The organism is Saccharopolyspora sp. NPDC000359 (assembly GCF_040300525.1).
GTDB lineage: Bacteria > Actinomycetota > Actinomycetes > Mycobacteriales > Pseudonocardiaceae > Saccharopolyspora.
In genome coordinates this window covers 54,941-98,579 of the sequence record NZ_JBEPDU010000025.1, presented here as the reverse complement: position 1 = coordinate 98,579, position 43,639 = coordinate 54,941, and the positions used below count along the sequence as shown (strand labels likewise).

The window sequence follows — 43,639 nt, the reverse complement described above, 5'->3', positions numbered from 1 at the left end:
CGGCTGGCCTTGCCCTCGGCGAACAGCTGCCGGATGCGGCTCTTCTCCCGGTTCGGCAGGCCGGAGGGCATCGGCCCGGCGGGCACCAGCAGACACGCCGGAGGTCCGCAACTCCGGTGGAAGTCACAGGTCTCGTTCCCACCGCAGTCGCGGTCAGGGGGCGATGGCGAGTTGGCGGGCCTGGCAGACCAGGCGGCCCATCGAGTCCACCACCGTGACGTCCTCGTCGAACCACTGCCCCTGGACCGCCCGGCAGTCCACCGCCAGGCGGAGCCAGCCGTTGGCCGGGGCCGCCCGCAGCAGCGCCGTCAGCTGCACCGTCGGGGCCCAGCCGAAGCGCCCCAGGTTCAGCGTGACCGGCACCGTCAGGTCCCCGGCGACCAGGCCGAACAGCAGGTCCGGCTGGGCCTCCCGGGGCTTGACCCACATCCGCAGGCGCGGCGGCCCGGTGCGGCCGTCGAGGAACTCCGCGGTGTCGGGGTCCAGCCGCATGTCGCAGACCTGGGCCAGCGAGAAGTACCGGCGCTGCTCGCCGGTGCCGAGGTCGATGGCGTTCGGCGGCGGGTTCACCGGCATGTCGGGCAGGTCCGACCAGGCAGGCTCGCCCTCCGGCGCCTTGCCGAGGGTGATCGTGGCGTCGACGCAGGGCTGCCCGCTCTGCTCGAGCAGCGCCCGGGCGGCGGTGACCGTCCTGCCCGCCTTGAGCACCTCGGTGCGGATCAGCACCGGTCCGACCCGCGGCGGGCGCAGGTACTGGGCGCTGACCGCCAGCGGCTCCAGCCCGGTCACGTCGCCCAGCGCTCTGGTCAGCAGCGCCAGCAGGTAGCCGCCGTGCGGGCGGTCGCCCACGGCCCATTCCGGATGCAGGTGGGCGACGTAGCTGCCGTCGCCGAGCGAGCGCACCGAGGTGGCTGCTGCGAAGGGGTCCAGGGCCTCGGTCACATGCGGTCCAGTGGTCGAATGCGCTCGACGACCGATGCGCGCAACGAGTTCATGGTCACCGATTCTAGTGACCTTGACCGAAGTTGATCATCAGGTACCGGATAACGCCAAGATCGGACGTCGCGCGCGCGGAACCGTCAAGCCGACTGCAGCGGCTGCAGGTGCTGCCGGGCGAACAGCAGCGCCTCGGACAGCAACGCCGCCCGCTGCTGGGCCGTGCGCGCCTTCCGGGTGTTGACCTCCAGCACCACCGCCCCCTGGTACCCGTCGGCCGCGAGCGCCTCGCAGACCTCGGCGCAGGGCTGGTTCCCCTGCCCCGGCACCAGGTGCTCGTCCCGCGAAGCCCCGGTCCCGTCCGCGAGGTGCACGTGCGCGAGCCCACCCCGCATCCGCTTGAGCAGGTCGATGGCGTCCACGTGCGCGGCGGCGGCGTGCGAGAGGTCCAGGGTGTAGTTGCTGAAGCCCACCTCGGTCGGGTCCGGCGACGGGGTGAACGCCGAGAGCCCGTTGGACTTGCCGCCGCGCAGCCGGTTCAGCGTGCTCGGCGGGCGCAGCGGGAACATGTTCTCCACCGCGACCGCGATCCCGCTGGTCTCCTCCAGTTCCGCGACCAGCTCGCCGAACCCGTCCGCGTAGCGGCGCTGCCAGCGGAACGGCGGGTGCACGACCACTGTGGACGCACCCAGCTCGCTGGCCACCACCACGGACCGCCGCAACCGCTCCTCCGGGTCCGGCGACCAGACCCGCTGGGTGATCAGCAGGCACGGCGCGTGGACCGCGAGGATCGGCACGCCGTGCTGCTCGGAGAGCCGGTGCAGCGCGGCCACGTCCTGGCTGACGGCGTCCGCCCAGACCATCACCTCGACCCCGTCGAAGCCGAGGTCCGCGGCCATCTCGAACGCCGCCCGGGCTGGCTGCGGCCACACCGAGGCGCTGGACAACCCGACCGGGATGCGTCCCGGGGCGTCCTCGCGCGGGGGCGGTTGCACCATCATGTCCTGCCAAGGATGACCGACGATCGCCAGCAGGTCACGCCCCGGCCCCCGTGAGCGGCGCAAATCTCACATCGCAGCGCCCGGGGAGGGTCCGCCGAACCGGTCGCAGACGGCAACGGCTGGGCAGTTGATCCCCTCCTGCGCGCAGCCGCGAGGCCGACCGCAACAACGGCATGAGCTGCCGCGAGCGCGCAGCGCTCGGCCCACCCCCACAACCGGTACCGCTGCGGGTTTTCGGAGGACGGCCCTCCGCTACTCCCACCGCTGCGCAGGAAACCTCTAGTGGCTGATCAGCAGCAGGGCGGCCGGGGACACCGTGCAGAACAGGCCGACCAGCACCGAGAGCAGGATCGTCTGCAGGTCGTTGTTGCGCAGGAACTTCCACGCGACGAACACCAGGAGACCGGTGAACAGCAGCGCGGCACCCAGGGCCGCCAGCGCGTGGAAGCCCCACAGCCAGCGGAACCCGAACCAGACCGCGCCACCGCCGACCAGCCCGGCGACGCCCTGCAGGGCCAGCGTGCCCCACTCCTTGGCGGGCGAGGGCGGCTCCGGTTCGTCCTCCGCCTCGTCCTCGCGGTAGTCGTCGGCGCCCATGCCCGCGGGCAGCTCGGGGTCGTAGTCGTCGTCCTCGGCGTACTCCGCCTCCGGCTCCTCGTAGGAGTCGAAGTCGTACGGGTCCTCGTCGTCGCGCTCCGGCGCCTCCTCGACCCGCTCCGGCGGCGCGGCCGGGACGGCCAGCACCTCGGTGCCCTCCTCCGGGACCGGGGCCGCGGGCGGGGCGACGCGCGGCAGCTGCTCGGTGACGCCCTCCGGCGGGGTCTTGGGAGCCGTGGGCGGCACCGGTGGCGCGTCGGCGCGCAGCGCGGGCTGCTGGATGGTCGCCTCGGCATCGCCCTCGACGGGCGCGGGCTGCTTGCCACCTGCGGTGGCGAACCGCTGCGCCCAGTAGCTCGGGCCACCCGGCTGCTCCGCGGGCGCCTCAGCGGCGGGCGGCTCCGGGGCCGGGGGTTCCGGCGCGGGCGGCGCTGGGGGTTCCGGCGCCGGTGGGGCCGGTGGTGCAGCGGCGGCGGGCGGCGGTGGCGGGGCAGCCGGTCGGCGACCGGCGGCCCGGTGGCTGCGGTACTGCGGAGGCTCGGCGTCGGGCTGGATGGCGCGCATCTGCCCGCTGTCGGACATGACCCGCTCGATGATCGCCTGCGGCGCGGTCTCGCTCGGGTCCTCGGCGCGCCGACGCCGCCGGCGGCTGCCCTTCTGGCCGCTGGCACCGTACTCGGCCAGCAGCTCCGCCACGGTGCGCTGGGTGGGCTGATCGGCCCCGCTGTCCCGATTCATCGCTCCCACCGTGCCCCGTGCTCCGTCCAGCGTCCAGTTCCGTCCTCAGGCTCGGCGTGCCGCAGCACAGCTCGGTCCTGGATGGCAGTGTGACTGTCTCCGTTGGTGTGGTCCAGCCGCCGCAGGATCACCCCTTCCCGCAACGCCCAGGGGCAGATGTCGAGTTCCTTCAGCCCCAGCGCCTTCATGGTGGCCTCCGCCACCAGCGCACCGCCGACCAGCTGGTGCGCCCGCGCGGCGCTGACCCCGTCCAGGGAGGCCAGGTCCTGCGAGGACATGCGGGTGATGAACGCCAGCAGCTGGCGCAGGCCGGTCTCGGTGAGGGTGCGCGGCACCCGCGGCCCGGCGGAGGCCGGGGCGGCGCCGGTCAACCTGGCCAGCGACCGGAAGGTCTTGGAGCTGGCCACGGCCCGGTCCGGCTTGCTGAGCTTGCGGAACCGCTTGGCGGTGGGCGCGAGCTGGCCCTGCAGCCACTCGCGGAGCTTCTTGACCTCGTCCTGGCGGGGCGGGTCGTGCAGCATGCTGCGGGCCATCCGCCCCGCGCCCAGCGGCAGCGACACCGCCAGGTCGGGCTGCTCGTCGATGCCCATCGCCAGCTCCAGCGAGCCGCCGCCGATGTCGAGCATCAGCAGGTTGCCCGCGGACCAGCCGTACCAGCGGCGCGCGGCGAGGAAGGTGAACCGGGCCTCGTCCTCACCGGGCAGCACCTCCAGCTCTATGCCGGTCTCCGCGGTCACCCGGGCGAGCACGTCGGCGGCGTTGGCCGCCTCCCGGATCGCCGAGGTCGCGAAGGCCATCAGCTCCTCGCACCCGGCCGCGATCGCCGACTCCTGCGCGTCGGCGACCGTGCGGACCAGCTCGGCGGCGTCGTCCGCGCTGAGCAGGCCGCCGTGCGCGTCGATCCGCTCGGCGAGCCGCAGCACGGACTTCTCCGATGTCATCGGGGTCGGATGGGCACCACGGTGCGCGTCCACCACCAGCAGGTGGACCGTGTTGGATCCGACGTCGAGCACCCCTAGGCGCATGACCGACAAATTACCGGCTGCGCACACGACCGGGGGTCGGGTGGGCCCGCGAACGGCCCACCCGCGCGCCCCGAACGGGCCCCAGACCTGCTCCGGTGGTGCAAGTCGTGCTCCCCATCACGCGAGCGGGATCACGCCTCGAACTTGTAGCCGAGGCCACGCACGGTGATCAAGTAGCGCGGCTCCGCGGGGTTCGGCTCGACCTTCGAGCGCAGCCGCTTGACGTGCACGTCCAGCGTCTTGGTGTCGCCGACGTAGTCCGCACCCCACACCCGGTCGATCAGCTGACCGCGGGTGAGCACCCGGCCGACGTTGCGCAGCAGGTACTCGAGCAGGTCGAACTCCTTCAGCGGCAGGTTGACGTCCTCGCCGTCGACGGTCACCACGTGCCGCTCCACGTCCATCCGCACCGGCCCCGCGGTCAGCACCTGCGGCTGCAGCTCCTCGGCCTCGCCGCGGCGCCGCAGCACCGCGCGCACCCGCGCGATCAGCTCGCGCGCCGAGTACGGCTTGGTGACGTAGTCGTCCGCCCCCAGCTCCAGGCCCACGACCTTGTCGATCTCGCTGTCCCGGGCCGTCACCATGATCACCGGCACCGAGGAGCGCTGGCGCAGCTGCTTGCACACGTCGGTGCCGCTCATGCCGGGCAGCATCAGGTCGAGCAGCACGATGTCCGCGCCGTTGCGGTCGAACTCGTCCAACGCCTCCGGTCCGTTGGCGGCCACAGACGCCGTGAAGCCCTCCTTGCGCAGCAGGAAAGCGAGCGGGTCGGCGAAGGACTCCTCGTCCTCCACGATCAGCACCCTGGTCACCGGACTCCTCCCGTTTCGACGGTTGCAACCCCGTCCGCACCCTCGTCGGTCGACCGGGCGGGCAGCGCCGCCCGGTCCGGCTCAACGGCCTGCTGGCCGTCGGTCGTGCGAGCGCCGTGCCCGGGCACCCGAAGCGTGAAGGTGGAGCCGGTTCCGGTGCGGCTCCAGAGCCTGACCTCGCCGCCGTGGTTGGCCGCGACGTGCTTGACGATGGCCAGGCCGAGGCCGGTGCCACCGGTGGCGCGCGAACGGGCCGGGTCGACCCGGAAGAACCGCTCGAAGACGCGCTCGTGGTACTCGGGCTCGATGCCGATGCCGCGGTCGGTGACCGCGATCTCCACGAAGTCCCCGGACATCCGGCGGCTGATCGACACCGGGCTGCCCGGCGGGGAGTACGCCACCGCGTTGTCGATCAGGTTGCTCAGCGCGGTGACCAGCAGCGTCCGGTCGCCGTCCAGCAGGTAGCCGGTGGGCTCGTCGACGGCGATCTCTATCCCGGCGGACTCCGCGCCGAGCTTGCAGCGGCCCAGCGCCTCCTCCACCACGGCGTCCACCTCGACGGTGGTCATCTCGGGCAGCCGCTCGGCGCCCTGCAGCCGGGACAGCGCGATCAGCTCGGAGACCAGGGTGCCCAGCCTGGTCGACTCGTGCAGGATCTTGGTGGAGAACCGCCGCACCTCCTCAGCATCGTCGGCGGCGTCCAGCACCGCCTCCGCGAGCAGCGCGAGTGCCCCGACCGGGGTCTTCAACTCGTGGCTGACGTTGGCGACGAAGTCGCGGCGGGTGGCCTCCAGGCGGACCGAGTCGGACTCGTCGGCGGCGTCGACGACGGCGAAGCCGTCGCCCAGCGGCCGGACCTCGCCGAGCACCGCTGCGGGGCCGCGGCCGCGCAGCGCGGGGCGGTCGGTCAGCGGGGAGAGGTCGACCGGAACGGCCTTGCCGGTCTCCAGGGCCTGCTCGGCGGCCTTCTGGGCACGCGCGTCGGCGCGGTGGTCGCGGATGATGCCGAGCTCGTCGGCGCGGGGGTTGTGCAGCACCACGTCGCCGAACTTGTTGAGCAGGACGACGCCGCTGGCGCTGGTGTGCACCAGGCGCTGGAGCAGTTCCGCGACGGTCGGGCCTTCGGGTTTGCCGTGGCCGTAGTACCGGAGTCGCGCGATGGCGAAGCCACCGGCCGCGCCCACCACGAGCACGCCGATGATCAGGGCGGTGTAGCCCAATGCGGTCACGCCAGCATCGTAAGCGCGGCGGGGTGGGGAGAGGCCAGTCTACGAGGGCGTTCCGTGATACCCATGACACGAAACGGGGGCTTCTTCACCTTCGCTTCACCCACTGCTGGGAGCCAGTTCACGTTCCGCAGGGCCATCCGTAGCACTCCGTTCGCCACCACGGCGACTTCCCGCCACCCGACCCCCACGTGGGTGACGACCGGCGCCCGGGTCCTGCCGCAAGTCCGGACCTGCGACCTCAATGGAATCGGATGTCTGGTTCCCACTTGAATTCGCGGAACCCGAGGCCCCGCACCGCGAGGAGACCTGGGCACGCCGCAGGGGCACCCGGAGGTCGTGGCTCCGCGGTGCCCCTGCGGTGGTTCGGGTGCGGTCAGCGGCCCTGGTTGGCGACCGCGGCCGCGGCCTTCTCCGCCGCCTCCGGGTCGAGGTAGGTGCCGCCCGGGTTGGTCGGCTTGAAGTCCCCGTCCAGGTCGTAGCGCAGCGGGATGCCGGTCGGGATGTTCAGCCCGGCGATGTCGTCGTCGGAGATCCCGTCGAGGTGCTTGACCAGCGCGCGCAGCGAGTTGCCGTGCGCGGCGACCAGCACCGTGCGACCGGCCCGCAGGTCCGGCACGATCGCCGACTCCCAGTACGGCAGCAGGCGGGCCACCACGTCCTTCAGGCACTCGGTGCGCGGCAGGTCCGCGCCGAGGTCCGCGTAGCGCGGGTCGGCGTCCTGGCTGAACTCGCTGCCGAGCTCGATCTCCGGCGGCGGCGTGTCGTAGGAGCGGCGCCAGAGCATGAACTGCTCCTCGCCGTAGGCCTCCAGGGTCTGCTTCTTGTTCTTGCCCTGCAGCGCGCCGTAGTGGCGCTCGTTGAGCCGCCAGTCGCGGCGGACCGGGATCCAGTGCCGGTCGGCCACGTCCAGGGCCATGTTCGCCGTGGAGATCGCCCGCCGCAGCAGCGAGGTGTGCAGCACGTCCGGCAGCACGCCCGCCTCGCGCAGCAGCTCACCGCCGCGCTTGGCCTCGGCCTCCCCCTTCTCCGACAGCGGGACGTCCACCCAGCCGGTGAACAGGTTCTCGGCGTTCCACGTGCTCTCACCGTGCCGCAGCAGCACCAGGGTCGAAGTCATATCCCCAGGCTATAGAGCCGAGCCGCCGGGCCGCGCCGCCGGTTGGTCCAGCGCGGCGTCGAGGGTGATCGTGGTGCCGGTGAGCGCGGCCGAGACCGGGCAGATCTCCTTGGCCTGCCGCGCGGCCTCGTCGAAGGCTTCCCGGCTGATGCCCGGCACCTTCGCCCGGACGGTCAGCGCGATGCCGGTGATGGCGAACCCGTCACCGTGCGGCCCGAAGCTGACCTCGGCGCTGGTGTCGATCGATTCCGGCGGGGTGCCTGCCGCGGACAGCAGCCCGGACAGCTGCATCGAGTAGCACGCCGAGTGGGCGGCGGCGATCAGCTCCTCCGGGCTGGTGCGGCCGTCGGGTGCTTCCGCCCGCGACGCCCAGGTGACCGGGAACTGCCCCGCGTTGGACGAGTCGAGGGTGACGGAACCGGAACCGGACTTGAGGTCCCCGGTCCACTGCGTGGTGGCATTGCGATCGGTCATCTCACCGCTCCATCGTGGGGGGTCCGCGGAGGCGGCCGACCTCCGCCGCACCCACCCTCCCGCAACGCGCCGTGACCCGCACATTTGGTTGTGCGGTTCACTCGACAGTTATCCGATCACCGCGACAGCGTGACACGAAAGTGGTGGCCGTCACCTTCGTTCGAGAAACGACGACAGTTTGATTCCTATGCGTTACTTTTTGCCCTGAACATCACACTAATGGAGTAATGTGGCGGCCTTGTGGCGGCTGCATGACTCTGCGAAGTTGACAACGCTCTCCCTGATCGGCTCCCACGCACTCCCCGATCACGAGAGAGCGCGAACGCGGTCCGAATCCCCCAACGGACCGCGCCCGCCGGGCCCCGGGTGCCCCCCGCCCACGGCCCGTCAGGCGGGACCCCCGCGTGGGGCGGCTCGAGCTCGTGACTCCCCCTCTCTCCCGAGCCGCCCCCGCGGTCCCGCTTTTCCTCACCGGTCGTGAGTGGTTCCGGTGGTTAGAGCGACTGTTGCCGCTCACGAGGTCGGCGTGTGGGTCGTGAGTGCAAATGGTGGTCAGGGCCACCGTTCTCACTCACGAGGGCTTTTCGGCGGCGGTGGAGGATCACCAGGGCTGTCGCGGGAATGGCCAGGAGTGCTGCGAAGGGGAGGATTGCGCCCAGGGCCGTCAGGGTCGCTGCTCCTGCTCCGGTGAGAGCTCTCCAGCCTTGGTCGAGACCCGCCAGGAAGCCCGTGTCCTCGTCGGACTTCGCTGGTTGGGGTTCCAGAGTGATCGTGAGGGTGGCCAGTCGGACCTGGTTGCTCATGGCCGCTTCCCGGCGCTGGAGGGATTCCAGTTCTGATTCGCGGCTGGTCAGCTCCGATTCGATGGAGACGACCTCGTCCACCGTCTCCGCCCGGTTCATCAGCTCGCGGAGGCGTTGGACGCTGGCCCGCTGGGAGTCGATGCGGCTCCGGGTGTCCACCAGCTGGTCGGTGACGTCCTCGGCCTGCTGGCTGCGGGAGGTCACGCGGCCCAGGGCGGCGAGGTCGGCCAGCGCGCGGTCCAGTTCCGGTGCTGGGATGCGGACCGCCAGGGTCGTGCTCGTGCGGTAGCTGTCCTCCCGCTCCAGGTGGCCCCCGGCTGCTTCGGCGCGGCGGCGCACCTTCGCGGTCGCGGCCGCGACGTCGTCCACCTCGACGTCCAGCTCCGCCGTGCGGATCACCTCGCGCCGCTGGTCATCGGTGGTACCGGTCGGTTCTGCCGCCGTGTAGTCGGCGCTGCGATGGGGCGCCAGTTCGCTCGCGCTGCTGCCGGACTCGGTGCTCGTCGGCGACGAGCACCCCACGAGCAACCCGGCCGCCACCACGACCAGGAACGACCAACGTAATCGCACCTTCAACTCCTCCGCCTCGGTTCGGACACAGCGAGGACGGAGCGGTGCGATCTCCCGGTTGCACCTACTGCTGGTCGTGCAGCGGTTCGAGCGGCCCGTCGCGCTCCACGAGCTGGCGGAACGGCTGCAGGTTCGCCAGGGACTCGCCGCGCGACTCGCGCCAACCCCACTCCCGGCGGATCGCGGTGGCGAACCCGAGCTCCAGCAGCGTGTTGAAGTCGCCGTCAGCGGCCTCCAGCACCTGGCCGAGCACCCGGTCCAGCTCCTCCGCGGTCACCGCGTGCCGGCCGATCCGGCCGACCAGGTAGATGTCGCCGTTGGCGTCCAGGGTGTAGTGCACCCCGTAGAGCTTCGCGTTGCGACGCAGCAGGAACCGGTAGACCTCTTCGTGCGCCTCGTCGGGCTGGCGGCACACGAAGGCCTCCACGACCAGGGCGTGCTCGGCAACGACCAGCCAGCAGTTGGTCTGCAGCTTCTTGGTGCCGGGCAGCGTGACGAAGAACCGGCCGGAGCCCTTCTGCTGGTGCTCCAGCCCGTTGTCGTCCAATGTGGACTTGATCACCTCGTCGAGGCTCACGCGGTCACCTCCTGGATGCGCAGTTGCGCGTGGAAGGCCATTTTCGCCTGCGCGTAAGCATCCAGTAGCGCCTCGGTGGTGTTCCGCCACGAGAACCGCGCCGCGTGCGCCGTCGTCCCGGCCGCCAGGCGCCCCCGCAACTGCGGGTCGAGCACGACGGTGCCCAGCGCGTCGGCCCACTGCCCGGTGCGGTGACCGTCCACCAGCAGCCCGGACACGCCGTCGTCGACGGCGACCGGAAGCCCGCCGACCGCGGCGGCCACCACCGGCGTCCCGCAGGCCTGCGCCTCCAGCGCGACCAGGCCGAACGACTCGTTGTAGCTCGGCACCGCGATGACGTCCGCGGCCCGGTAGACGGCGGCCAGTGCCGCCCCGGAGCGCGGCGGCAGGAACTGCACCACGTCGGTGATCCCCAGCTCCACGGCGAGTTCCTGGAGCGCCCGCGGCCGCTCCAGACCGCTGCCGGACGGCCCGCCGACCACCAGGACGACCAGGCGTTCGCGCAGCTCGGGGTGCCGCGCCAGCAGTTCGGCGGTGGCCCGCAGCAGCACGTCCGGGGCCTTCAACGGCTGGATCCGGCCGACGAAGGCCAGCGCGACGGCGTCGTCCGGGAGGTGCAGCTCGGCGCGCGCCGCCGCGCGGTCGCCCGGGGTGAACACGTCCAGGTCGACGCCGGGCGGGATGGTTGCGATCGAAGCCGGGTCGGCGTCGTAGCGGTTGACCAGGTCAGCGGCCTCGACGTCAGTGTTGGCCACCAGCACGTCGGCCTCGTGGACCACTTGTTCCTCGCCCAGCACCCGCACCCGCGGCTCCGGGGTGTCGCCCGCGGCGAGGTTGGCGTTCTTGACCTTGGCCAGGGTGTGCGCGGTGTGCACCAGCGGCACGCCCCAGCGCTCCCGCGCCAGCCACCCGACCTGCCCGGACAGCCAGTAGTGCGAGTGCACGATGTCGTAGTAGCCGGGCTCGTGGCGCGCTTCCACCCGCAGCGCCCCGGCGGCGAAGGCGCACAGCTGCGACGGCAGCTCGTTCTTGTCCAGGCCTTCGAACGGACCGGCGACGACGTTGCGGACCAGCACCCCTGGGGCGAGCTCGGCGATGGGCGGCACGTCCGAGGAGGTCGCCCTGGTGAAGATCTCGACCTCGGTGCCGAACTCGGCGAGCTGCCGCGCGGTCTGCGCGATGTAGACGTTCATGCCCCCGGCGTCCCCGGTGCCGGGCTGCTCCAGCGGGGAGGTGTGCAACGAGAAGACGGCCGCGCGGCGCGGCCGCATGCGTAACGTTCTGGAGGTCATCAGCTGTCCATCGCAAGCGGGGTGCCCCGAGGGTTTCGGGGCACACGTAGGACCCGACATCCGGCGTGGCGGAAACATTCCCGCCGCATCCCCGCAACACCGGGCCAACCGGCGACGGTACCGCCCGTGACCTGCGGAACCAGCCGCGCGACCGGCGCCGCGTGGCACTGCTCACACTGCTTGGCGCGGACCGCGAGCAGCGCTCCGCCGACCGCGATCACCGCCGACAGCGCGACCGCCGCGCAGGCCGCCGATCCCGGTCGCGCCCGCGTTGGCCACCGCGACCAGCAGCGCCAGCCCGACCGCCCCACCAACGTGCTGCGCGGTGGAGGCCATCCGGAAGCCGCGCCCTGCTCACCGGGAGCCACCCCGGGTGCCAGCCGCGATCCACATGCCGGTCCAGGTCAGCCCCTGCCCCAGGCTCAGCAGCAGGATTCCCGGCAGCAGCGCCAGGCAACCGCTCGGCATCGCCAGCGCCACCGCGGCCATCCCGAGCACCGGGCACGACGGTGGTGCTCCAGGGTCTGCGGCAGGAAGGCCAGCCGGTCGCGAGCACGCTGGAGCCCTGGTCCTGCTCGAAGCGCTGCTCCCGAAGCCGCTTCCCCAGCCTGCTCAGGGCGGTGCTCGACACCGCGGACTGGGCCCGGAACAGCGAAAACGGCGGTGGCCACCAGGACCACCGCCGTTCACCGAAGAGAGCTCAGACCGCGGACTTCGCCGTCCACTGGTCCCAGCTGAGGAGCCAGTCGTAGACGTCGTACTGCGGGGGCATGCTGCTCGCCGAACCCGACACCTCGACCGGGTCGCCGATCAGGGCGCTGTCGTAGTACTCCTTCGCGTCCGCCGCGCTCAGGTTGATGCAGCCGTGCGAGTTGTTGACCTTGCCCAGCGCCGCGGCGTTCTCCTGGTTCTCGTGGATGAACTCGCCGTGGTTGGAGAAGCGGGCCGCCCACGTCTTGCGCACGTCGCGGTAGCCGTACCGGGGGTTGTCCATGATCTCCACCGGGTTCTTCTCCATGATGATGTACGTCCCGTTGGGCGTGTTGCGGCCCGGGTCGTACTCCTCGCCGTAGCTGGCCGGGTAGCTGGCCACCTGCTCGCCGTCGCGCACCACGACCAGCCGGTGCGTGCCCACGTCGGCCTGCACGACCTGCGCGCGGCCGATGTTGAAGTCGGTGGTCAGGTCGGCCAGGCCGTAGGCGCCGCCGCCGTAGGCGAGGCCGTAGAGCTTGGCGCTGACGCTGACGCGGGTGTGCGCGGGCCAGTACTCCTTGGGCCGCCAGTCGACCTGCCGGTCGGACAGCCACGCCCAGGAGCCTTCGACCGGCACCGAGGTCTGCACGGTCAGCGCCCGCTGGACGGCCGCCTTGTCCTCGACCGGCTCGTCGAACTTGACGCTGATCGGCATCGCGATGCCGACCTCGGCCTCGTCGGTCGGGTTGATCGTGGCGCGGATGGTCCGCTCCGGCTGCAGCGTGGTGAAGCTGCCCTCGACCGGCACCTGCTTGCCGTCCTCGCCGGTGGCCCGGCCAGCCCAGGTGTAGGTCTTGCCGTAGCCGAGCGCCGTGGTCGCCTGCCAGCTCCTGCCGTCCGGCGCGAGCTCGCCCTCCACCTGCTTGCCCTCGTCGTTGGTCAGCTCGACCGAGTCGAACCTGCCGTGCTCGACGGTGGCCTTGATCGGAGCGGCCGGGTTGACCTCAGCGGCACCCGGCCCCGGCTCGAATGCGACCCGTGCGACCGGCCCGGCGGGCTCGCCACCGCCTGGCTCAGAGGAACTGCAGCCGGAGATCAGCAGCACTGCCGCCAACGCTCCGGCGAGCGCCGTCCACAGGAGCCGCAGCTTGGCACCACTCACTTCGATCCCTTCCGAGAGGTTGCGACCACGCCGTCCCCTTTGCCGAGATTCGGCCGAACAGCGGTTGAAAAATGACCCACATCCATAAGACGTCCGACGACTCGAAAAGATGTCCTCCGGGCAAGTGTGTCCCGTCACATCGATTGGGTGACGACGAGCCCCTCGGGGTGACGTGATCGGATGATGGGGGCAACCCGAAACCGGCGGGAGGACGTAGACGTGAGCACAAGTTCTGCAGGTCGCTGGGCCGTGGTCACCGGGGCGAGTTCGGGCATCGGCGCCGCCACCGCGCGGCAGCTCGCCGCCGCGGGCTTCTCCGTCGTGCTGGGCGCCCGGCGGCTCGACCGGCTGACCGCGCTGGCCGAGGAGATCGGCGGCACGGCACTGCCGCTGGACGTCACCGACCAGGAGTCGGTGGACGCGTTCGCCGCGCAGGTCCCCGAGTGCCACGTGCTGGTCAACAACGCTGGTGGCGCGAAGGGCATGGCCAAGGTCGCCGACGCGGTCGAGGACGACTGGCGCTGGATGTGGGAGACCAACGTGCTCGGCACGCTGCGCGTCACCCGTGCCCTGATGCCGAAGCTGGTGGCCTCCGGCAACGGCCACGTGGTGACGGTGACGTCGGTGGCGGCGACCGGGGTCTACGACAACGGCGGTGGTTACACCTCGGCCAAGCACGCGCAGGGCGCCCTGCACCGCACGCTCCGCGGCGAGCACCTGGGCGAGCCGGTGCGGTTCACCGAGGTCGCACCGGGCGCGGTGGAGACGGAGTTCTCCGAGGTGCGCTTCGGCGGCGACAAGGAGCGCGCGGCGGCCGTCTACCACGGCATCACCCCGCTGACCGGCGACGACATCGCGGACATCATCACCTTCGCGGTGACCCGCCCGCCGCACGTCAACATCGACTTCCTCGAGGTCAAACCCCGGGACCAGCACTCCGCAACCCGCTTCCACCGCCACGGGTGACCCCCGACCCCCGCAGTTTCAATTGAAACTGCGATCTCGCCGCGGTTCAGGCGTGGATGCGTTGGGCCTCCGTGCAGAGCTCGACGTCCAGTTCCGACAGGACGTCGGCGATGGGGTTGGCGAAGCCGACCACGCCCGCGCAGCTGCCCGCGACGTGCAGGCCGATCACCCGACCGCCCGGACCGACCACGGCCGCCCCGGCGTCACCGGGTCCGCAGAAGCACTCCCCCGCACCGACCACGCGGATCTGCTCGCGGAGCACCCGGACCCCCAGCGCCTCGCCGTGGTCGATCCGGACCGTCGCATCGACCGAGGTCACGACACCGGTGGTCACCCCGGTGCCGAAGCCGTTCTTGCACACCCGCTCACCCGGGTAGGCGGTGGCCGGGCCGGTGATCGGCCCGATGCCCTCCACCACGCAGGTCGTCGCCGATCCCGGCGCTAAGGCGACCGCCGCCGCGTCCACCCGGCCGGACAGCGCCGCCCGCGCGAGCTCGGCGTGCACCCGCCCGCCCTCCGGGTCCAGCATCTGGTCGCCCACCGACCAGCCGTCGTCCAGGCACCCCACGTCGAACGTGGTCAGCCCCATCGCGACCGCCATCGGAGCGACGCCGGTGACCAGCGCGCCCAGCGTGCCGATCCGCCGGTGCGGACCGGCTTCCCGCACGTCCGGCGGCGCGAGGTGGACCGCCCGGCACGGCGCGACCCCGCTGCCGCCGCTGATCACCCCGGTCCGCTCGGCGCGCCGCGGGCGCGGCGTCAGCGGCTCGTGCTCGGCGCAGTGGATGTGCTGCAGGACCGGCTGCTCCTCGACGACGTCGGTCGGGATGCCGAAGACGTCCGCGGGCACGCAGGCACCGGGTTTCAGCTGCTCACGCGGCTTCTTGCGCGCGACCGAGACCACGATGACCTGCTGACCGGTGCTGCGTCCGGCGCGGAGCTTCTCGCCGATGTCGACAGCCGTCACCCCGGGCAGGTCGAGCAACTGGTCCTCGACCGCCCGCTTGATCGGACGTATCACGGCCCGATCCCTCAGCTCCCTGATGCTCAGCATGGTGGCCCCCTCCACCTACACCATTTAACACTCAGGGTTACGCATCAGTCACGAAGAGTCACTCTTACGGCCGTTCGGCTCTTCGGCTGCTACAGCGAACAGTCCACCAAGACGGGCTCGGGTGCCAGCGAAACGCCGAAGGCCAGGCGTACTCCGTCCCGAACTTCACGCGCAAGAATGAGCAGGTCGCGGGTGCTGGCGGCACCTCGGTTGGTCAGCGCGAGGGTGTGCTTGGTGGACAGGCCAACCCGGCCGCCCGGCCCCTGGTGGCCCTTGGCGAACCCGGCGCGCTCGATGAGCCACGCCGCGGACAGCTTGGCCCCGCCGTCGGCCGGGTACTGCGGGATCCGCTGGTCAGCGCCGACCCGCTCGGCGATGCGAGCCAGCACCCCGGGCAGCTCGGCCTCGGGGATGATCGGGTTGGTGAAGAACGAGCCCGCGCTCCAGGTGTCGTGGTCGGCCGGGTCGAGCACCATGCCCTTGCCGCGCCGCAGCCCCAGCACCGCCTCGCGCGCGCTCGCCACGTCCACCTGCGTGCCCGGTTCGACGTCGAGGGCGCGGGCCAGCTCGCCGTACCGGATCGGCGCGGAGCGGTTGTCGTCGCGCAGCAGGAACCGGACGCGCAGCACCACGGCGGCGTCGCTGTGCTTGAGGACGCTGTTGCGGTAGGTCAGCCCCAGGTCGGCCGCCGGGACGGTGCGCACCTGGCCGGACCGCCGGTCGAGCAGGTCGACCGAGACCAGCAGCTCGGAGACCTCCACGCCGTACGCGCCGACGTTCTGCACCGGCGTCGCGCCGGTCAGGCCGGGGATGCCGGACAGGCACTCCAGCCCGCCCAGGCCCTGGCGCGTGGTGTCCGCGACGACCTCGTCCCAGTCCTCACCGGCTTCCGCGGTGAGCTGCACCAACCCGTCGCCGACGCTGTCGTACTGGCGGCCCTTGGTGGCGATGCGCACCACGTGCCCGTCGAACCCCTCGTCGGCCACCACCAGGTTCGACCCGCCGCCGAGCACGAGCAGCCGGTGGCCACCCGCGTCGGCCGCACGCACCGCGTCGGTGATCTCGTCGGGCCGGGTGGCGACCACCAGGCCGGTCGCCGGCCCGCCCAGCCGCAGGGTGGTGTGGTCGGCCAGGGGGACACCAGCGCGTTCACCGGGCAGTTCGGCCGCGCGCGCTGTGTTGCCGCGCACTTCTTCAGCACCGGACATGGAGGGGTTCACGGTTGCCAAAGGTAACCTCCGCTGCATGGCACGCCGCATCGAGCACCGAAGCACCTCCGAGTGGCCCGCGGTCCGGTTGTACGAGGCGCTGATCAACCTCGACTACCTCAACGACCGCCTCCAGGAGCTCGGCGGCACCAACGCGGAGCTGGTGCAGCACGTGGCGACGGAGAACGGCGCGCGGTTCCAGATCCGCCACTCCGTCCCGGCGGACTCGCTGCCGTCGGTGGCGCGCACCGTGGTCGGCGGGGACCTGACCATCGACCGCAGCGAGTCGTGGCGCCGTGAGGAGGACGGGCACTACACCGGCGAGATCGCGGCCGAGATCGCCAAGGCGCCGTGCACCATCACCGGCTCGATGTGGCTGCGCGACGTGACCGAGTCGGCGAACAGCGAGTTCGTGGTGTCCGGCAACGTGCGGGTCAACGTGCCGTTCGTGGGCGGCAAGCTTGAGGACCTGGTCGCCGACCAGGTGCAGAAGCTGCTCAGCGCCGAGGAGCGCTTCACCGACGAATGGCTGGCCCGCCGGGCATGACGTCGGTCCCGAAGAAGCGGGCCCCGCGGCTCGCGGCCGGGCGAGCCCGCGCGCTCGGCATGCCCACCCGGGGCACCACGAACCCGAACCGGCTGCGCCGCGTCGACCGGTGGGTCCTCGGCACGCCGTGGGTCGCTGGCGCGGTGCGCGACGCGGCCGAGCCGGTGGTGATCGACCTCGGCTACGGCGCGACGCCGGTGACCACCGTGGAGCTGGCCGACCGGCTGCGCCCGCTGCACCCGAGGTTGCGGGTGGTCGGCCTGGAGATCGACCCGGAGCGGGTGGCGGCGGGCAAGGCGGTCGCCGATCCGCCCGCGCTGGAGTTCCGCCGCGGCGGGTTCGAGCTGGCCGGGCTGGCCGCCGGGACCCGCGACTTCCCCGGTCCGGTGCTGGTGCGGGCGTTCAACGTGCTCCGGCAGTACTCCGAGCCGGAGGCGTGGAAGTACTGGGAGGAGCTGTGCGCGCGGCTGGCCCCGGACGGGCTGCTGGTCGAGGGCACCTGCGACGAGATCGGGCGCCGCTGCTGCTGGGTGACGCTGGACCGCAGCGGACCGCTGACCTTCACGCTGGCCTGCCTGCCCGCCGACCTGGACAAGCCGTCCGACCTGGCCGAGCGGCTGCCGAAGACGCTGATCCACCGCAACGTGCCGGGCGAGAAAGTGCACGCGGTGCTCGCCGAGCTGGACGCCTGCTGGGCGACCGCCGCGCCGATGGCCCCGTTCGGCCCACGGGCCCGCTGGGCGCACGCGGTGCAGCTGTTCGCCGACCGCGGCTGGCCGGTCCTGGACCGCCGCCGGCGCTGGCGCCTCGGCGAGCTCACCCTCCCCTGGTCCACCGTCGCCCCCACCTGATCCGCGGTTCACCGGGGATCAGGCGTCCGGTTCCTCGTCGGCACCGACGAGCGGAGGGCTCCGAGCCGTTCCGAGGCCTAGGGTGGGGGCATGGCGAGCGAGTTCCTGCAGCACGCTTTTCAAGACCAGGCCGCGGCCTTCCGCAGCGCCGCGCTCCGGGCCGGGCCGGGCATCGAGGTCTCGACCTGCCCGGGGTGGGACGTCCGGCAGCTGGTGCAGCACTTGGCGCAGGCCTACACCCGGGCCGAGCTCTCCCTGCACCTCGAACCGGGCAGCCCCCGACCGGAAGTCCCGCGCCCACCAGCCGATTTCGACGACGCGCTCGCGTGGTGGGACGAGCGGCTGGCCGACCTGCGGCACACCTTGTCCACAATGGACCCCGACCGGCCGGTGCGGTGGTTCCACGGGACGGGCACGCCGCGCCACTGGATGCGCCGCGCAGCGCACGAGACGGCGATCCACCGGCTGGACGCCGAGCACGCCCTCGCCGAGCTGGGTCCGGACCACGTGCACGAGCTGATCTTCGACCCGGAGCTGGCCGCTGACGGGATCGACGAGTTCCTGACCGAGCTGCTGCCGCTCGGCGACTGGACCGGCTCCAAGGCCGAGGGCCAAGTGCTCGTGCACGCACCGGACGCGGGCCGGGCGTGGCTGGTGCAGTTCCGGCCGGGCGAACCGCCGCAGGCCGGGAACGCGACCGGCACCGCGCTGGAGGTCGACGCGACGATCGCCGGGACGGCCGACGCGGTGTACCGCCGGGTCTGGGGCCGTCCGAGCACGGCCGTGGTCACCGGCGGCACCACGCTGCCCGACCTGATCGGCGGCCGCTGACCCCATCTGGCCGAGAAATCACGCGGTCGCGTGAGGCAGTGCCGACCACCTGCGGAAACACGCTTCCCGTGCGCGCACCTGCGCATCCTCGGCGTTCACCCGGGCGAACGCCGAGGTCCGGCGGGGCCGACCACGCCCCGGGTGATCGAGATCGGTCGTCGGGGTGGCCCGGCGGCGTGGCGGGTTGCCCGCCGACGGGCCCGCCCTGCGGCCTGCATGGCCTTCGTCACCTGCGATAATCACTGGTCGTGAGCTCTCCCGAACGGCGCTTCGTCATCAGCTTCGGCTGCCCGGACCGGACCGGCATCGTGGCCCGGATCTCGACCTTCCTCGCCGAGTTCGGCGGGTGGATCGTCGAGGCCGGTTACCACACCGACATCGAGACCGGGTGGTTCTTCACCCGGCAGGAGGTCCGCGCCGACTCGCTGCCGTTCGGCGTCGACGAGCTGCGCGAGCGCTTCGCGGCGGTCGCCGCGGAGTTCGGCGAGCAGAGCAGCTGGCGCGTCTCCGACACCGGCGAGCGGCGCCGGGTGGTGGTCCTGGTGTCTAAGGACGGGCACTGCCTGCACGACCTGCTCGGTCGGATCAGCTCCGGCGAGCTGGAGGTGGACCTGCGAGCGGTGATCGGCAACCACCCGGACCTGGGCCCGATCACCGAGGCGCACGGCGTCCCGTTCCACCACGTGCCCTTCGCCAAGGACCCGGCGGCGAAGGCCGACGCGTTCAAGCAGGTCCAGGAGCTGGTGGACGAGCACGACCCGGACGCGATCGTGCTGGCGCGCTTCATGCAGGTCCTGCCGCCCGAGCTCTGCGAGGCGTGGACCGGGCGCGCGCTGAACATCCACCACAGCTTCCTGCCGTCGTTCGCCGGCGCCCGCCCCTACCACCAGGCCTACGACCGTGGCGTGAAGCTCATCGGCGCGACCTGCCACTACGTGACGGCGGAGCTGGACGCCGGACCGATCGTCGAGCAGGACGTCATCCGCGTGGACCACACCGACGACGTGGCGGACATGGTCCGCAAGGGCCGCGACATCGAGAAGCTCGTGCTGGCCCGGGGCCTGCGCGCCCACCTCGAGGACCGCGTGCTGGTCCACAACCGCCGCACCGTCGTCTTCTGAGGGCTCAGCCCGCGAACGGGTAGTCGACGTAGCCCTCCGGGCCGTGGGTGTAGAGGGTGCTCTCGTCGACCTCGGCCAGCGGGGCACCGGTGGCGAAGCGCTGCGGCAGGTCCGGGTTGGCGATGAACAGCCGCCCGAACGAGACCAGGTCCGCGAGTCCACCGTCGACCAGCGCCGCGCCGGTCTCCGCCGTGGTCGGGTGCCCGAACCCGGTGTTGCCGACCAGCGTCCCGGTCCACCGTGGACGGAGGTCGCGCAGCGCCGGGTAGCGGCTGTTGTCGGTCAGGTGCAGGTACGCCAGGCCCAGCGGCTCCAGGGCGTCGACGAGCGCCCGGTACACCGGCGCCGGGTCGGCCTCGACGAGCCCGGTGAGCGGGTTCCCCGGCGACAGGCGGATTCCCACCCGGTGCGCGCCGACCGCTCCCGCCACGGCTTCGGCGACCTCCACGGCGAACCGGGTGCGCCCGGTGCCGCCGTACCGGTCGCCCCGCAGGTTGGTGTTGTCCGCGAGGAACTGGTGCAGCAGGTAGCCGTTGGAGCCGTGAAGCTCCACCCCGTCGAAGCCCGCCTCGATCGCCCGCCGCGCGGAAGCCACGTGCTCGTCGATCGCCTGCGTGATGTCCGCGCTGGTCATCTCGCGCGGGATCAGCGCCCGCACCTTGCCGCTCGCGGTGTGCAGCTCGATGTTCGCGGGCACCGGCGAAGGCGCGACCGGGTGCAGCCCGCCGAGGTTGTTGTCCGGAACGGTCAACCGCCCGGCGTGCATGAGCTGCGCGAAGACCATCCCGTCCGCGCCGTGCACGGCATCGGTGACCGCACGCCAGCCAGCGACCTGCTCCGCCGAGACCAGACCCGGTCCGCGCAACGCGCCCTGCCCCTGCACGCTCGGCCAGATCCCCTCGGTGACGATCAGCGCGGCACCGGCGCGCTGGGCGTAGTAGTCCGCCACGAACGGCTGGGGGATGCCCTGCTCGTCACCGCGGAATCTGGTCATGGGGGCCATCACGACCCGGTTCGGCAGCGAGAGCGGTTCGTACGGCTTGAGCAGCGAGTTCGTCATGCGCTAGACGGTAGGATCTGACGTACGTGTCAGGTTCCACCGAAGGTGACGGAGACCACAATGCGGATCGGTGAACTGTCCCGTCGCACCGGGGTCAGCGTGCGCGCGCTCCGCTACCACGAGCAGCAGGGACTGCTGACCGCCACGCGAACCCCCGGCGGCCACCGGGAATACGCGGAGTCCGATGTGGACAAGGTGGCGCTCGTACAGCGGCTGATCGGCGCCGGTGTGCCGAGCGCGAAGATGGCCCAGATCTTCCCCTGCGTCTTCGGTGGGCACTCCAAGCCGACGATTGAGGTCGTCGAGGACCTCTGCGCCGAGCGGGAGCGGATCAACGGCATGATCGACGACTTGCTCGCCTCCCGGGGAATTCTCGACGACATGATCACCGACGCCCGCGTGGCCGCCGGGGTGGGCTAGCCCGCCACAGCCGAGGCGCGGCGGCCAGGACGGCGGCGCCGACCGAGGAGAACGCCCACGCGCCGAGCAAGCAGCGGAACTCACGGGTTCGCACGCCCACCCCGGAATCCACGGAACACCCATCTCCCCAAGCGAATCAACGGCGTCAGCCGCGCAACGAAGAACCACCGATCGCCACCACACCGCCAACGCAACATGCCCAACAACCACGGACAAAGTCACCCGATCTCTCCGTCCTACTCCGCTCCCGCGCCCCCGATCCTCTCTAGAACCGTTGCGGCGCAACGCGTTTCGCGCGAGAGGCATGGAAGTGACGTCCTCGGAAAAGGACGACGTGCTCTGCTGGACCCAGGAACTGGGGTTCAGCAACCCTTCCGGGTCGCGTTGTGGCTGGTTAGGACTCGTGAGCGGCGATGGTGGTTCTTACGACCATCGCCACTCACGAGCCTTGTGCAGGACCTTCTTGCACTAGATCTACTTCGGACAGCCTGACGAGGTCAGCGATGTCAACCGCAGCACCACATCATGCGGACCCAAGTCCGCCCACGGGACATCGACCGATGCTGCGGATGGCCGTGAGTGCGTAATAGTGTTCGAACACTGTTACGCACTCACGACCTCAGCGGCCCAGGCCGTCCAGGACCTCGGCGTTGGGGAGTTGGGTCAGGACCTCTCCGGGGGTGATCAGCTTGCTGCGGCGGACGCCGCTGCCGACCACCACCGCCGGGGCCTTGGCCACCTCCGCGTCGATCAGGACCGGCCAGTCCGCGGGGAGGCCGAACGGGGTGATCCCGCCGTACTCCATGCTGGTCAACTCGACCGCGTCGTCCATCGGGGCGAAGGACGCCTTGCGGACGTCCAGGCGGCGCTTGACCACCCCGTTCACATCCGCCCGGGTCGTCGCCAGCACCACGCACGCCGCGTAGCGGACCTCACCGGCCCGCTTGCCCGCGACGACCACGCAGTTCGCCGACAGCTCCAGCGGCGAGCCGTACTTCTCGCAGAACGCCGCGGTGTCCGCCAGGTCGGGGTCGATCTCGGTTGCGCCGATGCGCGCGTCGTCCAGTTGCCGGACCGACGCCGCAACCGGGTCGGCGAGCAAGTCGAGGCGCTCCAGCGCCGATGCCACGTCCAGCGTTCCTGCGGCCAAAGACCAATCTGCACCCATGCCCCGACAATACGAACCGCCGCTGGCCACCGGTGAGGTGGCTCACCCCAAAAAGTCCACCAGCAGTCGGCGCAGCTCACGACGGTGCGTGAGCATCGGCGCGGGCGAGGCGAAGACCTCCAGCCGTGCGTGGGCGAACGCGGCGGCTACCGCCTTGGCCACCTCCGCCGGGTGCAGCGGGTCCCCGGTCGCCCCGACCACGAGCACGTCCGAGCCGACGTTGCCCAGCGGGGCGGCGTCGGTCAGCGGCGCCTGCTCGGGCAGTTCGCGGAGCGCGTCTTCGAGGCGCATCAGCGCGGCCGCCCGCTGCTCGACGTAGTCCCCGACCTCGGCACCCGGTGGCATGTCGGCCGCGACGAGGGTGCGCAGCTCAGCGACGTCGCCCGCCGCTACCGCGTCGGCGAGGCGCTCGAAGGACCAGGTCGCCGCGACGTCGCGGGGGCGGTCCAAGGCGGCGGGGAGCAGCAGCGCCAGCTTCTCGAACCGGTCCGGGTGCTCGGCGGCGATGCGGGTCAGCGCGCCCGCACCGAGCGAAACACCGACCGCACGGGTCGCTCCCACCTCATCGGCGACCGCGAGGACATCGGCCGCGACGCTCGCGTAGTTCCAGTAGTCGGCTGGGGCGTCGGGGGCCTTGCCGTGGCTCGGCAGCGTGACGACGACGCGGGTGCCCGGCAGCCCGGAGGACGGGATGCGTGCTTCGCCCTCGGTGGCGCCCAAGCCGTGCACGACCAGCGTGACCGGGGTGCCGCGGCCATGCGCCGTCCAGCGGGAGTCCACTACCAGGACCGCCCCTGGATCTCCCGCACCTTGGGACGCACATCGACGATGTAGACCAGCGAGGCGACCAGCCCGGCGATCCAGATGATGTCGTACGGGCCCCGACTGGCCAGGATCAGCAGCAGCGCGGCGGCACCGGTGATGAGCAGCCACTTCACCTTGCTCAGCTTGTCCACGGCGGTGAACGCGTCGGGCCGCTGCAGCGCAGCGTGCACGAACGCGAAGACCCCGACCGGGATGCCCGCGATCCAGATCACCAGCAAGATCCACTGGTACAAAGCCAAGCCGGTAAGTGCCACGACCCCACTTTACGTCCTGCCCACCGCCCGGGGCACCCACCGATCCGCCAACCCCAGCGGCCCAGCTCCCCGAGCCCCTCCGACCGGAAGCCTTCCGGCCGCCCCGCGCACTCCCTCCGAGACGAGGCGATCCGCGATTTCAATGAGGTGATCTCATCGGACCCGCACAGGCGAGTCGCCGGGTGATTCACAGTTTCAACTGAAACTGTAACCCCGGGTGAGTGCCGAAACCGCTTCCACCGGCACCCAGCGCCGATCACAGGCGTTGATCAAGGGCGCCTTCGCCGACCGAGCCGGTGAAAGGTGCCCTTCGCTTGGGGCGAGCGAGAGTGGTGACGCGTCGGCGGAGGGGCGAGGGACAGTTACAGTTTCAACTGAAACTGTGCATCATCGGTGTGTCAGGCACCCGACACGCCGGTGATGCGTCGGGGCACTTACTGAGATCACCTCAATGGGAACCGCACGCCTGGTTCCAGCGGAGTGATCTCACCGGAAGCCTCGGGCGAGTCGCCGGACGATTCACAGTTTCAACTGAAACTGCTACTCCGGGGCTAGCGCCGAAGCCGCTACCACCTGCCCCCAGGGTCGATCCCGAGCGTTGACGAAGGGCACCTTTCGCCGACTGAGTCGGTGGAAGGTGCCCTCCACCTCGGGCGAGAAGGAGTGGTGACGCGTCGGATGCGTGGAGACCGAGCGCGCAGTTTCAATTGAAACTGCGCACCACCGGTGCGTCGGGTGCCCGACACACCGGTGGTGCGTCGTGGCGATTTCACCTGAGGTCAGCTCGATGAAACCGCGCGCGGTGGGGCCGGGCGGTCAGCTGTCGGTGGGCTTCTTCGCCGCGGGCTTGGTCGTGCTCTTCGCCGTCGACTTGGCCGACGGCTTGCGGGTCGCCGCCGCGGGCTTGGCCGCCGCGGGTTTGGCCGTCGCAGGCTTGGCCGCCGCAGGTTTGGCCGTCGCAGGCTTGGTCTCGGTTGCGGGCTTGGCCGCGGCTGGCTTCGGCTGCTCGGGCTCCGGGGTCTCTGACTGCGGCTGCTCGGCCTGCGGCTTGGCCGCCGCGGGCTCCTCGGCGTCGCCGGTCCTGCCGAACGGGCGGCTGACCTTGCCCAGCACGTCGTCGGCCAGGTCGCGGACCTCGCCCACGGTCTCCTCGACCCTGTCCTGCGCCGTGCCGACCTGGCTCCAGGCCTTCTTGACCTGCGGCTGGTCCTGCAGGCGGTGCAGGGTCTCCTCGCCGCGCTCGGCCAGGTAGTCGTAGAGCTGCTTGGCGGTCTGGCTGTAGGCGTCGACCCGCTTGCGCAGCTCCGCCGGGTCGAGCTTGCCGCGCAGCTCCTCCAGGTCGTTGGGCAGCTCCTGGCGGGCCGCCTCGGCGCGCTCGTTGAGCTGGGTGCGGACCTTGCCGACCGCCTCCAGCAGGGCCTGCGCGGCGAGGTCACCGGCCCCGAGGGCGGCGAGCAGCGGCGTGCGGGCCTGCTCGACGGCCTCGCCGAACGCCTTCTCGGCCTGCTCGCGCACCTTGGTCACGTCCTCGGTCTTCGGGAAACCCGGCATCGTGGTCACTCCTCGGTTTGCTTGCTGTCCTCGTCGGGTTCGGCGTCGTGCTCCCGCCGGAACGAGGCGTAGATGTCCAGCAGCACTTGCTTCTGCCGCTCGTTGAGCTGGGGGTCGGCGAGGACCGCGTCCACCACCGGCCCGCTCTCGCGGCGTTCCAGGATCCCGGCCTGCACGTAGAGCGCTTCGGCGGAGATCCGCAGCCCCTTGGCGATCTGCTGCAGGATCTCCGCGCTGGGCTTGCGCAACCCGCGTTCCACCTGGCTCAGGTACGGGTTGGACACGCCGGCGAGCTTCGCCAGCTGCCGCAACGAGATCTGGGCGTTGTTGCGTTGCGTCCGGATGTAGCTGCCGAGATCGCTGACCGCCTGATTCACGGCCTTGTTGACGGCTTTGTCGACACGTTCCACGGGCTGGCACCTCTCCGGTCACCAACCACGGTACGCACAAGTGCTAACTCTTGCAAGCACACTGCTTGCACCCGCGCCTCAGTCCTGGCAGGCGCACATGCAGAACGGGTGACCGACCGGGTCGGCGTAGACGCGGAACTTCGCGTCCTGCTTGTCCGACGGCTGCGGGAGCGGGGTCGCACCCGCCGCGACCGCCCGCTCGTGGCCCTCGTCGAGGGTCTGCACCCGGATGTCCAGGTGCATCATCTGCGGTACGTCCCGGCTGGGCCAGGTCGGCGGGCGGTAGCCGGGGTCGCGCTGGAAGGCCAGCGGAGCGCCGCCGTCAGGATCAGCCAGCTCCACCCAGTCGTCGTGCGACTCGGCCTCGTCGACCTGCCAGCCGAGCAGCCCGGCGTAGAACTCGGCCAGGGCACGCGGGTCGGGGCAGTCGATGGCGAACGCCGCCAGCTTCAACTTGGTCATCGTTCCTCCGTTCAGCTCAGGCAACCGCGCGGCGCGGGCCCGGGGTCGACCGCCGCGCCGGGGCGCAGCGGGGCCGAGGTCGCCGCCCACCAGTTGGCGAAGCGGTCGAGCCAGCGGGGCTGGAGCCGGCCGCCTTCGACCAGCGCACGGTCGACCTCCGCCTGCTGGGCAGCGTTGGCGGTCAGCCCGCGCCCGGTGTCCTGCGGCTCGAACTGGATCGGGTTCATCCCACACCCCTAACCGTCGAATCATGTTCATCGGTTACTAACTGGTGTGGGAAGTATGGTGGTTACACACGCTTGGCACAACCCCCTACTGGCTTACGATGGTGTTTGTGAACAGCAGAGCTGTCGCTCCGGAGGCGGTCCGACCACCGACACTGGAGACGGTCGGACTCGACTTCGACCACGACATCGAGCTAGTCCTTGCCTTCCTCAACACCTGCGACGCGGAGAAGGGCACCGAAACCCTGGACGACCACGACCAGTGGCAGCAGTGGTGCACCGACCGCAGCCTGGGAACGGCACCCGGCGTCGAAGCGGCGCGCGAGATCCGCGACTCAATGCGCAGCGCCGTCTCCTACGGGGTCCCCCCACCCACGCTGTCCACGGCGTGGCCGGTGCAGGTCCGCCTGCACCGGGGCATACCCGTGCTGACCGGCGTCGACGCCCTCGGCACCGTGCTGGTGGCGGCGGCCCGCCTGGTGCACACCGGGCACTGGGACCGGGTCAAGATCTGCCCGGCCGACGACTGCCTGGTGGCGTTCTACGACCGGTCCCGCAACCGCTCCCGGACCTGGTGCTCCATGCGGGTGTGCGGCAACCGGGAGAAGGCCCGCTCCTGGCGTGAACGGCACACCACGAGCGCCTGACCTGACCACGTGAGCAGAAGGCGGGCCAGTTCCGCGCAGAACTGGCCCGCCCCGGATCCCGGTGCGCCGTCAGAAGAACAGCTGGGAGACGCTGTAGATCGCCAGACCGGCGAGGGAACCGACCACCGTGCCGTTGATCCGGATGAACTGCAGGTCCCGGCCGACCTGGAGCTCGATCTTGCGCGAGGTCTCCTGGGCGTCCCAGCGCTCCACCGTGTCGGTGATCAGCGTGGTCAGCTCGGTGCGGTAGTTGGACACCACGTAGACCGTGGCGCCCTCCAGCCAGCCGTCCACCTTGGCCTGCAGCTCGGGCTCCTCGACCAGTCGGCGGCCCAGCGAGCGCAGGCCGTCGCGGACCCGCAGGCGCAGCTCGCTGGACGGGTCCTCGGCCGCGTCGAGCAGCATCTTCTTCGCGGTGCCCCAAGCCGAGGCGACCAGGTTCTGCACCTCGGGGTGCTCCAGCACCTGCTGCTGGATCTGCTCGGCCTTGGCCATCGTCCCCGGATCGTGCTGCAGGTCGTCGGCGAACTCGACCAGGAAGCGGTCGACCGCCTTGCGCATCGGGTGCTCGGGGTCGGTCTTGACCGCCCAGGCGAAGGACAGCACCTCGGCGTAGATCTTGTCGGCCACCATCGCGTCGAAGAACTTCGGCGACCAGGACGGCGCGCGCTGGCTGACCACCCGCAGCACCGTCTCGTGGTTGTCGCGCACCCAGTCGTAAGCCCGGTCGCAGACCAGGTCGACCAGCTTGTGGTGCGAGCCGTCGGCGAAGACCTGCCCCAGGATCCGCCCGAGCGGCGGGCCGAACGGCTGCGCCAGCACCTTGCGCACGACCGCCTGCTCCAGCACGGCCTGCACGTCGTCGTCCCGCAGCACCTGCACGGCACCGCGCACGGCGGTGGCCAGCTCCGAGGTGACCCGCTCGGCGTGCTCCTCGTCATCAATCCAGGCCCCCAGCCGACGGCTGATCTCGGCCCGGCGCAGCTTGTCCCGCACCACCGGCTCGGACAGGAAGTTGGAGCCGACGAAGTCCCCGAGGCTGCGGCCGATCACGTCCTTGCGGGTGGGGATGATCGCGGTGTGCGGGATCGGCAGCCCGAGCGGCCGCCGGAACAGCGCGGTGACCGCGAACCAGTCCGCCAGCGCACCGACCATGCCCGCCTCGGCGGCGGCCCGCACGTAGCCCGCCCACGCCGCGCCGGTGCTCTCCTGCCAGCGGGCGAAGACGTAGACGAGGGCCGCGAACACCAGGAGGCCGCCTGCGACGGCCTTCATCCGCCGCAGGCGTCGGCGCTTGTCAGTGTCGGAAACCGAGGTGGGCTGCACACACCGATTGTGGCAGTGCTCGACCAGTGCTCACCCCGTTGGCGGGTCGGAGGCCTGCCGCACCGCACCCCACCCCGAACCGGGTGATCGCGACATTCCGCCTGGTGAGCGCCCGCGTGCCGGGTGAGCTGCGGCATCGGCGAGCGTGTCGGAAACCTCAGCAGTCCCACTTCCTGGACGGAGGCGAGCTGGACCCGCACAGCGGCGCCCGCTTCGACTACTCTCGGCAGGCGTGCGTACTCCAGCCCTCACCACCCGGTTGCGCCCGTTCACCTCGACGATCTTCGCCGAGATCACCGAGCTCGCCCGGCGGACCGGCGCGGTCAACCTCGGCCAGGGCTTCCCGGACACCGACGGCCCCGAGGGCATGCTGCGGGTCGCGCAGGAAGCGATCGCCAACGGTGTGAACCAGTACCCGCCCGGAGCGGGCGAGCCCGACCTGCGCGCCGCGATCTCCGAGCACCGCGCCGCGCGCTACGGCATCGAGCACCGGCCCGAGGACGAGGTGCTGGTCACCGTCGGCGCCACCGAGGCGCTGACCGCCGCGATGCTCGCCCTCGTCGAGCCCGGCGACGAGGTGGTGCTCATCGAGCCCTACTACGACTCGTACCCGGTCGCGGTCGCGATGGCCGGTGGGGTGCGCCGCACCGTCGCGCTCCGGCAGGGCCCCGACCACCGCTTCGAGCTCGACCTGGACGCGCTGCGCGCCACCGTCGGCCCGCAGACGCGCGCCCTGGTGCTCAACTCGCCGCACAACCCGACCGGCACCGTGTTCACCGACGCCGAGCTGGCCGCCATCGCCGAGGTCTGCCGCGAGCACGACGTCATCGCCATCACCGACGAGGTCTACGAACACCTCCTCTTCGACGGCCGCGAGCACCACCCGCTGGCCACCCTGCCCGGCATGGCCGAGCGCACGCTGTCGACCTCCAGCGTGGGCAAGAGCTTCAGCGCCACCGGCTGGAAGATCGGCTGGATCTGCGGCCCCGCCGAACTCGTCGCCGCGGTGCGCGCCGCCAAGCAGTTCATGACCTTCGTCGGCGGCGCCCCGTTCCAGCCCGCCGTCGCCCACGCCCTGCGCAACGAGCTCGACTGGGTCGAGCAGCTGCGCAAGGACCTGCAGCGCAAGCGCGACCGGCTCGCCGACGGCCTGACCGAAGCGGGCTTCGACGTGCTCACCAGCGAAGGAACCTACTTCATCTGCGCGGACGTCCGCCCCCTCGGCTTCGACGACGGCGAACAGCTCTGCCGCTCGCTCCCGGAACGCATCGGCCTCGCCGCGATCCCGGTCCAGGTCTTCTGCGACAACCCGGACCCGGCCAAGCACCTGGTCCGCTTTGCCTTCTGCAAGAAGGATGAAGTGCTAGAGGAAGCAATCACCCGCCTGCACAGGCTTCGCCGTTAGGTCTTCGCTAGTTCCAGTGGTTGGTTTGCTTGGCGGTGCGGGTAGCGGAACCTCAGCGTCCGCCTGGACTGCGGGTGCCCAACTTCGTGCATGCCAATACACGGCAGTTGGGCCGTCCTCGCCAGGCGAACGCTGAGAACCCGCGGCGGTGCCAGTTGCGAGGGTGGGCGATGCGCCTGCGGCGCATGCGACACCTTTACATCGGCGCCAGACGGTCTTCGCGGTAGCTGTTCACCGCTGGAAGCGGCTTCGCCGCTTGCCTGACGGGGGCGTTGCGGCGACTCGTGTCACCTCTCTTCCTCGCCTGGGGGTGTAGGGCGCTTCTCGCCAACTCAGTCGGCGAAAGGTGCCCTTCCACCGTCCCGCGGTCGGTGTCGGAGGCCCTTCGTTGGTTGGCCCTGGTGGTTCAGTTTGGTTGCGGTCTTGGTGGGTTCGGTTCCTCTCCTTCGGGTGTTGTCATCCGGTTCCTCCGTAGCCGAGGCAGACGAAGCCTGATTCGCCGTGGTGGGCTTGGGCTGTTGCCAGGGCTTGGGCTGGGGTTACTCCTTCGCTGAGGGATTCGTGGAGGGTCTTCATCACCTGGACCGTTCGTTCGTCGGGGACCGGGACGACGCTGGCGATCACCGTTGCCGTTCCTCTGCCGAGGAGGGTTGTCGCCAGGCCGCTGAGCTGGTCCCCTCGGCTGACCGCGGACCTGCCCACGTCGCACGCCGACAGGACCACCGTGGTGGGGCCGCGGTGCAGGCGGTCCAGGTCGTAGGCGTAGAGCGGGCCGTCCGCCAAGTCCAGGCAGGACAGCAGCGGCTGGTCGTCGCGGAACCTGCCGTGCGCGGCGATGTGCACCACCGCCGCACCATCCACAGTGGAAAGGACGCGATCGGTGGTCGCGTCCGATCCGGTCAGCAAGCAACCGCCCGCTGCGTCGTGCAACGCGCGCACCTCGCCTTCGGCGTGGTTCAAGCCCGGTCCGGCGATCCACACCGCTGACCCCGAAGGGTCGACGGCGCGGGCGTCCAGCGCAGCGCGCAGCCAGCACCGCACCGACGGGGCCACCGTCACGCTCCGAGCGCGGCACGCTGGGAGCGCTGCCCAGGGCAGCACGTGCAGTCGTCCAGTGGGGACGACTACCAGCGGGCGTCCACATGCGAGCGCGGGAAGCACCGGTTGCAGGAGTTGGGCCTGCAGCTCCTCCGCCGCTTGCCGGGCACCGTGCTCGAACATGGGCGCGGCACGCGGCGCGGTGCCGGTCGCCTGCCGGGCGAGCAGGTGCCGGAGGCGAGCCGCTTGGGTGTGCGCACTCGATTCCGGTCCCAGCACGTGCAGCCGAACACGTCCCTCCACGATGGACACGGCGAACAACCGTCCGCGGTGGGCGCAGAAGCTCAGCAACGCGGAATCACCGAGTTCAGCGATCACCTCGCCCAGTCCGCACGGCGACGGCAGCCCGCTGGTCCGCCCCTCCACCAGCAGCGCCCGGTGCCGGACCTGTTCCTCCAGCCCGGCGACGGTTCGCAACGCCCGCGTCGGGTTCCGCGCGCGCTGGGTCTCCTGCACGGCCGAGCGCAGCCGCACCAGAGCCGAGTTCAGCTGCGCATCCACGGGCGGGCGGAGAGCTCGGCGGTGCAGGGCACTGGCCCGTGAGCGCTCCGTCCAGCGCAGCACCAGCTCCGGGCCCCCGGTGCGCAGCGCCGCGCCGACCGCGAGGTCACCGAGTTCGCTGGCCAGGCCTGCGGTGTGCGCGCGCAGTTCGAACGCCACCATGTCCGAGAGCTGGCCGTCCACCGCGCGCAACCCACCCCGGCAGGCCTCGAACAGCCGCTCCACGTCACCGTCCTGCTCGGCCAGCAGTGCTTCGGCCAGCCACCCGAGGGCCCGGTGCTGCGGAGGCGCCACCACCGCGTCCTTCAACGGTGCGCACAGGGCGAGCAGCTTCCGGGAGGTCGTGCGCATGCCTGCCCGCGCCGCGCACCGCGCTGCCGTGAGGCGGAGTTCCGCGGCCAGGCCCGTCCAACCGAACTCCGCGCACGCCGCAGCCGCACGCCGGGCAGCCGACAAGGCGTACCGCGAGCACTGGCCGGAGCGCAGCTTCGCCTGCCACACCACGGCGGTCGCCAGCGCCGCCCAGGCCGGGCGCCGCTGCGCCCGGAACAGGCGCCGAGCGCTGCTGGCCGCCTGCACCGCCGCAGGCAGGTCGTCGACGCGCAGCGCGCACCCGGCCAGCGCCAGCCGGGTGTCGGCGAGCCGACCGGCGCGGCCGCAGGAAGCCAAGCGGTCCGCCGCCTGCTCCATCACCGCCCGCGCCTCGGTGGCCAGCCCGGCGGCGGCCAGCGCCTCCGCCCGGTCGACCAGCGCTTCCGGACTCGACCGCACGTCCAGGCCCACCGCGACCGCCTCCTCGAACAGCCGTAGCGCCCGCGGCAGGTCACCGGCGCGGAACGCGACGCAGCCCCGGTTGTGCCGACACCCCGCGGCCCGCGCGGTCTGCCCACCTGCCGCGAAGACCTGCTCCGCCGCGGACAGGTCCGACTCGGCGGCCACCAGCCGGTTCGCGTACAGGTTGGCCAGGCCGCGCCCCATCAGCGCGTTGGCCGTCCAGCGCCGGTCGTCGTCGGCCCGCAGGCTGCGCAGCGCCCGGGTCAGCTCCGCGCGCGCATCGCGGTGCTGATCACCCCGGCAGAGCAACAACCCGCGCAGGCACGCCGCCCGCCCCTGCTCCGCAGTGGGCAGCCGCGGTTCCGCCGCGCGCAGGTTCGCCCAGCTGGCGTCGACGTCACCGCGCTCCAGCTCCACCCACGCCAGCGTGAGCTGCAGCTGGGCCGCCAGCTGCCACCGCTGCGCACGCCGCGCCGCGGTGATCCCCAGCCGGGCGTGGCGGTGCGCCTGCCGCACCCGCCCCTGCTCGACGGCCGCGAGCGCGGCGATGTGCCGGGCCAGCGCGCGGAGCTCGCCGTCCGCCTCGGACAGCAGCTCCGCCGCCTTGCGCATCGCGGCTTCCGGCGCCGAGCTGGCGTGGTCCCGCCACCACAGCGCGGAGCCGATCCGGTCCGGCGGTGCCACCGCCGTCCCGGCGCTCAACAGACCAGCCAATCCGCGACGGCGGGCGCCGACCGCAGCGGCCAGAACACCACGCTCAGCGGGCCCCGTGGGACGTCCGCCGCCCCGAAGGCGCCGTGATCGTCCAGCACGCTCGCGCACTCACCAGCCCGGTGGCGCAGCACCACGTCACCGCTCGGTGGCGCTCCACCCGCGCGGTTCAGCACCATGCCGGACACCCGGTAGCGGTCCTCCGCGACCGGCGCCAGGTCCAGCTCCAGGACCCGCCCCGGCATCGCGAAGGTGAGCACCCGCGGCTCCGGCGGGCCGAGGGAGCGCACCTTGGCCAGCGACTCCGCCGAGTCCCCGATCAGCTGCAGCGGCACCGGGTCCTGGTAGTCCGCGCGCCGCGACATCGCCGCGTACGCGCCCGCGAGCGCGCGCTCGGGAACGGGATCGCAGGACTGGAACAGGTCCCGCAACCGGCGCAGCTCGCCCGGCATCCCCGCGCTCATCCCGCCACCTCCTCGGGCACCTCGGCGGCGAGCATGCGCCGCCGCAGCTCCGCCAGGCACCGGCTCTTCTTCGGGCCGATCGTGCCGCGCGGCCACCCCAGAGCCTCGCTGACCTGCGCGTAGCTCGCCTCCGGCGCGACCGCCAGCACGCGCAGCAGCTGCTGGCAGCGCTGCGGCAGCTCGGCGAACGACTTCGCCAGCCGCGAGCTCGTCCACTCCCGCAGCACCCGGTGCTCCGGGCCCTCCCCCGGATCGACACCGCTGAGCAGCTCGGAGTCCAGCCCCACCGGCGACTCCCGCTGCCGCGCGCGGTGCAGCCGCAGCGATTCCCGACGCGCGGTGGTCACCAGCCACGCGGACAGCGACCCCGGATCGCGCAACCGGTCCAGGTTCTCCGCGAGCAGCAACCACGTCGCCTGGCAGATGTCCTCGGCGTCGGCGCTGTTCGCGGAGAACGCCCGCGACACACCCCAGACCACCGCCGCGTTGCGGTCCACCAGCTCCCGCCACGCCTGCTGATCCCCGGCCGCCGCCCGGCGCAACAACACCGCTGCGGCACCGGTCTCCCCGACCTCGTGCACGACCTGCTCCTCCCCGCGTTCCCGATCTCCGTGCCCCCGGGTAAATAGAGGAGCGAGCAGGCCGTGCAGATTCACTTCCCGCCGATTACCCCTCGAACGGGTAGAGATCGCGGACGAGATCGAGTGAGTCCGCGCGAGTCCGGCCCTCGTGCAGGGCGGTGGCGACGGCGGCGGCCACCCGTGGTGCGGCGAAGGACGTGCCGCTCCAGCTGGCGAAGCCGAAGTCCCGGTCACCATCCCCGGTCATGCGGACGAAACTGCTGGTCACCCCGACACCGGGGGCCGCGGTGTCCACCCACGGGCCGAAGTTCGAGAACTCCGCCACCGCCCCGTCCGAACCGGTGGCCGCGACGGCCACCACCGACGGCAGCGCCGCGGGCCAGAACGGCCTGTCCCGCGCCTGGTTCCCGGCCGCCGCCACGACCACCGAGCCCGACCAGCGCGCGAGTTCCGCCCCGAGGACCGGCGGGCACTCGTCGTCGGCGGTGTGGCACCCGGCGGTCAGCACGACGACGCCGACCTGCTCACCGCGCGCGGCGGCGGCCTGCCGCAACGAGCGCAACCCGGCCACCACGGTGTAGTCGTCGGTGAAGCCGAGCGAGGAGAGCACCCGCTGGGCCCGCAGCACGGCTCCCGGCGCGTGCTGCAGCAGCACCCCGCTGACGAACGTGCCGTGCCCGGCCTGGCGGTCCTGACCTGCGTCGTCGTCGGCGTCGAGCACCTCCGGCACCGGTTCGAACCAGGGGCGGTCGGCAAACCACGGGTGCGGGTCGCACCCGGTGTCCAGCACCCCGACCACCACCGGCGGGTCCCACCGCGCCGCAGGCGGTTCCGGGACCGGCGGCGCCTCCTGCGCTTGCGCACCCGTGCCGTACATGACCGGCGTTCCGTACATGACCGGGCAGCCGAAGTGCACGTGATTGGCCGCCACACCGGTGGTTTCGCGCGCCATGTCGACGCAGCGGTCCCGCTCCGCCGCCCGCAACCGCAGCCGCGCCAGCCGCAGGTCGTCGTCGTGCTGCACGTCGTCGACCCACCTCCGGAACCGGTCCAGCACCGGGTCCAGCACCTCCGCCGAGGCGATCAGCTCACCGCGGCGCACCAGGCACTCGCCGCTGCCTCCCGGGTCGTGCAGCAGCAGGTCGTGGCCGTGTTCCGCCCACAGCTGCCGCAGTTCAGCGATTTCGAGCCGAGTTCCAGTTCCTTGATCCACAGCGGACACCCTGCCCACCACGACCTCCGTCCACAGCGGACACGCCGCCCGCGTGGGCCGGACTCACCCGACAGACGGTGTCCGGGGATCTTCCCCAATCGCCCGATTGCGTGGAGAATGCTGGACCGACCGCTGTTCCCCTCGCGGTCGGTGGCGCGAAACCGCCGTTCGAAGTGGTTGAATGCCATCAACGGCGTCGATCATGGCGCAACCAACGCTGATGCCGCGCTCGGCCGCGCGGACCCGACCGACAGGCGGTGGTGATCGTGACCGGAAGCCGCGCGCAGCGCGCTCCCCGATCGCGGCTCGCCGTGCTCGCCGCGCGGGTTTCGCTGCTGAGCGCCCTGTGCGTCGGAGGTTGGTTCGGTGCCAGCTCGCTCGCCGAGGCCGTCGAGCTGCCGGACGTCGCGCTGCCGGAGGTCGAAGTCTCCGCGACCGAACCGGACATCGCGCGACCGCTCCTGGACGACCTGCGCCCCGAGCTGGACGAGGTGCAGCGCCCGGAGCCCCAGCCGCCGGACGCCGTGGAGGTCGACCCGCCGGACCCGGTCGGCGAGCAGGACCCGCCGGCCACCGCCGACGAACCGGCCTCCGTCCCGGTGGCCGCACCGACCGTGCTGCCACCGGCGCAGCAGCGCCCCGGCGCACCAACCCGCGCCGAGCAGGCCGCGCAGCTGCCCCAGGAGTCGGTCGCCGTGCCGCGCGCCCACCCGCGCAGCGCGGCGGAACCACGCGCGCCCAACACCGCCGGATCAGCCGACGAAGCGCCGCTGGACAGCGGCGACCACGACACCGGCGCGCCGCAGCAACCCGCTCCAGGGTCCGGCGGTGGGGTCAACGACCTGCGCGGCGCGCTGGTCGTCCTGCCCACCGGACCGAGCCTGACCGACCCGTCGGCGGTCGGCTCGACCCACCCGGAGAACCGCCCGGTCGCGGGCCTGTCGTCCGCCGAACCGTCAGCATCTCCCGACTGACGCTGCACCGAACCGCTCCGGCGGTGACCCTGTTCACCACACGCGCACCCAGCTCCGAGTCGGCCGTCTGCGCCCGGCCGGGTCGGATCGGGGTCCACCAGCCTCCCGGCGACGTTCCTGACCTGCCGAACCGTGAAGGCGTGGGCCCTGGGCCCCGGTGCCGCACATGCCCCTGCGGCACCGGGGCGACACCTGCCGCCCGAACCGCTCACCGGCACGACGAGGGGCCGTGCCGACGGGTGGTCGGCGGTGCGCGGAGCGGCCGTCCCGGGCGCGTCCGGGACGGCCGCTCCGCGGCTCAGGCGATGGGGGCGGTCAGGGCAGTCGGGCCGCCCCCGGGGATGGCGGCGGTCGCCGCGGCGAGGCGGCGGATGGCCTCCACCAGCTGGTCCCCGGGCAGCGCGTAGGGCAGGCGGATCCAGTTCTCCAGCGAGCCGTGCACCGAGAACCGCGCTCCTGGGGCGACCCGCACGCCGTGCTGCTCGGCGGCCACCGCGAGCCTGCTGCTCACCGGTGCGCCGATGTCGCACCACAGCGCCAGGCCGCCGTCCGGGATCCGGAAGCGCCAGTCCGGCAGGTGCTCGCGCAGCGCGTCCACCAGGCATTGCCGCCGTTCGAGCACTTCCGCGCGCCGACGTGCCAGGACCGCGTCGGCGTCGACCAGCAGCTCGGCCAGGACCAGCTGCTCGAACACCGGGCTGCCGAGGTCCAGCGCGGCCCGGCCGACGACCATGCGTTGCACGAACGCCTCGGACGCGCGGATCCAGCCCAACCGCAGGCCTCCCCAGAACGACTTGCTGGCCGAGCCGACGGTGATCACCCGCTCGGTCAGCGCGGCCATCGGCGGCGGGGGCTGCTCGCCGGTCAGGTCGATGTCCACCAGTGTTTCGTCGACGACCGCGTTCGTGCAGGTCCGGCCCAGGGCTCGGGCGAGCTGCTCGCGGCCTTCCGCGTCCAGCCGGATGCCGGTCGGGTTGTGGAAGTCCGGGATCAGGTAGGCCAGCCGCGGCGCGGTCTGGCGCAGGTTCGCGGTCAGCAGCTCCAAGTCCCAGCCGTGCTCGACCATCGGGACCGCCACCGGCATCGCGTTGAGCCCGCGCAGCGCCTCCAACGCGTTCGGGTAGGTGGGGTGCTCGACGAGCACGCGCTCCCCCGGGGCGACCAGCATCCGCAGCACCAGCGCGAACGCGTGCTGGGCGCCGTTGGTGACCAGGATCTGCTCCGGGGTCGTCGGCAGGCCGCGCCGGGTGTAGCGCTCGGCCAGGCGTTCGCGCAGGACCGGCAGGCCGTGCGGCTGGTAGCCGTGGCCGGGCAGCTGCTCCGCCAGGCGCAGCCGCGCGCGGTCCACCGCCGCGCACAGCTCCGGCGGTGCGCTGGGCGTGGCCTGCGCGAGGTTGAGCACCTCGGCGTCCGCGGGCGGGAACCAGCCGCCGTGGGCTTCGTTGCCGCGCTCCGAGTCCGGCAGCTTGATCCACGACCCCGCGCCGCGCCGACTGGCCGCGAAGCCCTCCTCGCGCAGCCGGTCCAACGTGCGAGCCACCAGCGTCCGGCTGACGCCGAGGTGTTCCGCGAGCTCGCGCTCGGCGGGCAACCTGGTGCCCGGCGGCAGCCGCCCGTCCAGCACCAGGTGGCGGACCGCGCCGGCCAGCAGCTGCGACGACGGCCGGTCCGAGCCGTGCCAGGAACCCAGCAGCTCGACGAGCTTGCGGCCGTGGACCTGGGCGGAGGTCGTGAACACCATGTGGCCAATATAGCTCCATTGGCTATCGCACCAGAGTCCAATAACGGGATATAAACCTCCACATGGCCTTGAAAGCAGACCAGGTGGACTTGTCCCCGCTGCCGCTCCGGACTCGACCGACCCTCCGGCTCGCGCAGTTGCTCATCGGCCTGGTCGCCTACGGGGCCAGCATGGGCCTGATGGTCCGCGCGCACGTGGGCCTGGGCCCGTGGGACGTCCTGCACCAGGGCCTGGCGGACCGGCTGGGCTGGAACTTTGGCTGGGTCACCGCGCTGACCGGCGCGCTCGTCATGCTGGCCTGGCTCCCGCTGCGGCAGCGACCGGGCATCGGCACGGTGGCCAACGTCATCGTCATCGCGTTCGCCGTGGACTTCACGCTCGCGCTGGTTCCGCCGCTCACCGCGCTCCCGGCGCGGATCGCCCTGATGCTCTCCGCGATCGTGCTGAACGGCCTGGCGACCGCCGTGTACGTCGGCGCACGGCTCGGTCCGGGCCCCCGGGACGGCCTGATGACCGGCCTGCACGCCCGCACCGGGTGGTCAGTTCGTGTGGTTCGCACCACGATCGAGGTCTGCGTGCTCGCCCTCGGGTGGCTGCTCGGCGGCACGGTCGGGGTCGGGACAGTGCTGTACGCAGCGGCGATAGGTCCGCTGACCCAGCTGTTCCTGAGGTTCGCCGCGGTCCGCGAGAAAAAAGATCTCTGCCCCTAGAGACATCTTGGATACCACGCAGTAGCATGGACGCCGTCCACCTGACCCCCAGGGGTGGACCTTGACGCCCCCGCACTCCCGGTAACCCCCAGGCCGGTTGAGCGCGGGGGCGTCCCTACTTCAGCCGAACCCTAGCGACGGGGTCTGACCAACAGCTCACGCGGAGATTTCGGTCAGCTTGCCAGCGGACATCTGGAGGCGACGGGTGGTTCGGACCGCGTCGAGCATCCGGCGGTCGTGGGTCACCAGCAGCAGCGTGCCCGGGTAGCTGTCGAGGGCGGATTCCAGCTGCTCGATCGCGGGCAGGTCGAGGTGGTTGGTCGGCTCGTCCAGCACCAGCAGGTTGACGCCCCGCCCCTGCAGCAGCGCGAGCGCGGCGCGCGTGCGTTCGCCGGGCGAGAGCGTGGTGGCCGGGCGCAACACGTGGTCGGCCTTGAGCCCGTACTTGGCCAGCAGCGTGCGCACGTCGGCCGGAGCGGTGTCCGGCACGGCCGCGCAGAACGCGTCGAGCAGCGATTCCGATCCGTGGAACAGGGCCCGGGCCTGGTCGATCTCGCCGATCACGACACCGGAACCGAGCGCGGCAGCTCCCGCGTCCAGCTGCACGCGTCCCAGCAGCGCGCCGAGCAGCGTCGACTTGCCGGAACCGTTGGCGCCGGTGATCGCGACGCGGTCCGCCCAGTCGATCTGCAGGGTGATCGGCCCGAGGGTGAAGTCGCCGCGCCGCACCTCCGCCTCGCGCAGGGAGGCGACGACCGCACCGGACCTGGGCGCCGCCGCGATCTCCATGCGCAGCTCCCACTCCTTGCGCGGCTCCGCCACGACCTCCAGCCGTTCGAGGAGCCGTTCGGTCTGCCGCGCCTTGGCGGCCTGCTTCTCGGAGGCCTCGGTCCGGGTCTTGCGGGTGATCTTGTCGTTGTCGGTGGCCTTGCGGCGGGCGTTGCGGACGCCCTTGTCCATCCAGGAACGCTGCATGCGGGCGCGCGCCTCCAGGGCGGACTTCTTGTCCGCGTACTCGTCGTAAGCCTCCCGCGCGTGCCGCCGCGCGACCTCGCGTTCCTCCAGGTAGGCGTCGTACCCGCCGCCGTAGGAGTTGATCTGCTGCTGGGCGAGGTCGAGCTCCAGGACCTTGTTGACGGTGCGGGCCAGGAACTCCCGGTCGTGGCTGACGACGACGGTCCCGGCGCGCAGCCCGCGCACGAACCCCTCCAGGAGTTCAAGACCTTCCAGGTCGAGGTCGTTCGTGGGCTCGTCCAGCAGGAACACGTCGTAGCGGGACAGCAGCAGCGAGGCCAGCCCGGCACGAGCGGCCTGCCCACCGGACAGCGAGGTCATGGGCTGGTCGAGCTCGACGGTCAAACCGAGCTGGTCGGCGACACCCTCGGCGCGTTCCTCCAGGTCAGCGCCGCCCAGACTCAACCAGCGCTCCAGGCACTCGGCGTAGGCGTCATCCGCGCCTGCCGCACCTTGCGCGAGCGCCTCCATCGCGTCGTCCATGGCGCGCTGAGCGGCGGCGACGCCGGTGCGGCGGGCGAGGAACTGGCTCACCGCCTCGCCCGGGCGGCGGTCAGGTTCCTGCGGCAGGTAGCCGACGGTGGCGGTGGCTGGGGAGAGCCGCACCTCGCCGTGCTCCGGTGCGTCGAGCGCGGCGAGCAGGCGCAGCAGCGTGGACTTGCCAGCGCCGTTCGCACCGACGAGCCCGATGACGTCGCCCGGCGCGACGACGAGGTCCAGCCCGGAGAACAGGGAGCGGTCGCCGTGCCCGGCGGCGAGATCAACGGCAACGAGGGTCGCAGACATCAGGAGGCCGAGATTAGCAACAGCCGGCGCGGCGACTTCCGCGAAGCAGGCCGGTCACTGGCCGAAGATGGCGCCCACGAGCTCGGCGAACTGCGCTGGCGCGGAGAAGAAGAAGTACGCCGTGCCCAGCACCCCGAGCCCGAGGGCGCACCAGCCCACCGCGAGACCGCCGATCGCGAGGCCGCGACCGCAGTAGCGCGCTGGGGCGCGGCTGATCCGCCCGAGTGCGACGTGCCCGAGGACCGCGCCGAGCAGGCCGACCAAGCCGAGCGGGAACGATCCGATGCAGATGATCAGTGCAATCACTGAAACGACCAGCGATGCGACGGCCAAGCCGTTGACGTGCGCCGCTGGTGGGCGGTCCGGGACGTCGGTCATGGGTGCCCCTCCTCGAAGATCGACTGCGCGCGAGTATCGAGGCTCCAAGAGCACCTCCGAGACCATTCCGGCAAGACGTGACCTCGGGCACACCGCGTCAGCGTTGGTCGTTCCCACAGTCAGCAGGACGTCGTCAGGAACTCCGCGATGTCGGCTGCGATCCGGTCCGGGTGCTCGCCGTTGATGGCGTGGGAGGCGTCGGGGTAGACGCGCACCGCGGCCTCGGGCAGGACCCGTTCGGCCGTGGCGACGGCCGTTGCGGGGTCGTGCATGACGGATCGACCGGCGATGATCGCCAGCACCGGCAGGTCCAGCCGCGCGAGGTCCTCCTCGGCGATGCGGGTGGGCTGGGGCAGGCGCAGCCGGTAGTGCTGCATCCCGGCCTCGATCATCTCCGCGACCGGCACGTCCGCGACCGGGGCGCCGCCCGCCGTGTAGGAGTTGAAGCCGTCGCGCCACGACTTCGGCAACCACGGCACGGCGGCCGGGATGGATCGCAGCACGGTGCCCAGCGGCATGTCGTCGAAGACGAAGACCGGGTCGACCAGGGTGAGGCTGGCGACGTGCTCGGGCTGCCGGAGGGCCAGGTTGGCCGAGGTCCACCCACCGATGGAGAGCCCGACCAGGTGGAACCGGTCCTCGGGCAGCCCGGCGAGGGCCTGGTGCAGCCAGGCGGCCTGGTCTGCGTCGTCGGTGATCGGGCGGTCCTGGACGCTCCGCCCCGGCTCGCCGAGCAGGTCGACGGTGTACACGTCGCCGACCCCCAGCAGCGACGGGAGGTTGTCCGCCCAGACCGGGCTCGCCGAGGCCCGCCCCGGCAGCAGCACCAGCGGCGCCGAGGCCTGGCCCGTGCCCGCGAAGCGGTAGAAGCGGACGACTCCGTAGTCGGTGCGCACGTCGACCGTGTCCGCAACCGGGGGCAGGTCGCGGAATGCCTGGTCATAGGCGGCCATGAAGCGGTCGCGCCCCTCGGCTCCGTCCCAGTGCCCGACCGGCGAGGGCGTGCGCGTGGCGAAGGCGATGACCACCACGAGCGCGGCGACGACGCCCAGGGCGATGAGCCACCGCCGCCGACGTGGGCGTTTCAACTCGTCCACAACCGCTCCTAACCGGTCGGTAGAATTTCTAACCGATTGGTAGAATAGGAGCCATGTCAAGGCACGAGCGAGCCGAGTCGGAGCTGACGCTCACCGAGCGGGCCCGGCGGCGGCAGTTGATCGAGGCGACGGTCGAGCTGGTCGCGGACCGGGGTTACGCGGGCACGTCCCTGTCCCGGATCGCCGAGCGCGCCGGGATCACGAAGGCGGCCGTGCTCTACCACTTCCCGTCCAAGGACGCCGTGGTCCGCGCCGCGCACGAGCACGTCCTGACCGCGTTGACCACGCAGGTCGCCGCAGCGGTGGAGGCGGCGGACCCGGCGCAGGGCCCGGCGGCCTACATCCGGTCGATGATCGGCCACCTCCGCGAGCACCCCCGGCACACCCGGATGATCACCGAGGCGATGACCAGCGAGGCAGCCGAGCGCCAACCCGCCGAGCGCTGGCAACCGCTGGCGCAGATCCTCCAAGCGGCCCGGCACGCGACGGAGGCGCGGCATCCGCTGGACACGCGCACGCTCGCGATCATCATCGGCGGCGGGATCGACGCGATCGTCGCCGAACAGCTCACCGATCCGACCTACGACACGGCGGCGGCCGCCGAAGAGCTCATCGACCTGGTGCAGGCCAAGCTGACCTCGTGAGCAGAGGAAACTCCCCGCCTGACCCGGCAGGGCCCTCAGCCGGGAGTCGAACCGCCGACCTCAGAGCACCGAGGTGCGCGGCACTGCTCGCCGCAAAGCGAGGAACTCCCCCGCTGCACCGTTTCGCCCCCTCGACTGATCACGGTTCAGTACTCTTCACGCCGTGAGGCACGGGCAGGACAATGGCGGCGAGGGGGACGGCGACGCCAGCGCACCGAAGGTCGGCAACGAGGTCTCGGGCGGGCAGTTCAACGGGCCGGTGGGCCAGTTCGGCCACGTCCACGGCGACGTGAACCTGAACCCGCCGAGAAGTCCTGAAGAAGCCGCGTTCCGGGCCAGGTACATGGCCAAGATGCAGGAGGCGTGGGACGCCGAGGAGCGAGCCAGGGCCGAGGGGTCCGACGGCTGCGCCATCGCCTTCATCGTCTTTTTCGGCATCGTCGTCGTCGGGTTCATCATCGTCGCGATCGTCATGGCGATCAGCTTCTTCTCCCAGTCCGGTCCCCTGCCGTAGCGACTGAACCGGCAGCAGCACACCGGCAAGCCGATCGACCCACACGACGACCTGGCGAGTGGCACCAGCTGAAACGCAAAACGGCCCCACCGGGATCGGTGGGGCCGTTTTCGCAGCTCTGAGCGGTGGCCAGGGGCGGGGTCGAACCGCCGACCTTCCGCTTTTCAGGCGGACGCTCGTACCAACTGAGCTACCTGGCCGATAGCGTCCGGTTCTGCACCGTTCGCCTTGGCGACCCAGACGGGACTTGAACCCGCGACCTCCGCCGTGACAGGGCGGCGCGCTAACCAACTGCGCCACTGGGCCATGCATCTTGCTCTCTTCAGTTGTCCGTACCCCCAACGGGATTCGAACCCGCGCTACCGCCTTGAAAGGGCGGCGTCCTAGGCCGCTAGACGATGGGGGCTTGGCCGATTCGGGAACCGACCCGGCCTTGCCTCCAACCGGCTTTCCCTTTTCAGGTCCGCTCCGTTGGCGTTGAGTAAAGCTTACGACATGCCTCCAGCGGCCCTGAAACAGGGGGGTCACTTGCGCCGCGCGGCCCCCTCGCGGGCCCCGCACGAGGCCCGCAGCCGACGGCCAGCTTACCGCCTTGACCTGCCGATTTCGACCCGCTGCAGGATCCGGCTCCGGACCCCCGCGAGGCCGCCGCCGCGCCCGCCAGGCGGCCACCGAGGGCGGAAAAGCCGACAAAACGAACACGGTCCGGAAATGTGATCCGCGCCTCAGGTTTGAGCGAGGACCTCCGGCCTCCGCAGCACGTCCTCGCGGGCGACCCCGGCGAGCACCACGCGCCAGATCTCGGCGAAGCGCTCCGCCAGGCCGGAGAAGTCCGCGCCGATCTTGTGAGCCCCCACCAAGCCCGCGTGCACCACGCGGGCCACCGCGGCCGGGTCCGCGCTGGGCCGCAGTTGCCCCGCCTCCGCCGACTCGTGCAGCAGGCGGTCGATGAGCCCGTCCCAGCCGTCGCTGAACGCCCCGGGGCGACGGCAGGCGAGCAGGAGCCCGGCGCGGCGGACGACGTCCTGCTCCACCCGGCGGGCCGCCTCGACGGTCAGGCCGACCGCCGTCGACAGCGGGTCC

Annotated in this window: 46 protein-coding genes and 3 tRNA genes (1 of these 49 only partly in view); 12 read left to right on the top strand and 37 right to left on the bottom strand. The window is 71.8% G+C overall.

Going from position 1 to position 43,639, the window contains the following annotated elements; genetic code table 11:
- Nucleotides 1–153: 153 nt before the first annotated feature.
- From ABT324_RS17745 to ABT324_RS17680, 14 genes are all read right to left on the bottom strand, one after another.
- Nucleotides 154–942, bottom strand: a complete 789-nt coding sequence (locus tag ABT324_RS17745; protein ID WP_351178122.1) for a thioesterase family protein — start codon at nt 940–942, stop codon at nt 154–156.
- 137 nt (nt 943–1,079) lie between these two features.
- A complete protein-coding gene (locus tag ABT324_RS17740; RefSeq protein ID WP_351178119.1) occupies nt 1,080–1,937 on the bottom strand; it encodes a sugar phosphate isomerase/epimerase family protein in 858 nt (285 codons plus the stop codon).
- 279 nt (nt 1,938–2,216) lie between these two features.
- Nucleotides 2,217–3,272 carry an Rv0497 family membrane protein gene (locus tag ABT324_RS17735; protein WP_351178116.1) on the bottom strand — a complete coding sequence of 352 codons (1,056 nt, stop codon included), beginning with the start codon at nt 3,270–3,272 and terminating at the stop codon, nt 2,217–2,219.
- Nucleotides 3,269–4,297, bottom strand: a complete 1,029-nt coding sequence (locus tag ABT324_RS17730; RefSeq protein ID WP_351178113.1) for a Ppx/GppA family phosphatase — start codon at nt 4,295–4,297, stop codon at nt 3,269–3,271. The genes ABT324_RS17735 and ABT324_RS17730 overlap by 4 nt, the downstream gene beginning before the upstream one ends.
- 131 nt (nt 4,298–4,428) lie before the next feature.
- The gene (locus tag ABT324_RS17725) at nt 4,429–5,109 is read right to left on the bottom strand and encodes a response regulator (RefSeq protein ID WP_351178110.1); all 681 of its coding nucleotides are present in this window, start codon (nt 5,107–5,109) and stop codon (nt 4,429–4,431) included.
- Nucleotides 5,106–6,338 carry a sensor histidine kinase gene (locus ABT324_RS17720; protein ID WP_351178107.1) on the bottom strand — a complete coding sequence of 411 codons (1,233 nt, stop codon included), beginning with the start codon at nt 6,336–6,338 and terminating at the stop codon, nt 5,106–5,108. Before ABT324_RS17720 ends, ABT324_RS17725 begins: the two co-directional genes overlap by 4 nt.
- Nucleotides 6,339–6,711: 373 nt before the next feature.
- Entirely contained in the window at nt 6,712–7,455 is a 744-nt protein-coding gene (locus ABT324_RS17715; RefSeq protein ID WP_351178104.1) for a phosphoglyceromutase, read from the bottom strand.
- 9 nt (nt 7,456–7,464) lie between these two features.
- Nucleotides 7,465–7,929, bottom strand: coding sequence for an OsmC family protein (locus tag ABT324_RS17710; RefSeq protein ID WP_351178101.1), 465 nt, complete (start codon nt 7,927–7,929; stop codon nt 7,465–7,467).
- Between the two features lie 494 nt (nt 7,930–8,423).
- A complete protein-coding gene (locus ABT324_RS17705) occupies nt 8,424–9,302 on the bottom strand; it encodes a DUF4349 domain-containing protein (RefSeq protein WP_351178099.1) in 879 nt (292 codons plus the stop codon).
- Between the two features lie 64 nt (nt 9,303–9,366).
- A complete protein-coding gene (locus ABT324_RS17700; protein WP_351178096.1) occupies nt 9,367–9,879 on the bottom strand; it encodes a type III secretion system chaperone family protein in 513 nt (170 codons plus the stop codon).
- The gene (gene mshA / locus ABT324_RS17695) at nt 9,876–11,171 is read right to left on the bottom strand and encodes a D-inositol-3-phosphate glycosyltransferase (protein ID WP_351178093.1); all 1,296 of its coding nucleotides are present in this window, start codon (nt 11,169–11,171) and stop codon (nt 9,876–9,878) included. The genes ABT324_RS17700 and mshA overlap by 4 nt, the downstream gene beginning before the upstream one ends.
- Nucleotides 11,172–11,342: 171 nt before the next feature.
- The gene (locus ABT324_RS17690; protein WP_351178090.1) at nt 11,343–11,507 is read right to left on the bottom strand and encodes a hypothetical protein; all 165 of its coding nucleotides are present in this window, start codon (nt 11,505–11,507) and stop codon (nt 11,343–11,345) included.
- 18 nt (nt 11,508–11,525) lie between these two features.
- Nucleotides 11,526–11,669 (bottom strand): hypothetical protein, encoded by a 144-nt coding sequence (locus tag ABT324_RS17685; protein ID WP_351178087.1) that lies wholly within the window; start codon nt 11,667–11,669, stop codon nt 11,526–11,528.
- A gap of 202 nt (nt 11,670–11,871) precedes the next feature.
- Complete coding sequence (locus ABT324_RS17680; protein ID WP_351178084.1) at nt 11,872–13,026, bottom strand: L,D-transpeptidase; 1,155 nt, start codon at nt 13,024–13,026, stop codon at nt 11,872–11,874.
- Nucleotides 13,027–13,245: 219 nt separating this feature from the next.
- On the opposite strand from ABT324_RS17680, the gene ABT324_RS17675 reads away from it, so the two are divergent.
- Nucleotides 13,246–13,992, top strand: a complete 747-nt coding sequence (locus ABT324_RS17675) for an SDR family NAD(P)-dependent oxidoreductase (RefSeq protein ID WP_351178081.1) — start codon at nt 13,246–13,248, stop codon at nt 13,990–13,992.
- 46 nt (nt 13,993–14,038) lie between these two features.
- On the opposite strand, the gene ABT324_RS17670 is transcribed toward ABT324_RS17675, so the two are convergent.
- Together ABT324_RS17670 and ABT324_RS17665 are read right to left on the bottom strand one after the other, a co-directional pair.
- Complete coding sequence (locus tag ABT324_RS17670; protein WP_351178078.1) at nt 14,039–15,013, bottom strand: hypothetical protein; 975 nt, start codon at nt 15,011–15,013, stop codon at nt 14,039–14,041.
- Between the two features lie 122 nt (nt 15,014–15,135).
- The gene (locus ABT324_RS17665; protein WP_502949755.1) at nt 15,136–16,254 is read right to left on the bottom strand and encodes a UDP-N-acetylmuramate dehydrogenase; all 1,119 of its coding nucleotides are present in this window, start codon (nt 16,252–16,254) and stop codon (nt 15,136–15,138) included.
- A gap of 37 nt (nt 16,255–16,291) precedes the next feature.
- Between ABT324_RS17665 and ABT324_RS17660 the strand changes: the two genes are divergently transcribed.
- From ABT324_RS17660 to purU, 4 genes are all read left to right on the top strand, one after another.
- Complete coding sequence (locus ABT324_RS17660) at nt 16,292–16,801, top strand: DUF2505 domain-containing protein (protein ID WP_351178072.1); 510 nt, start codon at nt 16,292–16,294, stop codon at nt 16,799–16,801.
- Nucleotides 16,780–17,652, top strand: coding sequence for a class I SAM-dependent methyltransferase (locus ABT324_RS17655; protein ID WP_351178069.1), 873 nt, complete (start codon nt 16,780–16,782; stop codon nt 17,650–17,652). The genes ABT324_RS17660 and ABT324_RS17655 overlap by 22 nt, the downstream gene beginning before the upstream one ends.
- Before the next feature lie 90 nt (nt 17,653–17,742).
- Nucleotides 17,743–18,483 (top strand): maleylpyruvate isomerase family mycothiol-dependent enzyme, encoded by a 741-nt coding sequence (locus ABT324_RS17650; RefSeq protein WP_351178066.1) that lies wholly within the window; start codon nt 17,743–17,745, stop codon nt 18,481–18,483.
- A 248-nt stretch (nt 18,484–18,731) separates the two neighbouring features.
- Nucleotides 18,732–19,604 (top strand): formyltetrahydrofolate deformylase, encoded by an 873-nt coding sequence (gene purU, locus ABT324_RS17645; protein WP_351178063.1) that lies wholly within the window; start codon nt 18,732–18,734, stop codon nt 19,602–19,604.
- Between the two features lie 4 nt (nt 19,605–19,608).
- Here the strand turns inward: purU and ABT324_RS17640 are convergent, their stop codons facing one another.
- The gene (locus tag ABT324_RS17640; RefSeq protein ID WP_351178060.1) at nt 19,609–20,664 is read right to left on the bottom strand and encodes an alkene reductase; all 1,056 of its coding nucleotides are present in this window, start codon (nt 20,662–20,664) and stop codon (nt 19,609–19,611) included.
- A 45-nt stretch (nt 20,665–20,709) separates the two neighbouring features.
- On the opposite strand from ABT324_RS17640, the gene ABT324_RS17635 reads away from it, so the two are divergent.
- Nucleotides 20,710–21,084 carry a MerR family transcriptional regulator gene (locus ABT324_RS17635; RefSeq protein ID WP_351178057.1) on the top strand — a complete coding sequence of 125 codons (375 nt, stop codon included), beginning with the start codon at nt 20,710–20,712 and terminating at the stop codon, nt 21,082–21,084.
- A 619-nt stretch (nt 21,085–21,703) separates the two neighbouring features.
- Here the strand turns inward: ABT324_RS17635 and ABT324_RS17630 are convergent.
- From ABT324_RS17630 to ABT324_RS17600, 7 genes are all read right to left on the bottom strand, one after another.
- Nucleotides 21,704–22,252 (bottom strand): YbaK/EbsC family protein, encoded by a 549-nt coding sequence (locus tag ABT324_RS17630; protein ID WP_351178054.1) that lies wholly within the window; start codon nt 22,250–22,252, stop codon nt 21,704–21,706.
- Nucleotides 22,253–22,294: 42 nt separating this feature from the next.
- Nucleotides 22,295–23,032, bottom strand: a complete 738-nt coding sequence (locus tag ABT324_RS17625; RefSeq protein ID WP_351178051.1) for an alpha/beta fold hydrolase — start codon at nt 23,030–23,032, stop codon at nt 22,295–22,297.
- Complete coding sequence (locus ABT324_RS17620) at nt 23,032–23,331, bottom strand: DUF2516 family protein (RefSeq protein ID WP_502949754.1); 300 nt, start codon at nt 23,329–23,331, stop codon at nt 23,032–23,034. The genes ABT324_RS17625 and ABT324_RS17620 overlap by 1 nt, the downstream gene beginning before the upstream one ends.
- A gap of 816 nt (nt 23,332–24,147) precedes the next feature.
- Complete coding sequence (locus tag ABT324_RS17615; RefSeq protein WP_351178048.1) at nt 24,148–24,882, bottom strand: hypothetical protein; 735 nt, start codon at nt 24,880–24,882, stop codon at nt 24,148–24,150.
- 5 nt (nt 24,883–24,887) lie between these two features.
- Entirely contained in the window at nt 24,888–25,292 is a 405-nt protein-coding gene (locus tag ABT324_RS17610) for a helix-turn-helix domain-containing protein (RefSeq protein WP_351178045.1), read from the bottom strand.
- Between the two features lie 78 nt (nt 25,293–25,370).
- Nucleotides 25,371–25,754 carry a VOC family protein gene (locus ABT324_RS17605; RefSeq protein WP_351178042.1) on the bottom strand — a complete coding sequence of 128 codons (384 nt, stop codon included), beginning with the start codon at nt 25,752–25,754 and terminating at the stop codon, nt 25,371–25,373.
- 11 nt (nt 25,755–25,765) lie between these two features.
- Nucleotides 25,766–25,981, bottom strand: coding sequence for a hypothetical protein (locus ABT324_RS17600; RefSeq protein WP_351178039.1), 216 nt, complete (start codon nt 25,979–25,981; stop codon nt 25,766–25,768).
- Nucleotides 25,982–26,079: 98 nt separating this feature from the next.
- On the opposite strand from ABT324_RS17600, the gene ABT324_RS17595 reads away from it, so the two are divergent.
- Nucleotides 26,080–26,625 (top strand): CGNR zinc finger domain-containing protein, encoded by a 546-nt coding sequence (locus ABT324_RS17595; RefSeq protein ID WP_351178036.1) that lies wholly within the window; start codon nt 26,080–26,082, stop codon nt 26,623–26,625.
- Between the two features lie 69 nt (nt 26,626–26,694).
- Here the strand turns inward: ABT324_RS17595 and ABT324_RS17590 are convergent, their stop codons facing one another.
- Entirely contained in the window at nt 26,695–27,900 is a 1,206-nt protein-coding gene (locus tag ABT324_RS17590) for a DUF445 domain-containing protein (RefSeq protein ID WP_351178033.1), read from the bottom strand.
- A 283-nt stretch (nt 27,901–28,183) separates the two neighbouring features.
- Between ABT324_RS17590 and ABT324_RS17585 the strand changes: the two genes are divergently transcribed.
- Nucleotides 28,184–29,356 carry a pyridoxal phosphate-dependent aminotransferase gene (locus tag ABT324_RS17585; RefSeq protein WP_351178030.1) on the top strand — a complete coding sequence of 391 codons (1,173 nt, stop codon included), beginning with the start codon at nt 28,184–28,186 and terminating at the stop codon, nt 29,354–29,356.
- Nucleotides 29,357–29,812: 456 nt separating this feature from the next.
- Here ABT324_RS17585 and ABT324_RS17580 read toward each other — a convergent pair whose 3' ends face one another.
- From ABT324_RS17580 to ABT324_RS17565, 4 genes are read right to left on the bottom strand one after another with little or no spacing between them, the layout of a single operon-like run.
- Nucleotides 29,813–32,431, bottom strand: coding sequence for a CHAT domain-containing protein (locus tag ABT324_RS17580; protein WP_351178027.1), 2,619 nt, complete (start codon nt 32,429–32,431; stop codon nt 29,813–29,815).
- On the bottom strand, nt 32,428–32,904 hold the full coding sequence (locus ABT324_RS17575; protein WP_351178024.1) for a hypothetical protein: 477 nt from the start codon (nt 32,902–32,904) through the stop codon (nt 32,428–32,430). Before ABT324_RS17575 ends, ABT324_RS17580 begins: the two co-directional genes overlap by 4 nt.
- The gene (locus ABT324_RS17570) at nt 32,901–33,560 is read right to left on the bottom strand and encodes an RNA polymerase sigma factor (RefSeq protein ID WP_351178021.1); all 660 of its coding nucleotides are present in this window, start codon (nt 33,558–33,560) and stop codon (nt 32,901–32,903) included. Before ABT324_RS17570 ends, ABT324_RS17575 begins: the two co-directional genes overlap by 4 nt.
- 10 nt (nt 33,561–33,570) lie before the next feature.
- Nucleotides 33,571–34,698, bottom strand: a complete 1,128-nt coding sequence (locus tag ABT324_RS17565) for a S8 family peptidase (protein WP_351178018.1) — start codon at nt 34,696–34,698, stop codon at nt 33,571–33,573.
- Nucleotides 34,699–34,964: 266 nt separating this feature from the next.
- Between ABT324_RS17565 and ABT324_RS17560 the strand changes: the two genes are divergently transcribed.
- Complete coding sequence (locus tag ABT324_RS17560; RefSeq protein ID WP_351178015.1) at nt 34,965–35,672, top strand: hypothetical protein; 708 nt, start codon at nt 34,965–34,967, stop codon at nt 35,670–35,672.
- A gap of 298 nt (nt 35,673–35,970) precedes the next feature.
- Here ABT324_RS17560 and yczR read toward each other — a convergent pair whose 3' ends face one another.
- Complete coding sequence (yczR, locus tag ABT324_RS17555) at nt 35,971–37,413, bottom strand: MocR-like transcription factor YczR (RefSeq protein WP_351178012.1); 1,443 nt, start codon at nt 37,411–37,413, stop codon at nt 35,971–35,973.
- A gap of 62 nt (nt 37,414–37,475) precedes the next feature.
- On the opposite strand from yczR, the gene yczE reads away from it, so the two are divergent.
- Nucleotides 37,476–38,123, top strand: coding sequence for a membrane protein YczE (gene yczE / locus ABT324_RS17550; RefSeq protein ID WP_351178009.1), 648 nt, complete (start codon nt 37,476–37,478; stop codon nt 38,121–38,123).
- A 156-nt stretch (nt 38,124–38,279) separates the two neighbouring features.
- Here yczE and ABT324_RS17545 read toward each other — a convergent pair whose 3' ends face one another.
- The 3 genes from ABT324_RS17545 to ABT324_RS17535 all read right to left on the bottom strand — a co-directional run bounded on the left by ABT324_RS17545 (nt 38,280) and on the right by ABT324_RS17535 (nt 41,398).
- Nucleotides 38,280–39,923 carry an ABC-F family ATP-binding cassette domain-containing protein gene (locus ABT324_RS17545; protein ID WP_351178006.1) on the bottom strand — a complete coding sequence of 548 codons (1,644 nt, stop codon included), beginning with the start codon at nt 39,921–39,923 and terminating at the stop codon, nt 38,280–38,282.
- A gap of 54 nt (nt 39,924–39,977) precedes the next feature.
- Nucleotides 39,978–40,301, bottom strand: a complete 324-nt coding sequence (locus tag ABT324_RS17540) for a DUF4190 domain-containing protein (RefSeq protein ID WP_351178003.1) — start codon at nt 40,299–40,301, stop codon at nt 39,978–39,980.
- Nucleotides 40,302–40,420: 119 nt separating this feature from the next.
- Entirely contained in the window at nt 40,421–41,398 is a 978-nt protein-coding gene (locus tag ABT324_RS17535) for an alpha/beta fold hydrolase (RefSeq protein ID WP_351178000.1), read from the bottom strand.
- A gap of 53 nt (nt 41,399–41,451) precedes the next feature.
- Here ABT324_RS17535 and ABT324_RS17530 point away from each other — a divergent pair, with 53 nt between their 5' ends.
- On the top strand, nt 41,452–42,042 hold the full coding sequence (locus tag ABT324_RS17530) for a TetR/AcrR family transcriptional regulator (protein ID WP_351177997.1): 591 nt from the start codon (nt 41,452–41,454) through the stop codon (nt 42,040–42,042).
- A 163-nt stretch (nt 42,043–42,205) separates the two neighbouring features.
- Nucleotides 42,206–42,556, top strand: coding sequence for a hypothetical protein (locus tag ABT324_RS17525; RefSeq protein WP_351177994.1), 351 nt, complete (start codon nt 42,206–42,208; stop codon nt 42,554–42,556).
- Between the two features lie 126 nt (nt 42,557–42,682).
- Here ABT324_RS17525 and ABT324_RS17520 read toward each other — a convergent pair.
- The 4 genes from ABT324_RS17520 to ABT324_RS17505 form a co-directional block, all read right to left on the bottom strand.
- Nucleotides 42,683–42,756, bottom strand: a tRNA-Phe gene (locus tag ABT324_RS17520).
- A gap of 29 nt (nt 42,757–42,785) precedes the next feature.
- A tRNA-Asp gene (locus ABT324_RS17515) sits at nt 42,786–42,862 on the bottom strand.
- A gap of 27 nt (nt 42,863–42,889) precedes the next feature.
- A tRNA-Glu gene (locus ABT324_RS17510) sits at nt 42,890–42,962 on the bottom strand.
- A 319-nt stretch (nt 42,963–43,281) separates the two neighbouring features.
- Nucleotides 43,282–43,639, bottom strand: the 3' portion of a protein-coding gene (locus tag ABT324_RS17505) for a TetR family transcriptional regulator (protein ID WP_351177991.1). It continues 239 nt past the right edge of the window; the window shows 358 of its 597 coding nt (coding positions 240–597); its start codon lies off the right edge, out of view — the gene reads right to left on this strand; the stop codon is at nt 43,282–43,284.

Excerpts from the sequence above, each read along its gene's own strand:
- ABT324_RS17710 (WP_351178101.1), bottom strand. The coding sequence starts at position 7,929 with ATGACCGATCGCAATGCCACCACGCAGTGGACCGGGGACCTCAAGTCC.
- ABT324_RS17740 (WP_351178119.1), bottom strand. The coding sequence starts at position 1,937 with ATGATGGTGCAACCGCCCCCGCGCGAGGACGCCCCGGGACGCATCCCG.
- ABT324_RS17605 (WP_351178042.1), bottom strand. The coding sequence starts at position 25,754 with ATGACCAAGTTGAAGCTGGCGGCGTTCGCCATCGACTGCCCCGACCCG.
- ABT324_RS17590 (WP_351178033.1), bottom strand. The coding sequence starts at position 27,900 with ATGAAGGCCGTCGCAGGCGGCCTCCTGGTGTTCGCGGCCCTCGTCTAC.
- ABT324_RS17650 (WP_351178066.1), top strand. The coding sequence starts at position 17,743 with ATGGCGAGCGAGTTCCTGCAGCACGCTTTTCAAGACCAGGCCGCGGCC.
- ABT324_RS17640 (WP_351178060.1), bottom strand. The coding sequence starts at position 20,664 with ATGACGAACTCGCTGCTCAAGCCGTACGAACCGCTCTCGCTGCCGAAC.
- ABT324_RS17630 (WP_351178054.1), bottom strand. The coding sequence starts at position 22,252 with ATGGGTGCAGATTGGTCTTTGGCCGCAGGAACGCTGGACGTGGCATCG.
- ABT324_RS17735 (WP_351178116.1), bottom strand. The coding sequence starts at position 3,272 with ATGAATCGGGACAGCGGGGCCGATCAGCCCACCCAGCGCACCGTGGCG.
- ABT324_RS17690 (WP_351178090.1), bottom strand. The coding sequence starts at position 11,507 with ATGGCCTCCACCGCGCAGCACGTTGGTGGGGCGGTCGGGCTGGCGCTG.
- ABT324_RS17595 (WP_351178036.1), top strand. The coding sequence starts at position 26,080 with ATGGTGTTTGTGAACAGCAGAGCTGTCGCTCCGGAGGCGGTCCGACCA.
- ABT324_RS17575 (WP_351178024.1), bottom strand. The coding sequence starts at position 32,904 with ATGAGCGCGGGGATGCCGGGCGAGCTGCGCCGGTTGCGGGACCTGTTC.
- ABT324_RS17715 (WP_351178104.1), bottom strand. The coding sequence starts at position 7,455 with ATGACTTCGACCCTGGTGCTGCTGCGGCACGGTGAGAGCACGTGGAAC.
- mshA (WP_351178093.1), bottom strand. The coding sequence starts at position 11,171 with ATGACCTCCAGAACGTTACGCATGCGGCCGCGCCGCGCGGCCGTCTTC.
- ABT324_RS17600 (WP_351178039.1), bottom strand. The coding sequence starts at position 25,981 with ATGAACCCGATCCAGTTCGAGCCGCAGGACACCGGGCGCGGGCTGACC.
- ABT324_RS17665 (WP_502949755.1), bottom strand. The coding sequence starts at position 16,254 with ATGTCCGGTGCTGAAGAAGTGCGCGGCAACACAGCGCGCGCGGCCGAA.
- ABT324_RS17545 (WP_351178006.1), bottom strand. The coding sequence starts at position 39,923 with ATGTCTGCGACCCTCGTTGCCGTTGATCTCGCCGCCGGGCACGGCGAC.
- ABT324_RS17540 (WP_351178003.1), bottom strand. The coding sequence starts at position 40,301 with ATGACCGACGTCCCGGACCGCCCACCAGCGGCGCACGTCAACGGCTTG.
- ABT324_RS17655 (WP_351178069.1), top strand. The coding sequence starts at position 16,780 with ATGGCTGGCCCGCCGGGCATGACGTCGGTCCCGAAGAAGCGGGCCCCG.
- ABT324_RS17660 (WP_351178072.1), top strand. The coding sequence starts at position 16,292 with ATGGCACGCCGCATCGAGCACCGAAGCACCTCCGAGTGGCCCGCGGTC.
- yczE (WP_351178009.1), top strand. The coding sequence starts at position 37,476 with ATGGCCTTGAAAGCAGACCAGGTGGACTTGTCCCCGCTGCCGCTCCGG.
- yczR (WP_351178012.1), bottom strand. The coding sequence starts at position 37,413 with ATGGTGTTCACGACCTCCGCCCAGGTCCACGGCCGCAAGCTCGTCGAG.
- ABT324_RS17530 (WP_351177997.1), top strand. The coding sequence starts at position 41,452 with ATGTCAAGGCACGAGCGAGCCGAGTCGGAGCTGACGCTCACCGAGCGG.
- ABT324_RS17730 (WP_351178113.1), bottom strand. The coding sequence starts at position 4,297 with ATGCGCCTAGGGGTGCTCGACGTCGGATCCAACACGGTCCACCTGCTG.
- ABT324_RS17615 (WP_351178048.1), bottom strand. The coding sequence starts at position 24,882 with ATGCCGGGTTTCCCGAAGACCGAGGACGTGACCAAGGTGCGCGAGCAG.